General features: G+C 67.6%; 59 protein-coding genes, 1 tRNA gene and 1 other RNA gene (2 of these 61 cut by a window edge). 44 read left to right on the top strand and 17 right to left on the bottom strand.

The features are described 5' to 3' along the window. A protein-coding gene (locus RIN18_RS00560; protein ID WP_309101983.1) for a UDP-glucose/GDP-mannose dehydrogenase family protein crosses the window boundary here: on the bottom strand, nt 1-435 show its beginning. Its footprint begins 876 nt before the window's first position; the window shows 435 of its 1,311 coding nt (coding positions 1-435); it begins with the start codon at nt 433-435; its stop codon lies off the left edge, out of view. Nucleotides 436-799: 364 nt separating this feature from the next. Here RIN18_RS00560 and RIN18_RS00565 point away from each other — a divergent pair, with 364 nt between their 5' ends. From RIN18_RS00565 to RIN18_RS00575, 3 genes are all read left to right on the top strand, one after another. After that, entirely contained in the window at nt 800-3,088 is a 2,289-nt protein-coding gene (locus RIN18_RS00565; protein WP_309101984.1) for a polyribonucleotide nucleotidyltransferase, read from the top strand. A gap of 214 nt (nt 3,089-3,302) precedes the next feature. After that, entirely contained in the window at nt 3,303-4,328 is a 1,026-nt protein-coding gene (locus tag RIN18_RS00570) for an aldo/keto reductase (protein ID WP_309101985.1), read from the top strand. A gap of 91 nt (nt 4,329-4,419) precedes the next feature. Then, nucleotides 4,420-5,022, top strand: a complete 603-nt coding sequence (locus RIN18_RS00575; RefSeq protein WP_309101986.1) for a histidine phosphatase family protein — start codon at nt 4,420-4,422, stop codon at nt 5,020-5,022. Between the two features lie 69 nt (nt 5,023-5,091). Here RIN18_RS00575 and RIN18_RS00580 read toward each other — a convergent pair whose 3' ends face one another. Next, entirely contained in the window at nt 5,092-5,445 is a 354-nt protein-coding gene (locus RIN18_RS00580; protein WP_309101987.1) for a nuclear transport factor 2 family protein, read from the bottom strand. A 115-nt stretch (nt 5,446-5,560) separates the two neighbouring features. Here RIN18_RS00580 and RIN18_RS00585 point away from each other — a divergent pair, with 115 nt between their 5' ends. The 3 genes from RIN18_RS00585 to RIN18_RS00595 all read left to right on the top strand — a co-directional run bounded on the left by RIN18_RS00585 (nt 5,561) and on the right by RIN18_RS00595 (nt 7,661). Beyond that, on the top strand, nt 5,561-6,370 hold the full coding sequence (locus tag RIN18_RS00585) for a helix-turn-helix transcriptional regulator (protein ID WP_309101988.1): 810 nt from the start codon (nt 5,561-5,563) through the stop codon (nt 6,368-6,370). A gap of 83 nt (nt 6,371-6,453) precedes the next feature. Continuing rightward, nucleotides 6,454-7,194, top strand: coding sequence for a 4-hydroxy-tetrahydrodipicolinate reductase (gene dapB, locus RIN18_RS00590; protein WP_309101989.1), 741 nt, complete (start codon nt 6,454-6,456; stop codon nt 7,192-7,194). Next, on the top strand, nt 7,194-7,661 hold the full coding sequence (locus RIN18_RS00595; RefSeq protein ID WP_309101990.1) for a hypothetical protein: 468 nt from the start codon (nt 7,194-7,196) through the stop codon (nt 7,659-7,661). The genes dapB and RIN18_RS00595 overlap by 1 nt, the downstream gene beginning before the upstream one ends. On the opposite strand, the gene RIN18_RS00600 is transcribed toward RIN18_RS00595, so the two are convergent. The 3 genes from RIN18_RS00600 to RIN18_RS00610 form a co-directional block, all read right to left on the bottom strand. Continuing rightward, a complete protein-coding gene (locus tag RIN18_RS00600) occupies nt 7,636-8,061 on the bottom strand; it encodes an OsmC family peroxiredoxin (RefSeq protein ID WP_309101991.1) in 426 nt (141 codons plus the stop codon). The two genes, RIN18_RS00595 and RIN18_RS00600, sit on opposite strands and share 26 nt — an antisense overlap. Nucleotides 8,062-8,136: 75 nt before the next feature. Beyond that, a complete protein-coding gene (locus tag RIN18_RS00605) occupies nt 8,137-8,709 on the bottom strand; it encodes a DUF4395 domain-containing protein (RefSeq protein WP_309101992.1) in 573 nt (190 codons plus the stop codon). A 21-nt stretch (nt 8,710-8,730) separates the two neighbouring features. Beyond that, nucleotides 8,731-9,144 (bottom strand): thioredoxin family protein, encoded by a 414-nt coding sequence (locus RIN18_RS00610; protein ID WP_309101993.1) that lies wholly within the window; start codon nt 9,142-9,144, stop codon nt 8,731-8,733. A gap of 107 nt (nt 9,145-9,251) precedes the next feature. Here RIN18_RS00610 and RIN18_RS00615 point away from each other — a divergent pair, with 107 nt between their 5' ends. From RIN18_RS00615 to RIN18_RS00625, 3 genes are read left to right on the top strand one after another with little or no spacing between them, the layout of a single operon-like run. Next, nucleotides 9,252-10,061 carry a thymidylate synthase gene (locus tag RIN18_RS00615; protein WP_309101994.1) on the top strand — a complete coding sequence of 270 codons (810 nt, stop codon included), beginning with the start codon at nt 9,252-9,254 and terminating at the stop codon, nt 10,059-10,061. Then, entirely contained in the window at nt 10,058-10,534 is a 477-nt protein-coding gene (locus RIN18_RS00620) for a dihydrofolate reductase (RefSeq protein ID WP_309101995.1), read from the top strand. Before RIN18_RS00615 ends, RIN18_RS00620 begins: the two co-directional genes overlap by 4 nt. After that, the gene (locus tag RIN18_RS00625) at nt 10,534-11,292 is read left to right on the top strand and encodes an SDR family NAD(P)-dependent oxidoreductase (protein WP_309101996.1); all 759 of its coding nucleotides are present in this window, start codon (nt 10,534-10,536) and stop codon (nt 11,290-11,292) included. The genes RIN18_RS00620 and RIN18_RS00625 overlap by 1 nt, the downstream gene beginning before the upstream one ends. A gap of 22 nt (nt 11,293-11,314) precedes the next feature. Here the strand turns inward: RIN18_RS00625 and RIN18_RS00630 are convergent, their stop codons facing one another. Further along, complete coding sequence (locus tag RIN18_RS00630) at nt 11,315-11,863, bottom strand: NUDIX hydrolase (RefSeq protein ID WP_309101997.1); 549 nt, start codon at nt 11,861-11,863, stop codon at nt 11,315-11,317. Between the two features lie 99 nt (nt 11,864-11,962). Between RIN18_RS00630 and dapA the strand changes: the two genes are divergently transcribed. The 13 genes from dapA (at nt 11,963) to dapF (ending at nt 25,564) form a co-directional block, all read left to right on the top strand. Continuing rightward, nucleotides 11,963-12,940, top strand: a complete 978-nt coding sequence (dapA, locus tag RIN18_RS00635) for a 4-hydroxy-tetrahydrodipicolinate synthase (RefSeq protein WP_309101998.1) — start codon at nt 11,963-11,965, stop codon at nt 12,938-12,940. A gap of 69 nt (nt 12,941-13,009) precedes the next feature. Continuing rightward, nucleotides 13,010-14,686, top strand: a complete 1,677-nt coding sequence (locus tag RIN18_RS00640; RefSeq protein WP_309101999.1) for a ribonuclease J — start codon at nt 13,010-13,012, stop codon at nt 14,684-14,686. 93 nt (nt 14,687-14,779) lie between these two features. After that, entirely contained in the window at nt 14,780-17,494 is a 2,715-nt protein-coding gene (locus RIN18_RS00645) for a DNA translocase FtsK (protein WP_309102000.1), read from the top strand. Next, a complete protein-coding gene (gene pgsA / locus RIN18_RS00650; RefSeq protein WP_309102001.1) occupies nt 17,494-18,087 on the top strand; it encodes a CDP-diacylglycerol--glycerol-3-phosphate 3-phosphatidyltransferase in 594 nt (197 codons plus the stop codon). Before RIN18_RS00645 ends, pgsA begins: the two co-directional genes overlap by 1 nt. Further along, nucleotides 18,084-18,572, top strand: a complete 489-nt coding sequence (locus RIN18_RS00655) for a nicotinamide-nucleotide amidohydrolase family protein (RefSeq protein ID WP_309102002.1) — start codon at nt 18,084-18,086, stop codon at nt 18,570-18,572. Before pgsA ends, RIN18_RS00655 begins: the two co-directional genes overlap by 4 nt. 156 nt (nt 18,573-18,728) lie before the next feature. Next, complete coding sequence (locus tag RIN18_RS00660) at nt 18,729-19,037, top strand: helix-turn-helix domain-containing protein (protein WP_067114945.1); 309 nt, start codon at nt 18,729-18,731, stop codon at nt 19,035-19,037. Between the two features lie 18 nt (nt 19,038-19,055). Next, the gene (locus RIN18_RS00665; protein WP_309102003.1) at nt 19,056-19,277 is read left to right on the top strand and encodes a DUF3046 domain-containing protein; all 222 of its coding nucleotides are present in this window, start codon (nt 19,056-19,058) and stop codon (nt 19,275-19,277) included. Between the two features lie 251 nt (nt 19,278-19,528). Further along, nucleotides 19,529-20,578 (top strand): recombinase RecA, encoded by a 1,050-nt coding sequence (recA, locus tag RIN18_RS00670; RefSeq protein WP_309102004.1) that lies wholly within the window; start codon nt 19,529-19,531, stop codon nt 20,576-20,578. A 2-nt stretch (nt 20,579-20,580) separates the two neighbouring features. After that, the gene (locus RIN18_RS00675) at nt 20,581-21,438 is read left to right on the top strand and encodes a regulatory protein RecX (protein ID WP_309102005.1); all 858 of its coding nucleotides are present in this window, start codon (nt 20,581-20,583) and stop codon (nt 21,436-21,438) included. 137 nt (nt 21,439-21,575) lie between these two features. Further along, nucleotides 21,576-23,123 (top strand): tRNA (N6-isopentenyl adenosine(37)-C2)-methylthiotransferase MiaB, encoded by a 1,548-nt coding sequence (gene miaB / locus RIN18_RS00680; protein ID WP_309102006.1) that lies wholly within the window; start codon nt 21,576-21,578, stop codon nt 23,121-23,123. Between the two features lie 19 nt (nt 23,124-23,142). Next, a complete protein-coding gene (gene miaA, locus RIN18_RS00685; RefSeq protein WP_309102007.1) occupies nt 23,143-24,066 on the top strand; it encodes a tRNA (adenosine(37)-N6)-dimethylallyltransferase MiaA in 924 nt (307 codons plus the stop codon). An 85-nt stretch (nt 24,067-24,151) separates the two neighbouring features. Continuing rightward, the gene (locus RIN18_RS00690) at nt 24,152-24,682 is read left to right on the top strand and encodes a dihydrofolate reductase family protein (protein WP_309102008.1); all 531 of its coding nucleotides are present in this window, start codon (nt 24,152-24,154) and stop codon (nt 24,680-24,682) included. A 9-nt stretch (nt 24,683-24,691) separates the two neighbouring features. Continuing rightward, nucleotides 24,692-25,564: a diaminopimelate epimerase gene (gene dapF / locus RIN18_RS00695; RefSeq protein WP_309102009.1), complete on the top strand. Its 873-nt coding sequence runs from the start codon at nt 24,692-24,694 to the stop codon at nt 25,562-25,564. 3 nt (nt 25,565-25,567) lie between these two features. Here the strand turns inward: dapF and RIN18_RS00700 are convergent, their stop codons facing one another. Continuing rightward, a complete protein-coding gene (locus tag RIN18_RS00700) occupies nt 25,568-26,212 on the bottom strand; it encodes a methyltransferase (protein ID WP_309102010.1) in 645 nt (214 codons plus the stop codon). A 66-nt stretch (nt 26,213-26,278) separates the two neighbouring features. Between RIN18_RS00700 and hflX the strand changes: the two genes are divergently transcribed. Continuing rightward, nucleotides 26,279-27,790: a GTPase HflX gene (gene hflX, locus RIN18_RS00705; RefSeq protein WP_309102011.1), complete on the top strand. Its 1,512-nt coding sequence runs from the start codon at nt 26,279-26,281 to the stop codon at nt 27,788-27,790. A gap of 61 nt (nt 27,791-27,851) precedes the next feature. Here the strand turns inward: hflX and RIN18_RS00710 are convergent, their stop codons facing one another. Further along, complete coding sequence (locus RIN18_RS00710; RefSeq protein WP_309102012.1) at nt 27,852-28,511, bottom strand: SIMPL domain-containing protein; 660 nt, start codon at nt 28,509-28,511, stop codon at nt 27,852-27,854. A gap of 140 nt (nt 28,512-28,651) precedes the next feature. Here RIN18_RS00710 and ssrA point away from each other — a divergent pair. The 3 genes from ssrA (at nt 28,652) to RIN18_RS00725 (ending at nt 29,943) form a co-directional block, all read left to right on the top strand. Next, nucleotides 28,652-29,021: a transfer-messenger RNA gene (gene ssrA / locus RIN18_RS00715) on the top strand. A 143-nt stretch (nt 29,022-29,164) separates the two neighbouring features. Continuing rightward, complete coding sequence (locus RIN18_RS00720) at nt 29,165-29,518, top strand: hypothetical protein (RefSeq protein WP_309102013.1); 354 nt, start codon at nt 29,165-29,167, stop codon at nt 29,516-29,518. Between the two features lie 107 nt (nt 29,519-29,625). Then, the gene (locus RIN18_RS00725; RefSeq protein ID WP_309102014.1) at nt 29,626-29,943 is read left to right on the top strand and encodes a hypothetical protein; all 318 of its coding nucleotides are present in this window, start codon (nt 29,626-29,628) and stop codon (nt 29,941-29,943) included. Nucleotides 29,944-29,961: 18 nt separating this feature from the next. On the opposite strand, the gene RIN18_RS00730 is transcribed toward RIN18_RS00725, so the two are convergent. From RIN18_RS00730 to RIN18_RS00740, 3 genes are all read right to left on the bottom strand, one after another. Further along, the gene (locus tag RIN18_RS00730; RefSeq protein ID WP_309102015.1) at nt 29,962-30,774 is read right to left on the bottom strand and encodes a hypothetical protein; all 813 of its coding nucleotides are present in this window, start codon (nt 30,772-30,774) and stop codon (nt 29,962-29,964) included. A 277-nt stretch (nt 30,775-31,051) separates the two neighbouring features. Next, nucleotides 31,052-31,624, bottom strand: a complete 573-nt coding sequence (locus tag RIN18_RS00735; RefSeq protein WP_309102016.1) for a hypothetical protein — start codon at nt 31,622-31,624, stop codon at nt 31,052-31,054. A 30-nt stretch (nt 31,625-31,654) separates the two neighbouring features. Then, nucleotides 31,655-32,449, bottom strand: coding sequence for an inositol monophosphatase family protein (locus RIN18_RS00740; protein WP_309102017.1), 795 nt, complete (start codon nt 32,447-32,449; stop codon nt 31,655-31,657). 114 nt (nt 32,450-32,563) lie between these two features. On the opposite strand from RIN18_RS00740, the gene RIN18_RS00745 reads away from it, so the two are divergent. The 3 genes from RIN18_RS00745 to RIN18_RS00755 all read left to right on the top strand — a co-directional run bounded on the left by RIN18_RS00745 (nt 32,564) and on the right by RIN18_RS00755 (nt 34,217). Next, a tRNA-Lys gene (locus RIN18_RS00745) sits at nt 32,564-32,636 on the top strand. Nucleotides 32,637-32,766: 130 nt separating this feature from the next. After that, nucleotides 32,767-33,657, top strand: coding sequence for an alpha/beta fold hydrolase (locus RIN18_RS00750; protein ID WP_309102018.1), 891 nt, complete (start codon nt 32,767-32,769; stop codon nt 33,655-33,657). Next, nucleotides 33,654-34,217: an ABATE domain-containing protein gene (locus tag RIN18_RS00755; RefSeq protein WP_309102019.1), complete on the top strand. Its 564-nt coding sequence runs from the start codon at nt 33,654-33,656 to the stop codon at nt 34,215-34,217. The genes RIN18_RS00750 and RIN18_RS00755 overlap by 4 nt, the downstream gene beginning before the upstream one ends. 30 nt (nt 34,218-34,247) lie before the next feature. Here the strand turns inward: RIN18_RS00755 and RIN18_RS00760 are convergent, their stop codons facing one another. After that, nucleotides 34,248-34,736: a YbaK/EbsC family protein gene (locus tag RIN18_RS00760; protein WP_309102020.1), complete on the bottom strand. Its 489-nt coding sequence runs from the start codon at nt 34,734-34,736 to the stop codon at nt 34,248-34,250. An 81-nt stretch (nt 34,737-34,817) separates the two neighbouring features. After that, nucleotides 34,818-35,603: an IclR family transcriptional regulator gene (locus RIN18_RS00765; protein WP_309102021.1), complete on the bottom strand. Its 786-nt coding sequence runs from the start codon at nt 35,601-35,603 to the stop codon at nt 34,818-34,820. A gap of 105 nt (nt 35,604-35,708) precedes the next feature. Here RIN18_RS00765 and RIN18_RS00770 point away from each other — a divergent pair, with 105 nt between their 5' ends. The 3 genes from RIN18_RS00770 to RIN18_RS00780 are packed head-to-tail and all read left to right on the top strand — an operon-like array spanning nt 35,709 to nt 38,325. Beyond that, nucleotides 35,709-36,482 carry a CoA transferase subunit A gene (locus RIN18_RS00770; RefSeq protein ID WP_309102023.1) on the top strand — a complete coding sequence of 258 codons (774 nt, stop codon included), beginning with the start codon at nt 35,709-35,711 and terminating at the stop codon, nt 36,480-36,482. 1 nt (nt 36,483) lies between these two features. Next, on the top strand, nt 36,484-37,131 hold the full coding sequence (locus RIN18_RS00775) for a CoA transferase subunit B (protein WP_309102024.1): 648 nt from the start codon (nt 36,484-36,486) through the stop codon (nt 37,129-37,131). A gap of 9 nt (nt 37,132-37,140) precedes the next feature. Continuing rightward, nucleotides 37,141-38,325 carry an acetyl-CoA C-acetyltransferase gene (locus tag RIN18_RS00780; RefSeq protein ID WP_309102025.1) on the top strand — a complete coding sequence of 395 codons (1,185 nt, stop codon included), beginning with the start codon at nt 37,141-37,143 and terminating at the stop codon, nt 38,323-38,325. A 22-nt stretch (nt 38,326-38,347) separates the two neighbouring features. Here the strand turns inward: RIN18_RS00780 and RIN18_RS00785 are convergent, their stop codons facing one another. Next, on the bottom strand, nt 38,348-38,647 hold the full coding sequence (locus RIN18_RS00785; RefSeq protein ID WP_309102026.1) for a hypothetical protein: 300 nt from the start codon (nt 38,645-38,647) through the stop codon (nt 38,348-38,350). Between the two features lie 9 nt (nt 38,648-38,656). After that, on the bottom strand, nt 38,657-39,862 hold the full coding sequence (locus tag RIN18_RS00790; RefSeq protein WP_309102027.1) for a PLP-dependent aminotransferase family protein: 1,206 nt from the start codon (nt 39,860-39,862) through the stop codon (nt 38,657-38,659). A gap of 188 nt (nt 39,863-40,050) precedes the next feature. On the opposite strand from RIN18_RS00790, the gene RIN18_RS00795 reads away from it, so the two are divergent. The 7 genes from RIN18_RS00795 (at nt 40,051) to ilvC (ending at nt 48,859) form a co-directional block, all read left to right on the top strand. Next, nucleotides 40,051-41,349, top strand: a complete 1,299-nt coding sequence (locus RIN18_RS00795; protein WP_309102028.1) for an MFS transporter — start codon at nt 40,051-40,053, stop codon at nt 41,347-41,349. A gap of 37 nt (nt 41,350-41,386) precedes the next feature. After that, nucleotides 41,387-42,817: a trehalose-6-phosphate synthase gene (locus RIN18_RS00800; protein ID WP_309102029.1), complete on the top strand. Its 1,431-nt coding sequence runs from the start codon at nt 41,387-41,389 to the stop codon at nt 42,815-42,817. Nucleotides 42,818-42,884: 67 nt separating this feature from the next. After that, on the top strand, nt 42,885-43,682 hold the full coding sequence (gene otsB / locus RIN18_RS00805) for a trehalose-phosphatase (RefSeq protein WP_309102030.1): 798 nt from the start codon (nt 42,885-42,887) through the stop codon (nt 43,680-43,682). 9 nt (nt 43,683-43,691) lie between these two features. Next, entirely contained in the window at nt 43,692-45,410 is a 1,719-nt protein-coding gene (gene ilvD / locus RIN18_RS00810) for a dihydroxy-acid dehydratase (protein ID WP_309102031.1), read from the top strand. A 52-nt stretch (nt 45,411-45,462) separates the two neighbouring features. After that, the gene (locus RIN18_RS00815; protein WP_309102032.1) at nt 45,463-47,265 is read left to right on the top strand and encodes an acetolactate synthase large subunit; all 1,803 of its coding nucleotides are present in this window, start codon (nt 45,463-45,465) and stop codon (nt 47,263-47,265) included. Nucleotides 47,266-47,268: 3 nt separating this feature from the next. Beyond that, nucleotides 47,269-47,778, top strand: a complete 510-nt coding sequence (gene ilvN / locus RIN18_RS00820) for an acetolactate synthase small subunit (protein WP_309102033.1) — start codon at nt 47,269-47,271, stop codon at nt 47,776-47,778. A gap of 52 nt (nt 47,779-47,830) precedes the next feature. Continuing rightward, a complete protein-coding gene (ilvC, locus tag RIN18_RS00825) occupies nt 47,831-48,859 on the top strand; it encodes a ketol-acid reductoisomerase (protein WP_309102034.1) in 1,029 nt (342 codons plus the stop codon). 263 nt (nt 48,860-49,122) lie between these two features. Here ilvC and RIN18_RS00830 read toward each other — a convergent pair whose 3' ends face one another. Beyond that, a complete protein-coding gene (locus tag RIN18_RS00830; protein WP_309102035.1) occupies nt 49,123-49,584 on the bottom strand; it encodes a GNAT family N-acetyltransferase in 462 nt (153 codons plus the stop codon). 107 nt (nt 49,585-49,691) lie between these two features. Here RIN18_RS00830 and RIN18_RS00835 point away from each other — a divergent pair, with 107 nt between their 5' ends. The 3 genes from RIN18_RS00835 (at nt 49,692) to serA (ending at nt 52,231) form a co-directional block, all read left to right on the top strand. Beyond that, nucleotides 49,692-50,147 carry a hypothetical protein gene (locus tag RIN18_RS00835; RefSeq protein WP_309102036.1) on the top strand — a complete coding sequence of 152 codons (456 nt, stop codon included), beginning with the start codon at nt 49,692-49,694 and terminating at the stop codon, nt 50,145-50,147. Further along, a complete protein-coding gene (locus tag RIN18_RS00840; protein WP_309102037.1) occupies nt 50,144-50,506 on the top strand; it encodes a hypothetical protein in 363 nt (120 codons plus the stop codon). Before RIN18_RS00835 ends, RIN18_RS00840 begins: the two co-directional genes overlap by 4 nt. Nucleotides 50,507-50,626: 120 nt before the next feature. After that, entirely contained in the window at nt 50,627-52,231 is a 1,605-nt protein-coding gene (gene serA / locus RIN18_RS00845) for a phosphoglycerate dehydrogenase (protein WP_309102038.1), read from the top strand. A 13-nt stretch (nt 52,232-52,244) separates the two neighbouring features. On the opposite strand, the gene RIN18_RS00850 is transcribed toward serA, so the two are convergent. Further along, the gene (locus tag RIN18_RS00850; RefSeq protein ID WP_309102039.1) at nt 52,245-52,787 is read right to left on the bottom strand and encodes a TetR/AcrR family transcriptional regulator; all 543 of its coding nucleotides are present in this window, start codon (nt 52,785-52,787) and stop codon (nt 52,245-52,247) included. A gap of 86 nt (nt 52,788-52,873) precedes the next feature. On the opposite strand from RIN18_RS00850, the gene RIN18_RS00855 reads away from it, so the two are divergent. After that, on the top strand, nt 52,874-54,409 hold the full coding sequence (locus RIN18_RS00855) for an MFS transporter (RefSeq protein WP_309102040.1): 1,536 nt from the start codon (nt 52,874-52,876) through the stop codon (nt 54,407-54,409). A gap of 63 nt (nt 54,410-54,472) precedes the next feature. Next, nucleotides 54,473-54,993: the 5' end (the start) of a 3-isopropylmalate dehydrogenase gene (locus RIN18_RS00860; protein WP_309102041.1), read on the top strand. It continues 526 nt past the right edge of the window; 521 of the gene's 1,047 nt are visible here — the first part of the coding sequence; the start codon lies at nt 54,473-54,475; the stop codon falls past the right edge of the window.

Consider the following 54,993-nt stretch of genomic DNA (forward strand, 5'->3'; position numbering starts at 1 on the left):
CGGGTTCCACGCCAGCGTCGCACCGGTCGTTCTGATGCGCCCCGCGATGCCCGCCGCCGTCCCGACCGGAACCGTCGACTTGCCTGCGAGGACATCGCCGGGGCGCAGGTGGGGGTGCAGGGCCTCGACCGCCGCGTCGACGAATCGCAGATCGGCCGCATGACCACCCGGCACCTGCGGTGTCCCGACAGCGAGGAAATGCACGGCGGATCCGGCGGCATCCTCCACTCGAGTGCTGAACCGCAACCGCCCGGACGCGATTCCCTCCTTCAGGAGCTCCGACAGACGCGGCTCGTAGAACGGTGCGTGTCCGGAGGCGAGCGAGACCACCTTCTGCTCATCGACGTCGATGCCGACGACGTCGTGTCCGAGTGAGGCCATCGCAGCGGCGTGCACGGCACCGAGGTACCCGCAGCCGATCACTGACATGCGCATGTCGACAGCCCATCGGATGCCGCTCTCCGTGGTGCATCGCACGCGTGAACAGATCATGGCCGATCGGTGACCAGGCGGCGCCGGGAGCTGTGGAAGCGGGATTCGGGGGGCCCGCTGGTAGAGTGGATGAGGCTGCCTTCGAGCATCCGTCCAACTTCACATCGACATACGGAGCGGACGGCGGAGAAGCTGGTCCCCTGTGGTGGGTTCCTCGGCGTGTTGTCGGGTGGCTTTCTACTGGTGGCCAGCGCAGGCGAGATTCGCGGGAGTGCCCGCGCGCCCATATCTGTCCGTTTCCGCTCCTTCGTGAACACGCTCGCACGTCATACGGACTCGCGAGTCTAAACAAAGAAGGAGAGACCTCTTGGAAGGTCCTGAAATCACCGCCACCGAGGCCGTTCTCGACAACGGCCGCTTCGGCACCCGCACCATCCGCTTCGAGACCGGCCGCCTCGCGCAGCAGGCTCAGGGCGCCGTCGCCGCGTACCTCGACGGCGAGACCATGCTCCTCTCGGCCACCAGCGCAGGAAAGCACCCGCGCGAGGGCTTCGACTTCTTCCCGTTGACGGTCGACGTCGAAGAGCGCTCCTACGCCGCAGGAAAGATCCCCGGCTCGTTCTTCCGTCGTGAGGGACGCCCGTCCACCGAGGCGATCCTCGTCTGCCGCCTCATCGACCGCCCGCTGCGTCCGTCGTTCGTCGACGGCCTGCGCAATGAGGTCCAGATCGTCATCACGGTCCTGTCGATCGCTCCCGGTGAGTTCTACGACGCCCTCGCGATCAACGCCGCCTCCGCGTCGACCCAGATCTCGGGTCTGCCGTTCTCCGGTCCTGTCGCCGGTGTGCGCCTGGCCTTCATCCCGGGCCAGGGCGAGCATGCCGACCAGTGGGTCGCATTCCCGACCGCCGAGCAGGTTTCGGAGGCCGTCTTCGACCTCATCGTCGCCGGTCGCGTGGTCACCAAGGCCGACGGCTCTGAAGATGTCGCCATCATGATGGTCGAGGCCGAAGCCACCGAGGGCAGCTGGAACCTGATCAAGGCCGGTGCGACCAAGCCCAACGAGGAGATCGTCGCGCAGGGCCTCGAGGCATCGAAGCCCTTCATCGCGCAGCTGGTCAAGGCTCAGGCAGAGCTGGCCGCCACGTCCTCGAAGGAGCCCGGTGTCTACCCGGTCTTCCCGCCGTACTCCAGCGAGGTCTACGACTTCGTCGCCGAGCGCGCCTATGACGACCTCGTCGGCGTCTACCAGATCGCAGACAAGCAGGAGCGCCAGAGCGCCGACGACGCCGTCAAGGATCGGGTCAGGGCTCAGCTCATCGAGGCGACCGAGGCCGGCCAGCTGCCTGCCGGGGCTCCGCTCGAGTTCTCCGCGGCCTACAAGTCGGTCACGAAGAAGATCGTCCGCGGACGCATCCTCACCGAGAGCGTGCGCATGGACGGGCGCGGCCTGGCCGACATCCGCCCGCTCGACGCCGAGGTGCAGGTCATCCCGCGCGTGCACGGCTCCGCCATCTTCCAGCGCGGCGAGACCCAGATCATGGGCGTCACCACGCTGAATATGCTCAAGATGGAGCAGCAGATCGATTCGCTGTCTCCCGTGACGAGCAAGCGCTACATGCACCACTACAACTTCCCGCCCTACTCGACCGGCGAGACCGGCCGGGTCGGTTCGCCGAAGCGACGCGAGATCGGGCACGGCTTCCTCGCCGAGCGTGCACTCGTGCCGGTGCTGCCCAGCCGCGAGGAGTTCCCCTACGCCATCCGTCAGGTTTCCGAGGCCCTCAGCTCCAACGGCTCGACGTCGATGGGCTCGGTCTGCGCGTCGACCCTCTCGCTGCTGAACGCGGGTGTGCCGCTGCGCGCTCCCGTCGCCGGCATCGCGATGGGGCTCGTCTCCGACGAGGTCGACGGTGAGACGCGCTACGCCGCGCTGACCGACATCCTGGGCGCGGAAGACGCGCTCGGCGACATGGACTTCAAGGTCGCCGGTACCAGCGAGTTCGTCACGGCCATCCAGCTCGACACGAAGCTCGACGGCATCCCGTCGTCGGTCCTCGCGGGTGCGCTGACGCAGGCGCGCGATGCGCGTCTGACGATCCTCAACGTGCTCAACTCGGCGATCGACGCTCCGGACGAGATGGCGCCGACGGCGCCGCGCGTCATCAGCGTCCAGATCCCCGTCGACAAGATCGGCGAGCTGATCGGCCCGAAGGGCAAGACGATCAACGCGATCCAGGATGAGACCGGCGCCCAGATCTCCATCGAGGAGGACGGCACCGTCTACATCGGCGCGACCGACGGCCCCTCAGCCGAGGCTGCACGTGCACAGGTGAACGCGATCGCCAACCCGACCAACCCCGAGGTCGGCGAGCAGTTCCTGGGAACGGTGGTGAAGATCGCCACGTTCGGCGCGTTCATCTCACTGCTTCCCGGTAAGGACGGGCTCCTGCACGTCACCGAGGTGCGCAAGCTCGCCGGCGGCAAGCGGGTCGAGAACGTCGAGGACGTGCTCTCGGTCGGCCAGAAGATCCTCGTGAAGATCACGAAGATCGACGACCGCGGCAAGCTGTCGCTCGAGCCTGTGCTCGACGACGCTCCCGCCGCCGACGCGGCGCCCGCTGAGGACGCCGCCGACGAGGCAGCCGCCGAGTAGGCTCACACGAACGAGACCCGGGTTTCGGCAGTCATTGCCGGCACCCGGGTCTTCGTCGTCCCCGTCGTGATCAAACCGTTATGGGAAGTTTCCGCGCCGTTCGCCGGATTGGCCGGAGCGTTCGCGGACGTCGCTTACCCTCGAAGTACGCACCGGGGGGTGCATTCGATGACACGCAGGCCGGGCGTATCCGGTCGATGCGGGGGTGGTGAGGATGCGGTTGTTCAGCGTAGGCGCTGGCGCCTCCGCCGAACGTGCTCCCGAGTCGGCAGAGCACCCTTCGGCACCGATCCCCATCGTCGGGCCTGGCGTCGGCGAGACGATCCGGGTTCCCCTCGGCGAGACCGGGTTCGAGACGTTTCCTATGATGCTCGGAGCCGCGGAGTTCGGCTGGAACGTCGATCTGGAGACGAGTCACGGAATCCTCGATCGGTACACCGAATTCGGCGGCAATGCGATCCACACCGCTGACGGCTTCTCCGGAGGCCGCAGTGAACACATCATCGGGCAGTGGCTGCGGTCGCGGGGCCTTCGTGAGAAGGCGCTGCTCGGAGTCAGAGTGGGCGCGCACGCCGACAACCCCGGCCTCGGATCGGTGAACCTCGTCCGGGCCGTCGAAGGCTCGCTCACCAGGCTCGGCGTCGACCGCATCGACGTGCTGTATCTCGACGCCACCCTGGACGCCACCACGAATCTCGAGGACACGCTTGCGACGGTGGAGTGGTTGGCGGACGCCGGCAAGGTCGGAGCCGTCGGCGCCTACGGATTCACCCCGGAGCGACTGGTCGAGGCGCGGATCCTGGCTTCGGCGGGCTATCCGCGTATCGAGGTCATCGACGCACCGTACAACCTGGTGCGCCGACAGCCCTTCGAGGGCGATCTGCGATTGGTCGCCGGCGCGCAGAATCTCGCGGTGACGCCGTCGCACGCCCTTGAGCACGGATTCCTGTCGGGGCGCCACCGCAGGAAGGCGCTCACGTCGCACGGGGTGCGAGGCGAGCAGCTGCGGGGCCACCTCAATCGTCGCGGCATCCGGATCCTGCGCGCGCTCGATCAGGTCGCCACCGACCTCGGCGTGCCGGTGGCTGCGGTGTCGATCGCCTGGCTTCTGGCGCAGCGGACGGTCGCCGCTCCCATCGTGAACACGTTCGCGATGGAGCACGTCGACGAGCTGATGCAGGGCGCTGGCGTGACGCTCACGCGGACGCAGATCGCGGACCTCACACGCGCAGGCGACTGAACGCCGAACGGATCCATTCCAGACGACTGTCACAGACGTGGCATATGGTGGATTGACGCCCAGCGGACGCTGGCGATGAAGCGAGCGGGTTGTGACGCACTACATCTATCTGGTCAGACACGGTGAACATCAGGATGCCGAGCACGGACTCGCCGACGGCCCCCTCTCGCCGCGCGGGCAGCGACAGGCCGAGCTGATCGCCGACCGGCTTTCCGGTCTGCCGCTCGACGCGGTGTGGCATTCTCCGCTGCTGCGCGCCAACGAGACCGCCCGCGCGATCGCCGGGCGCCTTCCCTCCGTCGACCCCGAGCCGACGGCGCTGTTGTTCGACTGCGTGCCCACCGGGATGACGGAGGAGACACCCGCCGCGTTCGAACCGTTCTTCGGATCGGTGACCGAAGCCCAGATCGAGGCCGGCCGCGCACAGATGGCGGATGCCGTCAACGAATTCCTCGTCCGCAAGACCGGCGAGGTCCACGAAGTGCTCATCACCCACAACTTCGTCATCTCCTGGTTCGTCCGAGAGGTGCTCGGAGCGCCGGAGTGGCGGTGGATGACTCTCAACCAGTCGCACTGCGGGCTGACCATCATCGCCCAGAAGCAGGGTCGCCCCTGGACGCTGCTGAACCACAACGACACCGGGCATCTGCCCGTCGAGTTGCGCACCGGCATCCCCGATCCGATGCCGGTCTGACACGCAGGTCCGCCGGGAGGGGGCTGAGCCATCGGGATCAGCCCCCTCCCGTTTTCCCGGCTCGACGGGCTAGGCGGGTACGCGGTCGAGGAAGCCGATCACCTGACGGATCCGCCCGGTGTCGTCGGTGTTCAGCACATCGAAGCCGACGACGAGAGGTTCATCGCCCGCCGGTCCGAGACCCCACTGGAATCGGGTGTAACCGTGGTGGGTGTCCGGCGTTCCGACGAGGCTGAAGACGAAGCCGGGGAACTGCCCCTGCACCGCCTCGATGACGCCTCCGATGCCAGCGCGGCCGCTGACGGCGACCATCGGGTCGGTGTATGCCGCGTCATCGGCCCAGTGTCGTTCCAGCAGCGCGGCTCTGACGCCCGTTTCGGTCGCGTTCCAGGTCTCGAGGTAAGCGGTCACGATCTCGTTCATGGTTTTCTCCTTCTCAAGGGCGGTCTGTGGCGGCATCAGTCGACCGCATGGAGGTGTTCTCGTCGATTACCTCAGAGGTAATCGGGCGGCCGTCGCCGGCGGCTACTGTCGGATCATGACGTTGGCACTCGAGAGGGAATCCGCGGTCGGGACGCTTCTGAGAACGTGGCGCGAGCGGCGCCGGCTCACGCAGATGCAGCTGGCGCTCACCACGGACGTCTCGGCGAGACACCTCAGCTTCGTCGAGACCGGTCGGTCGCGACCGACGCCGCAGATGATCGATCGCCTCGCCGAGTCGCTGGAGGTTCCGCTGCGTGAGCGTAACGAGCTGTTCCTCGCGGCCGGATACGCCCCACGATATGCGGAGCGCGATCTGATGTCGCCCGAGCTCCACGCGGTGGCCGACGCCTTCCGCGCGTTGCTCGACGCGCACCTGCCCCATCCCGCACTCGTGCTCGACAGATGGTGGGACATCGTGGACCGCAACGCCGCGACGGATCCGCTGCTGGCCGGGTGCGCGACAGAGCTGCTCGAACCACCCGTGAATGTGATCCGACTGTCGCTCCACCCCGCGGGGTTGGCTCCCCGGATACGGAATCTCGGCCAGTGGCGTGCCTTCCTTCTCGGCCAGGTGCGCCACCGGTTCGAACGGACCGCCGACCCGCGGCTCGCCGACCTGCTGGAGGAGGTGTCGACATACTCGCACACGGCGGGCGACCCCGGCACGGGAACCGGCGCCCGGGGCAATGACGTCGTCGTGCCGCTGCGCCTGCTGGTGGACGGCGCTGAGCTGGCGTTCTTCAGCATCGCCGCCTCGGTCGTATCGGCGACGGATGTCACCCTCGATGACCTTCACATCGAGGCGTTCTACCCGGCGGATGCATTCACGGCCGAGAAGCTGCGCGGCGCGACGGCAGCTCGGTGAGCGGCATCCGCCCGGCCGCCGCACGCCCGGTCCACTGCGCGGCAGCGCGCCGCCGCGAGCAATGCTCTCAATAGACTGGAGGCATGACCACCCAGGTAGCACTCGTCGGCGGAACCGGGAAGCTCGGAACGATCATCCATGCGGTGATCGATGGGCTCGATGGCTTCGAGGTGAGCCGCGTGCTCACCTCGGCCAGTGACCTGTCAGAACTCGACGGAGCCGGGTTCGTCGTCGACGCATCCACACCTCAGGTCAGCATCGACGTGGTCCGCGCTGCTGTCGAGAAGGGCATCAACATCCTCGTCGCCACGTCCGGGTGGTCCGCGGAGCGCATCGCGATGATCCGCCCGCTCGTCGAAGCCGCCGGCACGGGAGCGGTGTTCATCCCGAACTTCTCGCTGGGGTCGGTGCTGGGCTCGGCACTGGCATCGGCGGCAGCGCCGTTCTTCGACTCCGCCGAGATCGTCGAGGCCCACCGCGAGACGAAGATCGATTCTCCCAGCGGCACGGCGGTCCGCACGGCTGAGCTCATCGCTGCCGCTCGCGCGGAGCAAGGACCGGTGAGTGCTCCCCACGTCGACCAGCGCGCCAGAGGGGAGCAGGTCGGGGGCGTCCCCATCCATTCGCTCCGGCGACCCGGTGTCGTCGCGAGACAGGAGGTGATCCTCGCGGGCCCCGGGGAGTCCCTCACTCTCACTCACGACACGATCGAGCCCGCGCTCGCGTACGCGCCGGGGATCCGTCTCGCTGTGCCGTTCGCCGCCGGGGCGACGGGCGTCGTCGTGGGGCTCGAGAGCATGATCGACATCGGCATCCGCTCGTGATGTCGCGTATCGGCGTCGGCCTGATGGGCGCTGCTCTGCTGCTCTACCTCGCGGTCGCTGTCTGGCTCGCGGTGATGTTCATCGCGGTCGGAACACCGATGTCGATCGGGATGGGGATCGCCCTGATCGCCCTGGGGTCACTCGGTGCGTGGGCGCTGGTTCGGGAGATGCAGTTCGGGTTCGCGGCGGATCGCCTCGGCCGGAAGCTCGACGCCGAGGGCGGGATGCCGGAGGCGGAGACGGAGCTCACGCCCAGCGGCCGGGTAGCACGCGCGGACGCCGATGCGCTGGTCACGCGCTACGAGGCTGAGGCGGAGGCTGCGCCGGATGACTGGCGTGCCCGGTACCGGGTGGGGGTCGTTCAGGATGCGGCGGGACGCCGCAGGGACGCCCGCCTCAGCATCCGCTCGGCGATCCGTCTGGAGCGGTCCGCCCGCGATGTCACGCCAGAGTCGCCTCGAGCGTGATCTCGATGCCGGACAGCGCCTGGGAGACCGGGCAGCCCGTCTTCGCCTCGGCGGCGAGCTTCTGGAACGCTTCCGGCGTGATGTTCGGCACAATGGCGTTCACGTTGAGGTGACTGCCGGTGATGCCGGTGCCGGGCTTGAACGTCACCGACGCCGTGGTGTTCACGCGTTCCGGCGGGGTCCCGTTCTCGGCGAGCGCGTGCGAGAAGGCCATGCTGAAGCAGGAGGCATGGGCGGCGGCGATGAGTTCCTCCGGTGTCGTGGTGGTGTCGCTTCCCTCGCTGCGCGCCTTCCAGTCGATCGGGAACGTGCCGAGGTGCGATGACGAGAACGCGACGGTGCCTGACCCCTCGGCGAGAGATCCGGTCCAGGTGGTGGTCGCTTCGCTGGTGACGGGCATGATTCCTCCGGTTCTCGCGCTTCGGTAACGCGGTCCCGTAAGCCTAGCGACCGAGGCGGAAGGAGGGAACCGGCCTCAGATCGTCGACGCGGAGCGGCCGACGATGCCGGCGCGCTGGAGGACCAGGTAGATCTGGCATCCGAGGCAGAACCCGAATGCGGCATTGAGGAACGCGGCGACGAACGCCGCGGCGGTCGCGATCGGCAGCGCCCACGGAACCCCGCCGAGGTGGAGCGCGAGCCCGACTCCGACGACCGCCAGCCCGACCCCCTGGGCGAAACGCGGCGGGCGCGGATCCTCGAGCTCGGTCGGCGGCGACAGCCGGGGGCGCACCACGCGCCGGAACAGCAGTGCCCACGGAGCGGTGGTCGGTGAGGCGACGCCCCAGAGGAAAAGCAGGGCGATCACCACCGTCACCAGGAACCCGGGGTCGGATGCCCGATGTCCGACGGATGCGATTCCGACGGCCCAGTTGTTGCCGGCGATGAACGCGAAGTCTCCGAGGGGTCGCGAGGCGAACCATTCGCCCGGGAGTCTCGCCGTCGAGATACCGATGAGCGAGAGGAACGTCGCCACGAGGAGCAGGGCGGCGGTGATGGTGGCGGCGAACCGCGGGCCACGGGGATCGATTCCGGTTGGAGGGGTCATCTGTGCTCCTGATCGTGCGCCTCAGACGGCGGCGAGGGCCTCGGTGAGCGCGTGCTGCTGAGGCACGCCGTGAAAGCGTGCGCGGACGTGTCCGGCACCGTCGACGAGGAATGTGGTCGGCGTCTGGAGGACGCGGTACCTGGTCGAGAGATCCGGACGGTGGGTGAGATCGACTTCGACGTGGCGGATCCCCGCATCAGTCGCGGCGACACGGCGCAGCATCCGTCGCACCTGCGGGCACCGCGCGCAGACTTCCGTGCTGAACTGCACGAAGGTCGCTCGGGCGCCGAGTTCCGTCGCCTCGATGTCGGAGGGTCGCACCCGCAATGCTCCCGGGTCGACCCGTCGGCCCTCGCGGCGGCGAAGCAGCACGCCGAGCAGCACGGTGAGCACGAGCAGCGCTCCCGCGATCGCGAGGGCGAGCGTCGGTGACATGTGTCGAGAATATGACGACGCGGCGGATGCTGCGGCGGTTGTTTCCGACCGTGACGGAGCCCGATCGCTCACCCCTGGCACGCGTCAGGGAGGGTATCGTGGCAGGCATGAGCGCTGCCGTCCCGACGCCGTACGAAGATCTGCTCCGCGATGTGCTCGAGAACGGCACTCGCAAGACCGATCGCACCGGCACGGGGACGACGAGCGTGTTCGGACGCCAGATCAGGTTCGACCTGGCTCAGGGCTTTCCGCTGATCACCACCAAGCGCGTGCACTTCAAGTCGATCGCCTATGAACTCCTCTGGTTCCTGCGCGGAGATTCCAACGTGCGATGGCTTCAGGAGCACGGCGTGACGATCTGGGACGAATGGGCGGATGCCGAGGGTGATCTGGGCCCTGTCTACGGCGTCCAGTGGCGTTCGTGGCCGACGCCGGACGGCGGCAGCATCGACCAGCTCGCCGAGGTGATCGAGCAGATCCGCCGCACCCCCGATTCGCGCCGCCTCATCGTGTCGGCGTGGAATCCCGCCGACATCCCCGACATGGCCCTCGCGCCGTGCCACGCGCTGTTCCAGTTCTACGTCGCCGACGGCAAGCTCTCCTGCCAGCTCTACCAGCGCAGCGCCGACCTGTTCCTGGGGGTGCCGTTCAACATCGCCTCTTACGCGCTGCTGACGATGATGGTCGCGCAGCAGGTCGGTCTGGAGCCCGGCGAGTTCGTCTGGACCGGCGGGGACTGCCACATCTACGACAACCATGTCGAGCAGGTGACCGAGCAGCTGCGCCGTGATCCGTATCCGTATCCGACGCTGCGTCTGGCACGTCGGCCCGACTCGATCTCCGACTACCGGTATGAGGACTTCGTCGTGGAGGGCTATCAGCACCACGCGCCGATCCGGGCGGCGGTGGCGGTATGACCTGGGTCGGACTGATCTGGGCCGAGGCTGCGGGCGGGGTCATCGGCGCAGAAGGCGGGATGCCGTGGTACGTGCCTGAAGACCTCGCCCATTTCAAGGAGACCACGCTCGGTGCGCCCGTCGTCATGGGGCGAAAGACCTGGGACTCGCTGCCCGAGCGCTTCCGCCCGCTGTCGGGCCGGGAGAACATCGTGATCACGCGTCAGCAGGACTGGGCAGCCGACGGTGCCCGCCGCGCGGCCACCGTCGCCGAGGCCGTCCGCGGACAGGAGCGCGTCTGGATCATCGGCGGTGCTGACATCTTCCGCCAGGTCATCACGGACGCCGACCGACTGGAGGTCACCGAACTCGACCTCGCGGTCGCCGGCGATGCATACGCGCCATCGAAGGCCGGCTGGCGACTCGTCGACGAGGGGGAGTGGCAGACCTCTCGCACCGGAATCCGCTACCGCTTCCTGGGATACGAACGCTGATGCCCACCGCACTGATCACAGGCGCCAGCGCCGGCCTCGGGGCGGAGTTCGCCCGTCAGCTCGCCCGCCGGGGAGCCGACCTCATCCTCGTCGCGCGCTCGACCGATGCCCTCGACGAGTTGTCGGCGGAACTGCGAAGCGCTCACGGTGTCGCGGTCGAGACGATCTCCGCCGACCTCACGGTGGAGGCCGATCTCGACCGTGTCGCCGCGCGTCTGACCGACCCGCGTGATCCGATCGATCTGCTCATCAACAACGCGGGTTTCGGGCTCTCGCTGACGTTCGCAGACAACGACATCGCCGATGAGGTGCGGCACCTCCGCCTGCTCGTCGAGGCCCCGATGCGGCTGAGCCACGCCGCCGTGAACGGGATGCGCGGCCGCGGCGGCCGGATCGTCAACGTGGCATCGGTCGCCGCGTTCATCCCGCGGGCGACGTATGCCGCATGCAAGATCTGGCTCGTGAGCTTCAGCCGGTGGGCGAATGCGGAGTATGCGCGCGATGGCGTCACCGTCACCGCCGTCTGCCCGGGTTTCACCCACACCACCTTCCACGAGCGCATGGGGCTGCCTCCCGGCGAGGAGGGCGTCCCGTCCTGGATGTGGCTGGACGCGCCCTTCGTGGTGCGGCAGGGGTTGCGCGATGCGGCGCTCGGCCGATCGGTGTCCGTGCCGTCGTGGCGTTACAAGACTCTCGTCGCGCTCACTCGCGTGATTCCGGCGCGTGTCCTCGCTCGCGCCGGCAGTCGCGGTCGCTGACGCGATCAGCCGCAGCGGTCCATCAGCGCAACCGACCGAGCCGGATGGCCGCATAGGCGATCGCGGCGATCGTCTCACCGTCGCTGATGCGGCCGTCCGCGATCATCTCGAGCGCATCCGGGAACGGGACCCACGAGACGGCTTCGATGCCCTCTTCATCCTGTGTGCGCGTCGCGTCGTCGACGCGTCCGGCCGGCGTCAGCCCGCGCGCCAGGTACACGTGCTCCGGCGCCTCGGCGATGCCGTTCAGGGCGTGCATCCGCCCGAGCGGCGTCCATTCCGAGGCCGCGAGCCCCGTCTCCTCGCGCAGTTCACGCTGCGCCGCGATGAGCGGGTCCTCGCCATCGCTGCCGCCGGCAGGCACCTCGATCGACCGCCCGGTGGTGTAGCGCTCGAGGGTCACCAGGCAGATGCGGTCGGCATCGTCCACCGCGACGACGAAGACCGCCGGCTGCCGCATCGTGACCACTCCGTAGATGCCGTCGCCCCCTGGACCGGTGATGCGGTCCTCCCTGACCTCGATCCAGGCGTTGCGGTACACCGACGTCGACTCGTGCGTCACCCATCCCATGTGTTGAGCCTAGAACGGGGAGCATGAGACACCGCGCCCGAGCGGTGAAGCAGGTCCTGCCGTCTGGGTGAGCGGCATCCGAACCGATACGCTGGGGACATGACGCACTCGGGCAACCCATTCGGACAGGTTCTCGTCGCGCTCGTCACCCCGATGACGGCCGACGGCGAAGTCGACTGGCCCGCCGTCGAGAAGCACATCGACGATGTCATCTCCGCCGGAGCCGACGGCGTCGTCGTCACCGGAACGACCGGTGAGACGTCGACGCTGACCGACCCGGAGAAGCTCAAACTCGTCGAGGTCGGAAAGTCCGTCTCGGCGGGCCGGGCGAAGATCATCACCGGAGGCGGATCCAACGAGACCGCGCACGCCATCGAGCTCTACAAGGCCAGTGAGAAGGCCGGCGCCGACGGGATCATGATCGTCACGCCCTACTACAACAAGCCCACTCAGGCTGGCATCCTCACGCATTTCCGTCTGGTCGCCGACGCCACCGACCTTCCCGTGATCCTCTACGACATCCCGGGTCGCACCGGTGTGCCGATCAAGTACGAGACGATCCTGCGTCTGGCGAAGCACCCGAACATCCTCGCCGTCAAAGACGCCAAGGGGGATTTCTCCGAGGTCAGCCGCGTGCTCAACCAGACCGATCTGATGTACTTCTCCGGCGACGACGCGAACGTGCTGCCCCACCTCGCGATCGGTGCGGCCGGCCTCATCGGAGTGACGGCGAACATCGCCGCGTCCCCGTACCGGACCATCGTCGATGCCGTGAACCGCGGCGATCTGGCGGCGGCGACGGCAGAACACAAGAGGCTCGAGCCGCTCGTGCGGGCCGTCATGACGCATGTTCCCGGCACCGTGGCCGCCAAATACATCCTGCACGGCCTCGGCCGGATCTCCAGCCCCCGCGTCCGTCTGCCGCTCGTCGGTCCGGAGGAGTGGGAGGCCGCACTCATCGAGGACGAGCTCGACCTCGTGAGCGATGTGCAGGGTGCCGACTTCTCCAACTTCCGCCCCGACCGCAATGCTGCCGCCGGCGGCGCATTGCCGAAGGTGCACGGCACGACGCGCTGAGACACCGGGCGCGCCAGACGCGTCCCCACGAACGAACGGACGCGCACAGCGTCCGACTGAGGAGACCGCATGTCCATCCCCATCACTGAGCCCACGCCCCTCACCGAAGGGACTCTGCGCGTCACCCCGCTCGGCGGCCTCGGCGAGATCGGTCGCAACATGACCATGTTCGAGTACGGCGGGAAGATCCTGATCGTCGACTGCGGTGTGCTCTTTCCCGAAGAGCACCAGCCGGGTGTCGACCTGATCCTGCCCGACTTCGAACCGATCCGGCATCGTCTCGACGACATCGTCGGCGTCGTCCTGACCCACGGGCACGAAGATCATATCGGCGCTGTGCCGTACCTCCTCCGGCTGAAGAGCGACATCCCGCTCATCGGCTCCGGGCTCACGCTGGCGCTCGTCGAGGCGAAGCTCAAGGAGCACCGCATCAAGGCCTACACGCTCACCGTCAAGGAGGAGCAGCACGAGAAGGTCGGCCCGTTCGATCTCGAGTTCGTCGCGGTCAACCACTCCATCCCCGATGCGCTGGCCGTCGCGATCCGCACCCCCGCCGGCATGGTGCTCGCCACCGGCGACTTCAAGATGGACCAGCTCCCGCTGGACGGACGCATCACGGATCTTCGCGCGTTCTCGCGGCTGGGTGAGGAGGGGGTCGACCTGTTCCTCGTCGACTCGACGAACGCCGATGTCCCCGGCTTCACGCCGACCGAGCGCTCGATCGGTCCGGTGCTCGACCAGGTGATCGGCAAGGCGCCGCGCCGCGTGATCGTGGCGAGCTTCTCGAGCCACGTGCATCGCGTTCAACAGGTGTTCGACGCCGCTCACGCGCACGGCCGCCGCGTGGCACTGCTCGGGCGCAGCATGCTGCGCAACATGACCATCGCAGAAGACCTCGGTTACCTGAAGGTGCCGGAGGGGCTGCTGATCGATTACAAGAAAGCCCGTGACCTTCCCGACGACAAGATCGTCTACATGTCGACCGGCTCTCAGGGTGAGCCGATGGCTGTGCTGAGCAGGATGGCGAACCTCGATCACGCCATCGAGCCGGGTGAGGGCGACACCGTGATCCTCGCCTCGAGCCTGATCCCGGGCAACGAGAACGCCGTGTACCGCGTGATCGACGGCCTGACCAAGCTCGGGGCCCATGTCGTGCACAAGGCGAACGCCAAGGTGCACGTCTCCGGTCACGCCGCAGCCGGGGAGCTCCTCTACTGCTACAACATCCTCAAGCCGAAGAACGTGCTGCCCGTGCACGGCGAGTACCGGCACCTGATCGCCAACGCCAAGCTGGCACAGGACACCGGCATCCCCGAGGAGCGCACGATCATCGCCTCGAACGGCACCGTGATCGACCTCAAGGACGGCGACGCCCGGGTCGCCGGTCAGCTGGACCTCGGCTTCGTGTACGTCGACGGCTCCACGGTGGGCGAGATCACCGACGCCGATCTGAAGGACAGGCGGATCCTCGGTGAGGAGGGCTTCATCTCGGTCATCATCGTCGTTGACGCCGCCACCGGCCGCATCATCTCGGGTCCCGAGATCCACGCGCGTGGCGTCGCGGAGGATGATTCCGTCTTCGACGACGTCACGCCGAAGATCGTCGCCGCGCTCAAGGAGGCGGCGGGCAACGGCGTTCGCGACACGCACGCGCTCTCGCAGGTCGTACGTCGCACGATCGGACGCTGGGTCAACCAGAAACTCCGTCGCCGGCCGATGATCGTGCCGCTCGTCATCGAGGCGTAACCCGGCGGGAGGGCTCGCAGGGAACCCGGGCCAGATCGCCGGAAAGCCGCGTCATTACGCGGGGATGCCGGGTGATCGACGTAGTGTTGCGGCATGGCCAGGAGCACCACGAAGTCCGAGCGCGCGTCAGCGAGCGCGTCGCCTCGCCCGAAGCGGCAGGCGGCTCCGAAAGCTCAGGCTGCGCCCAAGAAGTACATCGACGAGATCGACAAGCCCCCCGTCGCCGCGCGCGCGTGGATCGGGCTCGCCCACGGTGTCGGCGGACTGTTCCGGGCGTTCGGTCCGGAGACGCTGGATAAGGACGACCGCCGCGACGGCTTCCCGTTCCTGCTCGTCCTCCTGGCCGTCGCCGGTGCGGTGAACGAGTGGTTCTTCATCGGCAATGAGATCGCGTCGAACATCAGCGCGTTCTCGGTCGGTGCCCTCATCGGGCGCGCCGCGTTCGTGATGCCGGTTCTGCTGCTTCTGCTGGCCGGATGGCTGTTCCGCCACCCGTCGTCCGTGCACGACAACGGCCGCATCGGCATCGGCTTCGGATTGTTCGTGCTGTCTCTCGCCGGTTTCTGCCACGTCGCGGGGGAGCGCCCGCAGCCGAAGCTCGGAATGCTCGCGCTGAGCGACTCCGGCGGCCTGTTCGGCTGGATGCTGGGCGAGCCGCTCGCATTCCTGAGCCCGATCGTGGCCTACATCGTCCTGTCGCTGCTCGCCGTGCTCAGCGTGCTGATCCTGACGAAGACGCCGCCGAACCGCATCGGCTCCAGACTCGGCGACCTCTACGCCTGGATGTTCGACGCGGAGCGGGTCGAGAAGCCGGCGAAAGCCGAGCTGCCCGTCGATGAGAGCGACAAAGTCGACGACCCCGATGTCCTGCCCTGGTGGCGGCGCAACAAGACCGGCAGGGAAGAAGATCCGGATGAGGGCACGCTGGGCTCCGACGACATCACCGCACTGCTGACGAGCCCCGACCCCACACCGGCGTATGACCAGGCGGTGGTGGTCGAGAACCCGTACGACGCGGCGACCGAGGTGCTGTCCGATGTCCGATCGGTCACGGATGCCCTCGCGGAGCAGCAGACGACGGCGTTGCTCGATGACGACTCCGACACGGGTGAGATGCCCGAGCTTCCCGGACTCGACGGCTTCGGCACCGATGGGCCGGGGGAGCGCGGGCCGCAGGCTCCCGTCGCGCCGTATATCCTCCCGCCCCCGGGCTTGCTGGTCGAGGGCCCTCCGCCGGTCGTCCGGTCCGAGGCGACCGACAAGGTGATCGAGCAGATCACGAACGTGCTGACGCAGTTCAAGGTCGACGCGAAGGTCACCGGCTTCTCACGGGGCCCCACGGTCACTCAGTACGAGGTCGAGGTCGGTCATGGTGTCAAGGTCGAGAAGATCCTGCAGCTGAGCAACAACTTCGCCTATGCCGTCGCTTCGAACGACGTGCGCATCCTGTCGCCGATTCCTGGCAAGAGCGCGATCGGCATCGAGATCCCGAACGCCGACAAGGAGATGGTGGCGCTCGGTGACGTGCTTCGCTCTCCTGCGGCCCAGAAGAGCACGCACCCGATGACGATCGGTGTCGGCAAGGACGTCGGAGGCAACATCGTCATCGCCAACCTCGCGAAGATGCCGCATCTGCTCGTGGCAGGCTCCACCGGCTCCGGTAAGTCGAGCTTCGTGAACTCGATGATCACCAGCCTTCTGATGCGAGCCCGTCCGACGGATGTCCGCATGGTGCTGATCGACCCGAAGCGCGTGGAGCTCACCAGCTATGCCGGCGTCCCGCATCTGATCACGCCGATCATCACGAACCCGAAGAAGGCGGCCGAGGCGCTGCAGTGGGTCGTGAAGGAGATGGACATGCGGTACGACGACCTGGCGTCGTTCGGATTCCGTCACATCGACGACTTCAACCGCGCCGTCCGCGCCGGGGAGGTCGAAGTGCCGGTCGGCAGCGAGCGCGTCCTCAAGCCCTACCCCTATCTGCTTGTCGTCGTCGACGAGCTCGCCGACCTCATGATGGTCGCTCCGCGCGACGTCGAAGACTCGATCGTGCGCATCACGCAGCTGGCTCGCGCCTCCGGCATCCACCTGGTGCTGGCCACGCAGCGACCCAGCGTCGATGTCGTGACCGGACTGATCAAAGCCAACGTCCCATCGCGGCTCGCTTTCGCCGTGACCAGTGTCACGGACAGCCGCGTGATCCTCGACAGCCCCGGTGCCGACAAGCTCATCGGACAGGGTGATGCTCTGTTCTCGCCCATGGGCTCGTCGAAGCCGTTCCGTCTGCAGGGCGCATGGGTCGATGAGAAGGAGATCGACGCGGTCGTCAAACATGTCACGCGTCAGGCCAGGCCGGAGTACCGGCCGGATGTGCAGGAGGCGATGGAGCCGAGCAGGAAGAAGGAGGTCGACGAGGACATCGGTGATGACCTCGAACTGCTTCTCGCTGCCGCGGAACTCGTCGTCTCCACGCAGTTCGGCTCGACGTCGATGCTGCAGCGCAAGCTCCGGGTCGGATTCGCCAAGGCCGGCCGCCTGATGGACCTGCTCGAGTCTCGGGAGATCGTGGGCCCGTCGGAGGGCTCGAAGGCCCGCGACGTGCTCGTCACAGCCGAGCAGCTTCCGGGCGTGATGGCGAAGCTCCGTGGTGACGACGTTCCCTCGTCGCCGGCTGCACCTGCCGCGCCCGCCGCTGCTGCGGCAGCTGCCGGCTACGGCGCAGACCCGGTCGACAGGCAGTTCGAGGGGCTCCCCGTCGTCGAATCCGAGGGCGATGAAGACGCCTGGGGTCTGACGGGGCGCGACTGATGGCGATCCCACGGCAGCTTCCCAACGCCATCACGATCGCCCGCATCCCGCTGGCTGTCGTCTTCTTCGTGCTGCTGCTCCTGGGCGGCACCGACGGGACCCACGACATCGTGTTGCGCTGGGTCGCAGCGATCCTCTTCATCCTCGCGATCTCCACCGACTGGGTCGACGGATACCTTGCCCGTCGACACGAGATCGTGAGCGACTTCGGCAAGCTGTGGGACCCGATCGCCGACAAGCTGCTGACCGGCGCCGGATTCATCGGCCTCGCTGTCCTCGGCGAACTCGGTGGTCTCGGATGGTGGTTCGTGGTGATCATCCTCATCCGGGAATGGGGTATCACCCTCCACCGGCTGATGGTGGCCAGGGAGCACATCGTCGCGGCCGCTTGGATGGGCAAGCTGAAGACCGCCACTCAGGCGGTCGCGCTGTCATGGGCGCTGCTTCCGCTGCATGTGCTGATCGGCATGGACGCGTGGACGCTCGTGACCCTGGTGCTCATGATCGTCGTGCTGGTGCTCACCGTCGCGAGCGGCATCGACTACGTCGTCGCCCAGATCCGCGGCGGCAGGCAGGGCCGATCGGCTTCATGACCACGGCGGACGTGGCGCGGCTTCTCATCCTGCTTCGGGATCGGGGGCTCACCCTCGGTGTGGCTGAATCGCTGACGGGGGGAGCCCTGGCATCCGAGATCGTGTCGGTGCCGGGCGCGTCACTGGTGTTCCGCGGAGGAGTCGTCGCCTACGCGACCGCCGTCAAGCACACGCTGCTCGGCGTCGATCGCACGTTGCTCGAGCAATACGGGCCGGTCCATGCCGAGGTCGCCGCCCAGATGGCCGACGGTGTTCGCCGCTGTCTCGCGTCCGAGGGGGCTCCGGCGGACGTCGGCATCGCGACCACCGGCATCGCCGGGCCCGACTCACCGGACGGCCAGCCCGTCGGCACCGTCCACGTCGGACTGGTCGCCCCCGGCGTCAGGGTCACCCGTGAATTCCGTTTCGCCGGCGACCGATCCTCGATCCGGCAGCAGGCCGTCGGTGCCGCGGTGCTCGTGGCGCTTTCGGCCCTCGGGGAATAGTCGCCGCGTGAACTCGGTTGTCTCCTATGTGCAGATCACATCACGGACCTTCACAACGAAACCACAGCGAGAAACACTAGATTCGATGCAGTCAGGTCGGGTTAGACTGGCGATCCCTCCGAAGGATTCGGGGACGACGATGGAGAGGAGGTTCCGATGATTCTTGTACGACAGGAAATCGGCGATGTGCTCAGGGACTTCCGCCTGCAGAAGGGCCGCACCCTTCGTCAGGTAGCGAGCAAGGCATCGGTCGCACTCGGTTACCTCAGCGAGGTCGAGCGAGGCCAGAAGGAAGCCTCGAGCGAGATCCTCGCCTCGGTGGCTGACGCTCTCGACGTGCCCATCTCCACGATCATGCGCGAAGTCGGAGACCGCATCTCGGTTCTCGAAGGCATTCAGGTCTTCCCGGACGTCGTTCCGGACGATCTCGTCGCGTCCGTCGAGCCCGAACTCTCCCTCCACTGAGCGGGCCGTCGGTCGTCGATGCGCCGCAGTGAGTTCCTTCGCGCCGTCGACGCGGAGTTCGCCGGACGCGCGCCGTCGCTGCTCAGCGACCTCATGTTGAGTTCGATCGGCGCGACCGGTGCCGAGGCTCTGGAACGCGGTGTCCCGCCGCGGGACATCTGGCTCGCGCTCTGCGACGAGATGGACGTGCCGGTCGAGCGCCGTCACGGTGCGGGGCGACTGGAGCCCCGTAAGCGCTGACCTCGCTCTCGGCGCGGGAAACGTTCGATCGGCGTGTCGTCGAATATCTGTTCGAAGATCGCGTAGTCTCCTGCACAGATGGTTTCGAGTCCCTGTCTTCCACGGTTCTCGGGTTCACCGATGCGATGTCGGAGGCCCCTTCTACGGTGAAGACATGACCTCGAGTCATACGCCTTGTCGGAGAGTTCGTCCCAGCCGGGACGGCCGCGACAGCCTACAGGCGGCACCACGCGAAGCAGAAGGAGCACGTCATGCCATCACCCGCCGACCGCGAGAAGTCCCTCGAGACAGCTCTCGCCCAGATCGACCGGCAGTTCGGAAAGGGTTCGGTGATGCGCCTGGGCAGCGATGAGCGCGCCCCTGTCGCCGTCATCCCCACCGGCTCCATCGCCCTCGATGTCGCCCTCGGCGTGGGCGGCCTGCCGCGTGGCCGAATCGTCGAGATCTACGGCCCTGAGTCCTCCGGTAAGACGACGCTCACCCTGCACGCGATCGCGAATGCGCAGCGCGCAGGCGGTATCGCCGCCTTCATCGACGCCGAGCACGCACTCGACCCCGACTACGCTGCCAAGCTCGGCGTCGACATCGACGCCCTGCTGGTGTCGCAGCCTGACACCGGTGAGCAGGCGCTGGAGATCGCCGACATGCTCGTGCGCTCCGGCGCGATCGACCTCATCGTCATCGACTCGGTCGCGGCTCTTGTGCCGCGCGCCGAGATCGAGGGCGAGATGGGTGACTCCCACGTCGGCCTGCAGGCCCGTCTGATGTCACAGGCGCTGCGCAAGCTCACCGGTGGCCTGAACCAGACCAACACCACCATGATCTTCATCAACCAGCTACGCGAGAAGATCGGCGTGTTCTTCGGCTCCCCGGAGACGACGGCGGGCGGTAAGGCACTGAAGTTCTACGCATCCGTCCGGATGGACATCCGCCGCATCGAGACTCTGAAGGACGGAACCGACGCGGTAGGAAACCGCACCAGAGTCAAGGTCGTGAAGAACAAGATGGCTCCGCCGTTCAAGCAGGCGGAGTTCGACATCCTCTATGGCATCGGCATCTCGCGCGAGGGCAGCCTGATCGACTTCGGTGTCGAGCACGCGATCGTGAAGAAGTCCGGCTCGTGGTACACCTACGACGGCGACCAGCTCGGGCAGGGCAAGGAGAATGCGCGTGCATTCCTCATCAAGAACCCGGACGTCGCTCTCGCCATCGAGACTCAGATCAAGCAGAAGCTCGGCATCGGCGCGCAGCCGGCTGCCGTCGAGCCCGCTGACGAGCTCGCTGAGCGTCGACCGGCCTGATCATGATCGGTGAGCACGGGGGCGAGGCGGGCGAATCCAACGATCGTCTTGCCCCCGTCATCCCGCTCTTCGGTGGCGTGGGGTCGCGGGCACCCGTCAGCATTCCCGCCGCGGATGCTGTTCCTGCAGACGACTCGACCGTCGACGAGCAGGGAGCCGTGCCGCCCTCTGATGATGAGCCGGTCTGGCGCTCGACGTGGGATGCGAAAGCGGCTCGCTCCGACACCACGGACGGCGAGCCCAGCGCGCGCCATCCTGCCCGCGGAGCCGCCGCGCGACGCCCGGCAGCGCGACTTCGAGCGCTCCACCCGCTGAACGGCGGCGACGACGTCGAACAGCCTGCCCCCGATTCCGCTCAGCTCCGCGAGGTCGCAGAAGAGTCACTGGTGCGCAAACTGCGTGCGAAGTCGCTCTCGGTGTCGGAGGCGCGAATGGTCTTGAAGGGTCATTCCCTCGATGCCTCGCAGATCGACGACGTCATCGATGATTTCAGCCGGCGCGGCTACCTCGACGATGCCGTTCTCGCAGAGCATCTCGTCTCCGCGGGCGTCGAACGCAAGGGACTGGGCCGCGTGGCGCTCTCACGAGCGCTCTCCCAGCGAGGCATTCCGAGAGACGTGATCGACGAGGCCCTCGACGAGGTCCCGGATGATGACGCTGAACGAGCGCTGGAGTTCGCCCGCACGAAGGCGCGTTCCATGGCGCGCCTCGATCACGAGACAGCGCTCCGTCGCCTGGTCGGGCAGCTCGCCCGCCGGGGATACAACGGGTCGGTCGCGATGACCGCTGCCCGCACAGCGCTCGGCGAGGTGACTTCCGGGGGTCCGGCCGGTGGCGTGCGGTTCGTCGACTCCGAGTAGACGCTGATCGTGGCTCGTCGTGGCTCGTCGTGGCTCGTCGTGGCTCGTCGTGGCTCGTCGTGGCTCGTCGTGGCTCGTCGTGGGTCGAGCAGAGGGTCGGCATCCCTGCGGCTGAGCGCTCGTACAATGGGATCACCATGACTATTCCGCGGAGTGAACCGACGATCATCAGCGCCTCGTCGGCGGCCATCGACGGCGACGGCCGGAACCGTTCTTACGAAGTGCGAACCTTCGGGTGCCAGATGAACGTTCACGACTCCGAACGGCTGTCCGGTTCGCTCGAGAGCGCCGGCTACGTCCGCGCTGTCGACGGCGCAGAAGCCGATGTCGTCATCATCAACACCTGCGCCGTACGCGACAACGCGGCAGGCAAGCTCTACGGCACGCTCGGCCACCTCGCATCCGTCAAACGCCGCAAGGAGGGCATGCAGATCGCAGTCGGCGGATGCCTCGCCCAGATGGACAAGCAGGCCGTGCTCGACAAGGCGCCGTGGGTCGATGTCGTCTTCGGCACGCACAACATGGGATCCCTCCCCGGTCTGCTCGAGCGCGCTCGTCACAACGGCGAGGCGGAGCTGGAGATCCTCGAATCCCTCGAGGTGTTCCCGTCCACGCTGCCGACCAAGCGTGACTCCGCCCACAGCGGCTGGGTCTCCATCTCGGTCGGCTGCAACAACACCTGCACCTTCTGCATCGTGCCGAGCCTTCGCGGCAAAGAGAAGGACCGACGCCCCGGCGACATCCTCAACGAGATCCGGCTGCTCGTCGATGACGGCGCCATCGAGGTGACGCTGCTCGGACAGAACGTGAACTCGTACGGTGTCGAGTTCGGCGATCGGCAGGCGTTCGGCAAGCTCCTTCGGGCGGCCGGCGAGATCGACGGCCTCGAGCGCATCCGTTTCACAAGCCCCCACCCCGCCGCCTTCACCGACGACGTGATCGACGCGATGGCTGAGACCGAAGCGGTGATGCCGCAACTGCACATGCCGCTGCAGTCAGGCAGCGACCGCATTTTGAAGGCGATGCGGCGTTCCTACCGCAGTGAGCGCTTCCTCGGCATCCTCGACCGCGTCCGCGACCGCATCCCGAACGCCGCCATCACCACCGACATCATCGTGGGGTTCCCGGGGGAGACTGACGAAGACTTCGAGGACACCATGCGTGTCGTCGAACAGGCCCGCTTCTCCAGCGCTTTCACCTTCCAGTACTCGATCCGCGAGGGCACGCCGGCCGCGACCATGGCCGACCAGGTGCCGAAGCAGGTCGTGCAAGAGCGCTACAACCGCCTCATCGCCCTGCAGGAGCGGATCTCGCTCGAAGAGAACCAGAAGCAGGTCGGTCGCGAGGTCGAGGTGCTCGTGTCCACGGGCGAGGGCAAGAAGGATGCCGAAACGCACCGCCTCACCGGTCGCGCCGAGGACAACAGGCTCGTGCACTTCGAGGTGACTGCAGGGTCGCCGCTTCCCCGGCCGGGCGACGTGGTGACGGTGACGATCACTCACGCCGCCCCCTTCCATCTGCTCGCCGACGACCCCTCGGGTCGCCCCCTGCGCATCCGCCGCACGCGCGGCGGCGATGCATGGGACCGCGCTCAGGCCGAATCCTGCGCCGTTCCGGCGCCCTCCGACGGCGGCTCACCCCGACCGGTCGCGCTCGGTCTGCCGACGCTACGTGTCGGGGTCTGAGGCCTCCCGCGTCACCGACATGGTGAGTTCACAACCGGAGCCTCGACTCTGGGTGATCGCCGGAGCGACCGGCACAGGCAAGAGCGACCTCGCCCTCGACCTCGCAGACACGCTGCGGGCGCGGGGCAACCCGGCCGAGATCATCAACGCGGACGCGATGCAGATCTACCGCGGTATGGATATCGGGACGGCCAAACTGAGCGCGGGTGAGCGGCGCGGCATCCCGCACCACCTGCTCGACGTCCTTGACGTCACCGAGGATGCCGCCGTCGCGTGGTACCAGCCGCGAGCACGCACGGCGATCGCTCAGATCCACGCGCGCGGCGGCGACGCCATCATCGTCGGCGGTTCGGGCCTGTACGTCTCGAGCGTGGTGTTCGACTTCCGCTTCCCGCCGCGGGACGCTGCGGTCCGGGCGCGACTGGAGAAGGACCTCGAGCGTGAGGGGGCCGAGGTGCTGCTCGAGCGTCTGCGCGCGATCGACCCGCGGACGGCCGAGCGCGTCGATCCGAGCAACGGACGCCGGATCGTGCGCGCCCTGGAAGTCCTGGAGCAGGGGGCCGAGACGCACGGTGCGGCGCTTCCCGAGGCTCCCACGCTGTGGCACCCCAGGACGCGCCTGATCGGGCTGCAGATCGAGCGCGCAGAACTCGTGAAGCGCCTTGATGCCAGAGTCGAGCGGATGTGGGCTGCCGGCCTCGTGGAGGAGGTCACAGCGCTGCGAGAACGCGGACTGGAGCGCGGGCAGACGGCGAGCCGCGCGATCGGCTACGCGCAAGCGCTGGGACAGGTGCAGGGATCGCTGACCGAAGCACAGGCCATCGAGCAGACGCAGGCGCTCACCCGTCGCTATGCGCGCCGGCAGGTTTCGTGGTTCAAGCGGTATCGAGTGCTGGAGTGGCACACGCCCCCGGTGGACCCGATCGCATTGCTCGGCGACTGACCGGCGGCAGGCCGTGCACGGTGGCCGCTGACCGGCTGTCGCCGACCCCTGGCCAATGTCGGACGCCGGTGCGACCCTTGGACTCATGGCGACCCACTACTTCACCGCATCCAGCCTCGATGGCTTCATCGCGACCTCCGAGCACTCGCTCGACTGGCTGTTGAAACAAGACATCGACCTGAACGGACCCATGGCCTACACCGAGTTCGAGAAGGGCATCGGTGCACTCGCGATGGGGGCGTCGACCTACGAGTGGGTCCTGCGCAACAACGGTGATCAGCCGTGGGGGTATGTGCAGCCCACCTGGGTCTTCACCCATCGCGAGCTGCCCGTGCCCGACGGGGCCGACGTGCGCTTCGCGCGCGATGTGACCGCGGCGCACACCGAGATGTCGGCGGCGGCCGGCGAACTCGACCTGTGGGTCGTCGGCGGGGGAGAGCTGGCCGGGCAGTTCGCCGATGCGGGGCTGCTCGATGAGGTCTGGGTGCAGTACGCACCGGTGACACTCGGAAGCGGCGCTCCGCTACTGCCACGTGAGCTCGACCTCGAACTCCTCGACGTCGCTCGCAACCGCAACTTCATGTGCGGACGATACCGCGTCATCCGGCCTGAATAGACTGGGTCCATGGTCGCATTCACCAAGGGTCACGGAACCGGCAACGACTTCGTGATCATCGCCGACCCCGACGGCGAGCTCGACCTGAGCGCCGAGCAGGTCGCGGCTCTCTGCGATCGGAACTTCGGCATCGGTGCGGACGGCATCCTGCGCGTCGTGCGATCAGCGGCCATCGATGTCGGCGCAGCGGCGCTCGCTGAGGAACCAGACGCGGAATGGTTCATGGACTATCGCAACGCGGACGGCTCGATCGCCGAGATGTGCGGCAACGGCGTACGCGTCTTCGCGCACTATCTTGTGCGGTCCGGTCTTGCAGCGATCGCGCCGGGGTCCGCGCTGCCCATCGGGACGAGGGCGGGAGTACGAGACGTCACACGCAGCGAGACCGGCTATCAGGTCGACCTCGGGCGCTGGAAACTCACCGGCGACGATTCCCTCGTCAATGTCGAAGGCCTCTCCGTCCCTCGGCCAGGACTCGGGATCGACGTCGGAAACCCCCACGTCGTCGTCGCGCTGGCCTCGGAGCATGAGCTCGCCGGGCTCGAACTGCACCGCGCGCCCGAGCTCGAACCCGCTCTCCCGTCCGGTGCGAACATCGAATTCGTCGTGCCCGGTGACCCGCTGGTCCGCGACGGCATCGGGCACGTGGGCATGCGAGTCTTCGAACGAGGGGTGGGCGAGACGTTGAGCTGCGGCACCGGCGTCGCGGCGACCGCGCTTGCGGTACGCCACTGGGCCGGTGAACGCGCGCCGGATCATTGGCGCGTCGAGGTTCCCGGCGGAAGTCTCGGTGTGCGCATGTTCCCGGCGGAAGACGGCGAGCATGTGGCTCTGGCGGGGCCTGCGCAGCTGGTGTTCCACGGAGAGATCGATCTCGTCTGACGGTCATTCATCGAGGGTGATCGGCTCGGTCACCGGCGTGCCGTGCTTACGCACCTTGAGCACGCGATAACCCTTGCCGGTGGCCGTGCGGAAAACGCTGTAACCGGGGTGGAACGTCGCGCCGATCCATCGCTGCAGAGAGTCCGCTCCCAGGTTTCGCTGCACCACGAGCCAGGCGTCACTTCTGTCATCGAGGCGCGGAATCCATCGCTCCAGCAGACTGTGCAGCTCGTTCTTGCCGACGCGAATCGGCGGATTGGAGCGGATCGTTCGGAAGTTCACGTCATCGGGAACATCGTCGGGCAGCGCAGCGTTGACATTGTCGAGTCCCAACGCTTCGGCGTTGCGGCGCACGAGATCCAGGGCGCGTTCGTTCACATCGACCGCCCACACGGTCGCGTGCGGGGCAGCGATGGCCATTGACAGTGCGATGGGTCCCCAACCACTGCCGAGGTCAAGGAGGTTGCCCCCGGGAGGTACCGGGGGCATGTTCGCGAAGAGCACTGCGGTGCCGGCATCCAGGCGATCCGGGCTGAAGACGCCACCGGCGGTGGTGACATCCCGCTCTTGCCCTGCGAGCGTCACGCGAATCGTACGCAGGTGTTCTGGGCTCGCCGGGGTCGCAGTGAAGTAGTGATCGGACCCCATACGGCGAGCGTACCGGAGAGCGGGGGCTAAGGTTAAGGCTCGAAACAAGCTAGAGATCAGGGACGGATGACGGAGACCACGACAAACTCCACCGGAGACGAGGCGCTCGATCGCGTGCTCGCGAACGCCGAGAAGCGCTCGGACGTGCGCGTGTTCGGGGCAGCACAGGCGCTGCAGGACGAAGCAACGGCGTCACACACGACCGCTGACGGCAATCAGTGGGACCTGGAGGATCGGCATGCGCTGAGACGCGTCGCCGGCCTCTCGACCGAACTCGAAGACGTCACCGAGGTCGAGTACCGCCAGCTGCGGCTGGAGAACGTCGTCCTCGTCGGTGTCTACCCGCAGGGGGCGCAGGCGGATGCCGAGAACTCGCTGCGTGAGCTGTCTGCGCTGGCCGAGACCGCCGGCGCCGTGGTTCTTGACGGCGTCCTCCAGCGCCGGCCGCACCCGGACGCTGCGACCTACCTCGGCCGAGGCAAGGCGCAGGAGCTCAAGGACATCGTCGCCGCCGTCGGCGCCGACACCGTCATCGCCGACACCGAACTGGCCCCCAGCCAGCGCCGCGCGCTGGAGGACGTCGTCAAGGTGAAGGTCATCGACCGCACCACCGTGATCCTCGACATCTTCAGCCAGCACGCCAAGAGTCGCGAGGGCAAGGCGCAGGTCGAGCTCGCGCAACTCGAGTATCTGCTGCCCCGCCTTCGCGGTTGGGGTGACTCGATGAGCCGCCAGGCCGGTGGCCAGGTCGGCGCCGGTGGTGCGGGAATGGGCTCCCGCGGTCCCGGCGAGACGAAGATCGAACTCGACCGGCGCCGCATCCGCACCAAGATGGCGCTCCTTCGGCGTCAGATCCGCGATTTCGCGCCCGCACGTGAGGCCAAGCGTGCGGAGCGCAAGCGGAACACGATTCCGTCCGTCGCCATCGCCGGGTACACCAACGCCGGAAAGTCGAGCCTTCTCAACGCGCTCACCAGCGCCGGCGTGCTCGTCGAGAACGCGCTCTTCGCGACTCTCGATGCCACGGTACGGCGCACCGAGACCGCCGACGGGCGGGTCTACACGCTCACCGACACCGTCGGCTTCGTCCGCAACCTTCCGCATCAGCTCGTCGAGGCGTTCCGGTCGACGCTCGAGGAGGTCGGCGAAGCCGACGTCGTCCTGCACGTCGTCGACGGATCGCACCCGGATCCCGCGGGCCAGCTGCAGACCGTGCGCGACGTGATGGGCGACATCGGCGCGCGGGATCTTCCGGAGATCGTCGTCGTCAACAAGGCCGATCTTCTCAGTGACGACGACCGACTCGTCCTGCGCGGCCTCGAGCCGCACGCGCACTTCGTGTCGTCGCGGTCGGGCGAGGGGATCGACGAACTCCGGGCAGCGGTCGAGGAGGCACTGCCGAAGCCTGCTGTCGAGGTGCACGCGGTGGTGCCATACGACCGGGGAGACCTGGTCGCCGCCATCCACGAAACCGGAATGCTGCTGTCTGCCGAGCACGGGGAGCACGGCACCGCTGTGCATGCTCACGTCTCCGAGCGGCTGGCCGCTGAACTCGCGCCCTTCACGGCGACCGCCTGATACCGCGCCCTGGTTTGCGAGGCTCCAGGCTCTCATCCGCTTGCGCGATCGATGCGAGCGTTCAGCTGGCGAGGAAGCGCGCCTCCACGGTCGCCGTGATGATGATCTCCTCCGGCTCGAACTCCATCGCGGCCCCGGAGTCTGCGGCGGCGAACGCTGCTCCGCGCATCTTCAACACCCCCGGTGCGGCGGCGTCGCGGGCGATGAGGCCCACATCGGCGATCTCCAACGGGCGCACGTCGTGCAGGCCCAGTGCGCTCGCGTACGCCTGCGCCCGCGCGACCGCGACTCCGACGGCTTGCGCTGCGACGTCCCGTTCCACTGTCGCGCGCGTCTGGGGTGTGAGGTGCCAGTGGACCCCGCCGAGCTCGACGCCGTCCCAAGCCGAGACGTCGGTCACCCATATCGACAGCTCGGATGCTTCCGCGAACGTCGCAGAGAAGGAGATGCTCGCGTAGAAGACGGGGGCCAGGCGTTTGCCGTCGTTGCTCCAGGGTCGTTCGGCGCGAACCGAAAGGCGCTTGCTGGTCCAGTCGACCACCGTTCCCGCTGTGCGACGGTCCGTGATGCTCTGCCGCACGGGCTCGGCGAGCCGCATCGCCCGCTCGACCACGAGCGCGCGCTCGGGTCCGTCACAGCTCACCGAGACGTGGATGGTCGCCCGCTCGGGGGCGACCCTCGCCTCGTGCTCTCCGCGGACCGTGACGGTGACATCGCTCATCGTGCGACTCTACGCCAGCCCCGCGGCCAGGCGGAATAGCGCGGCGCAGCCGTTCGTTGTAGTCTGTAGTGCTCGGGCGTTCCGCGTTCGAGCACCAGAACTCCACAGTGTGACAGCGGTCCCTTCGCAAGAAGGACCACGGGGCTGATCGGTTTCGACAGCGCCTGTGAATCCACGAGAAGCGGGCCGAGGATGCAGGGTTATCTCGTGAACGCTCCCTGCAAAACAATAAGTGCCGAAACCAAGCGCACTGACTTCGCCCTCGCTGCATAAGCGAGCCCGATAGTCCGTCAGGCCGTATGTGATTCCGATACGGATCCTGGCGTCATCTAGGAATCTTGCTGTGTGATGGCGTCTGGACGTCACACGGGACTCTTCCCAGGCTGGGCTTGTCGACTTAGGTGTCTGTGACAAAGGTCGGAGCCGAGCAGAACGTCTTCACAGACTGCGCCCGGAGAAGGCGTGGAGACTCAGCGTTGGACGGGGGTTCGATTCCCCCCAGCTCCACCGAACCGCTGTCACACCGTGGACGACCCCCGAGATTCCCGCGAGAGCGGAGGATCGCGGGGGTCTTCTGTATGCGCGGGTCCTCAGCTCGCGTCTCGGCCCGGAGAACGCAAACCAGCGGCGCCGAATCCGGGTTACTGTTCAGTGTGGGCAGATTGAAATATGACGGCACGGCTGAGCCGATCACCATCGACGACGCGACGTTGGCGCACCTGAAGATCGTCATCGGCACGAAGCTCCGACGCCAGGAGAGCTTCATGCTGACGTGGCGCCCGATCGACGGCGGCCAGGACGCACGCCTCACGATCTGGATCCACCCCGCGATTCCGCTTCAGTTCGGTTTCGATCGCCCCGAGTTCCCTCAGATCGATCCGGCCCGTATCAGTGCGATCATGGGATCCCTCAACGCCAGCGGCGAACTCCACCTCGACCTTCTTCAGGACCACCTCGAGCAGGAAGCGCCCATCGTGCGCCCCAACGCGGAGAATGCGCTGGCCTGATCCGCGTCCTCAGCGGAATCCTCGCCGGCGCGGCCGGGGCCGGCAAATATGACGGAGCGCTTCCGCCGGTTTCGTGTACGAGCAGCGGGATCAGTATGGTTTCAGATATGGCGACACTTCACTACGGCACCGCGGCAGAGCCGATCCATATCGACAATCGTGCTCTGGCACACCTGAAGGTCGTCATCGCCACCAAGCTTCGCCGGCAGGAGAGCTTCACGCTGTCGTGGCGGCACCCGGACGGGGAGCCGGGCGGCCGGTCCACGATCTGGCTGCACCCGTCGATCCCACTGCGGTTCACGTTCGATGAGCCCGAGGCACCGCCGCTGAACGCGAAGTGGATCGAAGCCCTCATGCAGTCCGCGAACTCCACAGGCGGCATCCTGCTGGTCGAAGAGGTTCTCGACACCCCAGAGGCAGCCTGAGCGACGCCGGTCGGCCGCTCAGTCGCCGAAGAGGGTGTCGACGCTGAGGTAGGCGGCGAAGGTGGCATCCTCCGGGATCTCGCCCGGGTCGACGAGGTCTCCCTTGGATGCAGGCTCCAGGTAGCATTCCGCGGCGAACGTCCCGCCCGCCGCCGGGATGTCCTCGAGGTCCGAGCAGACGGCGAAGATCTCGCCCTCGACGAACCCGACGATGAAGATGTCGGAGTACTCGGCCGCGGCGCTGAGTCCTGAGGTGAAGTCACCTTCGATGTAGCCCTCCTCGCCGCTGCGCGCGGCATCGAGCGTGATGTCACCGGTCAGCGCCGGCTCCACCCACTCGGTCCTGGACTGTTCGATCCTGATCGCGGCGGCGTCGGAGATGTCCTCTGCGAAGATCCCCTGGAAGAGCGTCGTCTGGTTGGGCAGGATGTACGCTCCTGTGGAGCGGCGTTCGATGATGGTGCCGTCCTCGCGGTATGCGGTGATGTCGAAGAAGTGATTGGCGACCTGGTTGCTGCTCTCGTTCGTCATCGTCGCGAACAGGATGGTGTATCCGTTCGAGTCAGGTGCCGTCATCGCGAAGTCGCCGAAGACGATCTCCGACACGACGGTGACCTCGTACCCGCGGACCTGCTGCGGAGCGTTCGTCGGCTCCCCGCTCGTTCCTGGCGAGGGTGACGGCGTGGGCTCGGCGGATGCCGCGGTACCGCGATCGAGCCATAGCCACGCCGCGGTCGCGCCGAACCCCACGGTGGTGAGCAGCAGAACCGCACACGCGATGGCGAGAGTGATCAGCAGGCGACGGGACCTGTCGGTTGCGGCTGTCGCCACTGGGGACCCCGCGGCAGCACGCGGCGGCACGTCCGGACCGGTCGCCGGCGGAGCAGGACGCGGGGAAGGCTCGGCGGGCGGCGGGAGCGGAGAGGACGCGAGTGGAGGAACCGAGGGAGGCGGGGGCGGCACCACGGGCGGCGGCGGCACCACGGGGCTGTGCGGATCATTCCAGTTCCCGCCAGGGGGCTGCGCAGTCGACATCGCGTGTCCTCTCGTGCGTTCGTCCTCGTGTCCGGAAGGTTCCGTGGTCGAATCGTAGCGAAGTGCTGAGGGCTCAGCCGGGCCACTCTATGAGGATGAGTCCCTGTTTCGTGTCGGCGAACTTCACCCAGCCGTCTCCGAAGAGGTATGTCATCCCGTAGCCCTCTTCGTCGACGCCCATCGCGAACTGCGGGTTCTCGGTGATGTAGATGCCTTCCGGGCCGTCCTCACGCTGCCACCCCTCGGCGAGCAGAGTCGCCTGCGCCTCCGTGGCGTCCGCAGCGCTCATCTCAGACCACCCGTACAGCTGACCATGATCCGAGGCGACGGTGTAGTCGGCCCAGAAGCACAGAAGTCCGTCCGGAAGCGATACTCCGCCGATGACGAACTCCTTGGCTTCCGCCGTCCAGCCGGCCTCGGTCAGTGCGTCGACCGTGCCGGGTGAGATCAGCGTCTCGCAGGTCGGTTCGGGAGCCGTCGTCTCGATCGGTGCGGGGGTGGCCGCGGGTTGAACGGCGCTGGTCGGTGTGGGCTTCGGGGCCTTCGGCGTCGGCGTTCCGGCATCCGCCGGCTGACCCGCGCAGGCGGTGAGGGTCAGAGCGAGCAGGAGAGTCGCGGCGGCGGCGACAGCGGCGCGGGGGATCATCGCTCGGCCATTCCTCTAGGTGCCATCGCGTCAGGCCAGCAGCTGCAGGAACGCATCGTGCAGGACACCGTTGGTCGCGAGTGCCGAGCGGTCGGTGATCGTCTCCCGCCCGTCGACGGATGTCATCCTGCCCCCGGCTTCGCGGACGATGGGGACGGCCGCGGCGATGTCGTACTCCTTCACATCGAACTCCGCGACCATCTCGATCCGGCCTTCGGCAAGCAGCATGTATGAGAAGACATCGCCGTAGGCACGATCGCGCCAGGTGCTCTCCGCGAGCCGCATGAGCGCGGGGAGGCGGCCGGCGTCTGCCCACTGGGTGATGCTCTGGAAGCTCACGGTCGCGTCCGCAAGGCTCGACACGGTGGAGGTCGCAAGGCGCCGAGCGCCGGCTTCGGTCGCCGTCCACGCACCCTCGTTCGCTGCCGCCCACCACCGGCGCCCGAGGGCGGGCATGCTCACGACGCCGACCTGCGGCGCGCCGTCGATCGCGAGGGCGATCATCGTTCCCCACAGGGGGATCCCACGGAGGAAGTGGGCGGTGCCGTCGATCGGGTCGATGATCCACTGCCGCCGCGTGTCGCCTGCCGTGCCGAATTCTTCGCCGAGGATGCCGTCGTCCGGGCGCTCGCGTGAGAGGAGGTCGCGAATCGCGCGTTCGGTCGCGAGATCCGCGTCGGTGACGTGCGAATGATCAGCCTTCGTCGAGATCTCGAGGTCGGGTGCATCGAAGCGGGGGAGAGACTGCGCATCGGCCGCATCGGCCAGGCGGAGAGCGAGCTCGAGGTCGCCGCGAAGGTCGGCGAATGCGGGGGAGACAGTCACGTCATCAGGATAGCCTTGCCGACCCGCGTGAACCGCTCGCCGAGCGCGCCTCGATTTCGTGTGGCGTCGGCAGGCTGGTAATGTAATTCCTCGGTCGGGGTCATCCCGGCCCGCGCACCTCTAGCTCAATCGGCAGAGCAACTGACTCTTAATCAGTGGGTTCAGGGTTCAAGTCCCTGGGGGTGCACGGATCAGCCTCGGAATCTCTCGCCAGATTCCGGGGCTTTTCTGCGTCCACGAACCCTTGTAACCGATAAAAGCGTTTGCTACGGTTACGACGAAACGACATACTCCACCGACATGTGAGGAGAGTTCTCGTGACGTTCGCAGCCAAGACCAGGCATCTCGACCGGGAGGTCGACGGATTCCGAATCCACTATCGGGAAGCGGGAGTCCCGGCATCGACGGCGGTCGTGCTGCTGCACGGCTCACCGAGCTCGTCGTTCTCGTTTCGCGACGTGCTCCCGGTTCTCGGCGCGCAGACGTATGCGGTCGCGCCGGACCTGCCCGGCTTCGGCTTCTCGGACGCGCCGGCAATGGAGGAGTTCACCTTCGAGCGGCTGTCGCACCTGGTCGACGCCTTCCTCGAAGATCTCGGTGTGCACCGATACGTGCTGTACATCACCGATTTCAGCACGCCGGTCGGTTACCACATGGCAACTCGCCATCCCGAGCGCGTGTTGGCACTCGTCGTCCAGAACGGCAACGCGCACGAGGAAGGGCTGAATGAGGCGTGGGAGCCGGTGCGGCGGTTCTGGGCCGAGCCCACGGAGCAGAACCGAGCAGCGCTGCCCGAATGGCTGAACTTCGAGGGAACGCGGGCGACGTATCTCTCCGGTCTGCCGGACCATCTCGCCGAGCTGCATCCGCGAGAGTCCTGGCATCTCGATTGGCAGCACCTGTCAGCGCCCGGGTACGTCGACCTGCACTTCCGCTTGTTCAACGACTACCGCAACCACGTCGCGCGCTTCGAAGAGATCGCGCGATACCATCGCGCGCATCAGCCGCCCTGCCTCGTTCTGTGGGGGAGGCACGACACCTTCTTCGGCATCGGCGAGGTGCTGGCGTACGAGCGGGAGATGGCGGCGTTCGAAGCTCACATCTTCGACGCAGGGCACTTCCTCCTCGAGACGCATGCGCGCGAGGCCGGAGAGATTCTGGCGGCCTTCGTCCGGAATGTGTTCGAGAGATCGGGCGGTGACGGATGACGGTCGCGACGGAGTGGGTCGAGGATCATTTCGTCGCCGGCGACGTGGTGCTGGACTTCGCGAACACGGTGTATCGGCGGTGGCCCCGGATGGGTTCGGACCTGTTCACGAACGCCGAGTCGCTCAGCTCGTGGCTCGAGCGGGCGGGGCTGCTGCCGCACTCGAACGGTGTCCTGCCGCCGGCGGGTGAAGAAACGCTCGAGGAGGCTCGTGCGCTGCGCGCGACGCTCTGGCTCGTGTTCGACGCGCAGCGCGAGCGTCGATCGATCCCGCCGGACGCCTTCAGCGCTCTCCTCGATGTCGCGCGCCGCCTCGGGGAGCATGTGACCGTAGATGCCGATGGTGACATGACCGCTCGCGATCCGCAGAGTGCGATCGGGGCGCTGGCGCTGGGCGCGATCTCCCTGGTGCTGGATCCTCCGCAGCAGGGGGTCCGCGCCTGCGACGCCTGCGGATGGTTCTTCGTCGACTCATCCCGTGGGCGACGGCGGCGCTGGTGCAGCATGAAGACGTGCGGGAACCAGGCGAAGGTCGACCGGTACCGCGCCGCTCGCGCGTGACCTGACGCCACCGCGGGGCCGCCGGCGTGGTCAGTCCGCGGCGACCCGGATGACAGTGCCGTCGGTCAGTGCGACCAGCTGCGCGAACGTCAGCGGCATGACGGTGTGCGGGGTGCCTGCGGCAGCCCAGATCCGCTCGTGGGCGCGCAGCGAATCGTCGACGAAGGTTCGCAGCGGTTTTGGGTGGCCGACGGGAGCGACGCCACCGATCGCCTGTCCCGTCGCTGCGCGCACGACTGCCGCCGGCGCCATCGTCAGCTCGCCTGCTCCGATGCTCATGCCGACCACGGCGAAATCCAGCCGGTGTCCGCCACTGGTCATCACGAGGATCGGCGAGTCGTCCGCGATGAGGACGAGACTGTTGGCGATGGCACCGACGTCGCAGCCGATGGCTGCGGCTGCGGCCGCGGCCGTTCGTGCCGAGTCAGGGAGGACGACGACCTCGGCCGGGATACCGGCAGCGGCGAGGTGCTCGCGCACGATGCGGCTGCGCGCAGGCAGGGCGTGTTCGATGCTCATACGGTTGCTGCTCCTCTCGCCGCGGCACAGACGTGCGGCGGCATCCCGACGAGGATAACGCGGGTCGCCGAAGGCAGTGGCTCAGCGGCGAGCGCCGGCGATCCGCGCCGAGAGCTGATGTGCGTGTGCGAGCAGGATGCGTCCCAACTCGCCGATGCGGTCGGGGCCGAAGCGGAACCCGACTCCGGTGAGGCTGAGCGCCCATTCCGGACGGCCCGCACGGTCGAACACCGCAGCGCCGATGCCCCAGCTGCCTTCGACGATCAGGCCCGGATTGATCGCGTATCCCCGTTCCTTCGTCTCTGCCAGTCGGGAGCGCAGTGGGCCTCTGTCATGCGCCCGCCCCCACTGCACCGGGAGTTCGGGATGGCGATCCAGATATGCATCCACATCGTGATCGGGAAGGAACGACAGGATGGCGAGTCCGGCGCTGGCGACCCCGAGAGGGAATCGCACGCCCTCGCTCAGTACGAACGAGCGAATCGGGAACGAGCCCTCCTCCCGCAGCAGGCACACGGTCTCATCCGCCCGGCGCACCGAGAAGAACGCGCTCTCCTCGGTCTTGACGGCCAGGGAACGCACGATATCGCGAGCCAGGGGGGTGACGTCGTATCGCGCCGCCGCCACCGATCCCATCAGGAACAGCTCAGGGCCCGGCATCCAGCGCGCACGATCCTCATCGCGGTCCACCAGCCCTTCTGCCCGGAGCGCGGTGAGCAGACGGTGGGTAGTCGATCGCGTCAGCTCCGAGTCGCGAGCGAGATCGTGCAGCGCCGCTCCGTCGGTGCCGCTCGCAGTCACCAGCCGCAGCAGCCGTGCGGCTCTCGAGACGGCTTGGGCGCCCGGCACCGAGCGAGGTGATTCCATAATGTGGACGCTACTGCGGGATTCGACCATATGGCAAGATCCGGGTTCACACCCGTCGCATCGAGAGCGGATGCTGGAGGAAGGACACGTTGCAAGGGAGTACGCGTGATCGACAAGCAATGGGCATCCGCCGCAGCGGCCGTGGCCGACATCGATGACGGATCGTCGCTGGCGGTCGGGGGATTCGGTCTCTCGGGCAACCCGATCGACCTCATCGAGGCGCTCCTGGCACAGGGCACGAAAGACCTCCGTGTCGTGAGCAACAACTGCGGCGTGGACGACTGGGGGCTCGGAGTCCTTCTCGCCGCACGCCGCATCCGCAAGATGACCTCGTCCTACGTGGGCGAGAACAAGGAGTTCGAGCGGCAGTTCCTCAGCGGCGAGCTCGAACTGGAGCTGACACCGCAGGGCACGCTCGCCGAGAAACTGCGAGCGGGAGGATCGGGCATCGCGGCGTTCTACACGCAGACCGGCGTGGGCACCCAGGTGGCCGAAGGAGGTCTGCCGCAGCGGTACAACGCCGACGGAACGGTCGCGGTCGCCTCGCCTGCCAAGGACGTGCGCGCCTTCGACGTTCGGGGCGAGCGGCGCGAGTTCGTCCTCGAAGAGGCGATCACCACCGACTTCTCACTCGTCCACGCCGTCGCCGGCGATCGCCACGGCAATCTGGTCTTCAACAAGGCGGCTCGCAACTTCAACCCGCTCGCGGCGATGGCGGGACGCGTCTGCATCGCGCAGGTGGAGCACCTCGTCGACCCCGGCCGGCTCGACCCCGACCGGGTGCATCTGCCTGGGGTGTACGTGCACCGCATCGTCGAGGTGGGGCCGCACATTCCGAAACGCATCGAACGCCGCACGGTGTCGGTGGAAGGGAACTGAGATGGCACTCACTCGCGACCAGATGGCCGCTCGCGCGGCGGCCGAACTCCAGGACGGCGCATACGTCAACCTCGGCATCGGGCTGCCCACGCTGGTGCCGAACCACGTGCCCGCCGACGTGACCGTGGTGCTGCAGTCGGAGAACGGCATCCTCGGGGTCGGTCCGTACCCGCGTGAGGAGGATGTCGATCCTGACCTCATCAACGCAGGCAAGGAGACGGTGACCGTTCTGCCCGGGTCTGCCTTCTTCGACTCCAGTCTGAGCTTCGGCATGATCCGCGGCGGCAAGATCGACGCGGCGATCCTCGGTGCGATGCAGGTGTCGGCCACCGGCGACCTCGCGAACTGGATGATCCCCGGCAAGATGGTCAAGGGGCCCGGCGGCGCGATGGATCTCGTGCACGGAGCAGCGCGCGTGATCGTGCTGATGGAGCACGTCGCGAAGGACGGCACCGCCAAGATCGTCGACGCCTGCTCGCTTCCCCTCACGGGTCGCGGCGTCGTCGATCGGATCATCACCGACCTCGCTGTGATCGACGTGACGCCCGCCGGCCTGGTGCTGTTCGAGACAGCACCCGGGGTCAGCGTCGATGAGGTGCGAGCGGCCACAGAGCCACCGCTACTCGTCGCAGACGGACTCGAGAACTGAAGGAGAGACATGAGCCACACCGACATCGTCATCGTCGCCGCCGCCCGCACCCCGCAGGGCAGGCTCAAGGGCCAGCTCGCGGCATTCACCGCTCCCGAGCTGGGTTCGTTCGCCATCCGAGGTGCCCTCGAGCAGGCGGCCATCGATCCGTCGCACATCGACGCGGTCATCGTCGGGCAGGTGCTGGCGGCCGGTTCCGGACAGAACGCCGCACGCCAGGCGGCCATCGGCGCCGGGATCGGATGGGGTGTACCGGCGCACTCCGTGAACAAGGTCTGCCTGTCCGGGCTGACGGCGATCATCGACGCGGCACGGATGATCCGCACCGGTGACGCGACGACCGTGGTGGCAGCGGGAATGGAGTCGATGACCCGCGCACCGCACCTGTTGATGGGCTCGCGGGACGGCTGGACCTACGGCAGCGTCGAGGTTCTCGACCACATGGCGTTCGACGGCCTCACCGATGCGTACGACAGGGAGAGCATGGGAGCGTCCACCGAGCGTCACAACAGCCGATACGAACTCACGCGCCAGATGCAGGATTCGGTCGCAGCGCTGTCGCATCAGCGCGCAGCGGCCGCGCAGGAATCAGGGGCGTTCGACGATGAGATCGTCGAGATCTCCGTGCCGCAGCGCCGGGGTGAACCGGTGCTCGTGAACCGGGACGAAGGGGTTCGCCCCGACACCACCGTCGAGACGCTCGCAGGGCTCCGGGCGGCATTCGCGGAGGGGGGATCGATCACCGCCGGCAACTCCTCGCAGATCTCGGACGGAGCGTCCGCCGTCATCGTCACCACCCGTGCGAACGCGGAGGCCAACGGATGGCCGGTGCTGGTGACAGTCGGCGCCAGCGGACAGACGGCCGGGCCCGACAACTCGCTGCAGGCCCAGCCGGCGCGGGCCATCGAGCGCGCGTGCGAGAAGCAGGGCATCAGCCCCGCCGATCTTGATCTCGTCGAGATCAATGAGGCGTTCGGTGCCGTGGTCGCGCGCTCTCAGGCCGAACTCGGACTCGACGAGAGCATCGTCAACATTCACGGCGGCGGCATCGCGATCGGGCATCCGATCGGCGCGTCCGGCAATCGGCTCGTTGTGCATGTGGCTCACGAACTCCGGCGTCGAGGAGGGGGTACCGCGGCCGTCGGTCTGTGCGGCGGCGGCGGGCAGGGTGAGGCGCTGATCCTGACGCTCTGAGGCCCGCGTCGACGGGAATCGGTCAGTTACGTCGTTCCTTGGCGTGGCCCTGCGCGTCGGCCAGCGCCTTCTGAGAACGGAACTGCAGGCGCTGCGCCTTCCTCGACTTCTTGACCGACTGCGGAGAGTCGGCGTCGACGAGCACACCGCGGCGCTCGCGATTCATGTCGACGACCGCGCCGATCGCGAGCGCCAGCGTGATGCCCCAGCTGGCCCAGGAGAGCAGCGCCCGCCAGGTCACGGGTTCCTCGCGAGTGCCGCGCAGCAGGCGCACGCCCGCGGTGATCGCTGCGATGAGTCCGGTGCTGAAGAGGTAGCGCATTCCCCTACGCTACCCGGCGGCACGCGATGCGGTCCCGAGCCTTGACAAGCCGTCCCGGATCCTGTCAGGAGCGTAGGTCGTGAAGGACAGCCGGAGGGCGCGGCGATCGGGCGTGCCGGCGAAGAACGGCGCGCCGGGGACGAAGGCGACGTCGTGCGCGAGGGCGGTCGTGAGCAGGTCCGTCGCATCCGCCCCTCCCGGCAGTCGAGCCCAGATGAACATGCCGCCGTCCGGGCGGTTCCAGCGGCTCCCCGCCGGCAGCGCGGCAGGCAGCGCGTCGAGCATCGCATCCCGCCGCCGTCCGTACTCCTGGCGAATGCGCTCGAGTGCCGGCTCGCCCCGGCCCGACTCCAGGTAGTGGGCGGCTGCCGCCTGATCCACGGTCGAGGTGTGCAGGTCGCCGGCCTGTTTGGCGATGGTCACCGTCTGACGGATGTCTGCGGTCAGTCTGATCCAGCCGATGCGAAGTCCGGGGGCGATCACCTTCGAGAAGCTGCCGAGGCTGAGAACGTGCTCTGGCGCGAACGTCGACAGCGAGGGGAGTGCCTCGCCCGAATAGCGCAGCTCCCGGTACGGCTCGTCTTCGACGATCCGGAAGCCACGGCGGATCGCGGTTTCTGCGATGCGCCTGCGCGCGTCGAGGCCGTGGGTCCTCCCCGTCGGGTTCTGGAATGTCGGGACGGTGTAGAAGAACTTCGGTGCATGCTCAGCGGCCAGTCGGTCGAGTGCGTCGGTGTCGAGTTCGTCGCCGTCATACGGCACGCCGATGACCCGGGCCCCCGCGAGTGCGAAGGTCTGCAGCGCGGCGAGGTAGCACGGCTCTTCGACGAGGATGGGATCGCCGGGATCGAGAAGCGACGTCGCAAGCAGCCCCAGACCCTGCTGGGATCCGGTCGTGATGATGAGGTCGGCAGGCTCCGTCGCAAGGTCGTCCTCTGTGTAACGCCGCGCCACCGCTTCGCGGAGCTCGTGGTTGCCCTCGGATGTCGAGTACTGCAGGACCAGGGGGCTGCGCAGCACTTCCTCGAACGCCGCCCTGAGGCCGTCGAGGTCGAACAGTTCCGGGGCGGGGAGACCGCCGGCGAACGAGATCACCTCGGGGCGCTGGGTGAGGGCGAGCAGATCGCGCACGGGAGAGGTCTTCGCGGCAGCCGCGCGCCTCGAGCGTCCGGGCGGCGTGATCGCCGTGTCTGGGAACCGGGGGAGTGAGGTCATGAGCGGCCGATCCTTCATCGCAGGTCCCGCCCACACTAGCGGCAGCTCTCAGCGCTCGCGCAGTGGCGGCGGGTAGGATGGTGGCGCCGCGGTTCGACCGCGGCCGCACACCGTGTATCTACCGGCCGCCGGCTTCCCGGCGGACAGCGGCGGCACCCGACCACCGCGTCGCTCGACGCGCGAGAGCCATGACACACGCGCCTTCAGAGATCCAGGCCACCGCCGTACCTCATCAGAGTCTCATCCGGACGGCGGGCCTTCCGTACTTCCTCATCGCCTTCATCGCCCGGCTTCCGTTCGCCATGATGGTCGTCGGTGTTCTCACCGTCGTCGTCGCGACCCGCGGGTCGCTGTCCCTCGGCGGGCTCACCTCGGCGGCCGTGGGCGTCGGAACGGCGTGCTTCGGGCCGTTTCTCGGCGCCGCGGCCGACAGGTTCGGGCAGCGCGTCGTGCTCCTTCTGCTCGCGGTGGCCAACGGCGCGATGCTGCTGGTGTTCACCGTCATCGTCCACACTCCGGCTGTTGACGCGTACGTGCTCCTCGCCGCCGTCGGCATCGGCGCGACCGCGCCCCAGGTCGCGCCCCTGTCACGGTCGCGCCTGGTCACGATGATCGCCGATCGGATGCCGGAGGCGGGCCGCGCGCGGACACTCTCCGGCACGATGGCGTACGAATCGGCGGCCGATGAGACGGTCTTCGTGTTCGGCCCGTTCCTGGTCGGCATCCTCGCATCAGCAATCGCGCCGTGGGCGCCACTGGTGGGCGCAGCCCTGCTCACCGTCGTGTTCGTCGGCGCGTTCGCCCTGCACCCCAGCGGCCGCGAGGTGTCGCTGGATCGTGATTCCGCCGGGCGTGCACCCTCGGCGGTCGCCGAACTGTTCCGCGCGCGGCTGCTGGTCGTGGTGTTCGGCATCCTCGGCGTCGGCATCTTCTTCGGAGCGATGCTCACCTCGCTGACCTCATTCATGGCTGACCGCGGTGTCGCGGAGCAGGCAGGTCTTCTCTACGGCGTGATGGGCGTCGGATCGGCACTGCTCGCGCTCGGCGTCGCGTGGCTTCCGGTGTCGTTCTCGCTGCGGGCGCGATGGCTGGTGTTCTCGGCCATCCTCCTGGGCGGCTCGCTGCTGCTCGGGGTCGTCGATTCGCCGGCCATGATGATGGTCGCCCTGGCGATCATGGGGATCGGTATCGGCCCGACGCTGGTGACGCAGTACAGCCTCGGTGCGTCGCGAAGCCCCCTCGGCCGGTCGGCCACCGTGATGACGATGCTCGGGTCCGGAGTCGTGGTGGGTCAGTCGATCGGCGCCGCCGTGACGGGCGAGATCGCGGAGCGGATCGGCACCGCGCCCGCGCTCATGCTGCCGCTGATCGCGGCGGCGATCGCGTTCGCCGCCGGACTCGCCAACTGGTTCCTGAGCGCGTCCGACTCGGCCTCGCCGGCGTCCCGCGCCGACGTGGATGCAAACGCAGGCCGGCAACCTCGATAGCCTGGTCACATCGAACCCGCTGGCGTGAGGAGTCATCATGGCCGCCGCAGATTTCGTCGTCGTCGCCAACCGGCTTCCCGTCGATCGCGTTGCAGGACCCGACGGCGAGGAGGTCTGGCGCACGTCGCCCGGCGGATTGGTCGCCGCGCTCGAGCCTGTGATGCAGAGCGTCAACGGTGCCTGGGTGGGCTGGCCGGGACAGTCCGACCTCGAGCTGAAGCCGTTCACCTCGGGGGGCATCCGCCTCATCCCGATCGCTCTCAGTGAGCAGGAGGTGTCCGAGTACTACGAGGGCTTCTCCAACGACACGATCTGGCCGCTGTACCACGACGTCATCGCGTCGCCGCAGTACCACCGGGAATGGTGGGACGCCTATGTCGCCGTGAATCGCCGCTTCGCCGACGCCGCAGCGGCCGCCGTCGCCCCCGACGGCACCGTCTGGGTGCACGACTACCAGCTGCAACTCGTACCGCAGATGGTGCGCGCGCTGCGACCGGACGTGACCATCGGCTACTTCCACCACATCCCGTTCCCGGCGCATGGGCTGTACTCGCAGTTGCCGTGGCGCGGGCAGGTGCTGCGCGGTCTGCTCGGCGCCGACGTCATCGGCTTCCAGCGGGCCACGGATGCCACCAACTTCCTCAACGCCGTCCGCAGGCGCCTGAAGTACGAGATCAAGGCCTCGAGCGTCACGGTCCCGTCCGGCAACGGCGAGGTCGATGAGCGAGGAGAGTCTCACCGCGCACTGGTCAAGGCGTTCCCGATCTCGATCGACACCGCTCCGTACCTCGAGCTCGCAGCGCGCCCGGACATCCAGGCGCGTGCCGCCGAGATCAGGGAGAGCCTGGGCAACCCGAAACACATCCTGCTCGGTGTCGACCGCCTCGACTACACCAAGGGAATCGGGCACCGCGTGAAGGCCTATGGCGAACTGCTCGCCTCGGGCGAGCTCGTCGTGGAGGACGTCACCCTCATCCAGGTCGCGAGCCCCAGTCGTGAGCGGGTCGACGCCTACGCGAACCTGCGTGACGAGATCGAACTCGCCGTCGGCCGGATCAACGGCGACCACGACACGATGGGCCACACCGCCATCCGATACCTGCATCAGGGTTATCCGCGTGAGGAGATGGCGGCGCTGTATCTCGCCGCCGACGTGATGCTGGTGACCGCGCTGCGCGACGGCATGAACCTCGTTGCCAAGGAGTACGTCGCCACGAGGATCGACAACCGCGGAGTCCTCGTGCTCAGCGAGTTCGCCGGCGCAGCCGATGAACTCGGAAGCGCCATCCTGGTGAACCCTCACGACATCGAGGGGCTCAAGGAGGCGATCATGCGGGCGGTCGAGATGCCCCCGAGGGAGCAGTCGAGGCGTATGCGAGCCCTTCGCCGGCGGGTTCTCGACAACGACGTGACGGCGTGGTCGAATTCCTTCCTGTCGGCTCTCGCCGCGGCACGCAATGCTCGCTGAAGGTGCTCCCCGTGCTACGAGCACCGTGGGCGCTGCCGATCGAGACCCGACACTGAATGGAGAAGCTGTGACCCGCACCTGGACCCCCGGAACCTCCGACCCCCGACTGTCTGCACTGGCGGCGACGCCACGCCTCGTCGTCGCACTCGACTTCGACGGCACGGCCTCGCCGCTGGTTCCCGACCCGATGGCCGCGCGTGCGCTTCCGGAGGTCGCCGCCCAGATCGACCGGCTCGCCGCGCTGCCGGACACCCTGGTTGCCTATGTCTCGGGCCGCAGCCTGCACGATCTGCGCACGATCACCGAGCACACCGACGATTCCATCATCGCTCTCGCCGGCTCCCACGGCGCGCAGTACTGGTACCCGGGCGTCAGCGACGCGGACGAGGCCGACGATGCGGCGACGGATGCCGAGCGCCAGGCGTTGTGGGACGCCGCCCGGCCGATCATCGATCGCTACGAGGGCGCGGAGTTCGAACCGAAGACGTACGGCTTCGGAGTGCACACCCGCCGCGCCGACGCGGAGACCGAGAAGCAGGTGTTCGCAGAGATCGATGCGCTGGTGGCGGAGCGGTTCCCGCACTGGCGTCGTCGGGCAGGAAACCGGGTCCTCGAGTTCTCATCGCGGAACGAGGGCAAGGATGCCGCGATGGCAGCTCTCCGCGAGCACTTCGATGCGACCGCCATCCTGTTCGCGGGGGATGACGTCACTGATGAGGACGCGATGCGCGTGCTCGGTCCAGATGATCTCGGTGTGCGCGTCGGACCGGGAGAGAGCGCCGCAGCGCTCCGTGTGGAGAACCCACAACAGATCGCCCGGCTTCTGGAGGCGCTCGCGGACGAGAGGGCTGCTCGGCGGGAATAGACTGCCTGCATGTCCTCGCATGATCCCTCTGCCAGCGCGCCCATCGACATCAAGCCCCGCAGCCGCGTCGTCACCGACGGCATCGAGGCAACGACCTCCCGCGGCATGCTCCGCGCCGTCGGCATGGGCGACGCGGACTGGGAGAAGCCGCAGATCGGCATCGCCTCGAGCTGGAACGAGATCACCCCGTGCAACCTGAGCCTGGACCGGCTCGCGCAGGGCGCGAAGGAGGGCGTGCACTCCGGCGGGGGATATCCTCTGCAGTTCGGCACCATCTCCGTCTCGGACGGCATCTCGATGGGTCACGAGGGCATGCACTTCTCTCTCGTATCTCGCGAGGTCATCGCGGACTCCGTCGAGACGGTCATGATGGCGGAGCGGCTGGACGGCTCGGTCCTGCTCGCGGGATGTGACAAGTCGATCCCCGGAATGCTCATGGCCAGCGCCCGCCTCGACCTCTCCAGCGTGTTCCTGTACGCGGGTTCGATCGCCCCCGGTTGGGTGAAGCTCTCGGACGGCACCGAGAAGGACGTCACCATCATCGATTCGTTCGAGGCCGTCGGCGCCTGCCGTGCCGGCCTGATGAGCGAAGAGGACCTCAAGCGCATCGAATGCGCGATCGCACCCGGTGAGGGCGCGTGCGGTGGCATGTACACCGCCAACACGATGGCGTCGGTCGCTGAGGCCCTCGGGCTGAGTCTCCCCGGCTCGGCCGCGCCTCCCGCCGCCGATCGCCGCCGCGACTACTTCGCGCACCGCTCCGGCGAGGCCGTGGTCAACCTGCTCCGTCTCGGGATCACCACGCGCGACATCCTCACCAAAGAGGCGTTCGAGAACGCGATCGCGTTGGCGATGGCGCTCGGCGGATCGACGAACGTCGTGCTCCACCTCCTGGCGATCGCACGCGAGGCCGACGTGGAGCTGAGCCTCCACGACTTCAACCGCATCGGCGACAAGGTGCCGCACGTCGCGGACATGAAGCCCTTCGGCAAGTACGTCATGAACGACGTGGACCGCCACGGCGGCATCCCGGTGATCATGAAGGCGATGCTCGATGAGGGACTCCTGCACGGCGACGCCCTCACCGTGACGGGCAAGACCCTCGCCGAGAACCTCGCCGAGCTCGACCCGCAGCCGATCGACGGCACGGTCATCCACACCTTCGACAACCCGATCCATGCCACCGGCGGCCTGACGATCCTGCACGGCTCGCTCGCGCCGGAAGGGGCGGTCGTGAAGACCGCTGGGTTCGACGCGGCCGTCTTCGAGGGTCCGGCGCGCGTCTTCGAGCGCGAGCGGGCGGCGATGGATGCCGTCGCCGACGGGGAGATCGAGCCAGGAACCGTGATCGTCATCCGCTATGAGGGTCCCAAGGGTGGACCGGGCATGCGCGAGATGCTGGCGATCACCGCCGCCATCAAGGGCGCGGGGCTCGGAAAAGATGTACTACTCTTGACTGACGGACGATTCTCAGGCGGCACAACCGGCCTGTGCATCGGCCACATAGCACCCGAAGCGGTGGACGCAGGTCCCATCGCCTTCGTGCGCGATGGTGATCTGATACGGGTCGATATCGCAGCTCGCTCTCTCGACCTACTCGTCGACGAGGCAGAGCTCGCCTCCCGCCGCTTCGGCTGGGAGCCGCTTCCCCCGCGCTACACCCGAGGCGTTCTTGCCAAGTATTCGCGCCTCGTGCGGTCCGCCGCCGAGGGAGCGACCACCGGCTGACCCGGATGCACCGGCATCCAGGCGTCCTCCAAAGATCATCAGAAGGAATGTCATGACTGCTGATTCCGTCTCGGCCGTGCCGAGGCCGCCCGCCCGTCAATCCGCCGCTCCCGAACTGTCGGGTGCTGAGGCCGTCGTCCGCACGCTCGAACTGCTCGGTGTCACCGACGTCTTCGGCCTGCCCGGCGGCGCGATCCTTCCGCTCTACGACACCCTGATGGGCGACTCGCAGCTCCGGCACATCCTGGTCCGCCACGAGCAGGGGGCGGGGCACGCGGCAGAGGGCTACGCATCGGCATCCGGACGGGTCGGCGTGTGCATCGCGACCTCCGGCCCGGGGGCGACCAACCTCGTCACCGCGATCGCCGACGCCTACATGGATTCGGTGCCGCTGGTCGCCATCACCGGGCAGGTGTTCTCGACCCTGATGGGCACGGATGCCTTCCAGGAGGCCGACATCGTCGGGATCACGATGCCGGTGACCAAGCACTCGTTCCTCGTGAAGGACCCCTCCGAGGTGCCCGCCGCGATCGCTGCGGCGTACGAGATCGCGTCGACCGGACGCCCCGGTCCCGTGCTGGTCGACATCACCAAGGACGCACAGCAGGCCACCGCCCCCTTCGTGTGGCCGCCCAAGATCGATCTTCCCGGCTACCGGCCGGTGACCAAGGCGCACGGCAAGCAGATCCAGGCTGCCGCGACCATGCTGGCGGAGTCGAAGAAGCCGGTGCTCTACGTGGGCGGTGGCGTCATCCGCGGGCGTGCATCCGCTCAGCTGCTGGAGCTCGCGGAATCGACAGGCGCGCCCGTCGTGACCACGCTGATGGCACGCGGCGCCTTCCCCGATTCGCACCAGCAGCATCTCGGCATGCCGGGGATGCACGGCACCGTGCCCGCCGTCCTCGCCCTGCAGGAAGCAGACCTCATCGTCTCTCTCGGAGCACGGTTCGACGACCGGGTGACCGGCAAGGCGGCGCTGTTCGCCCCGAACGCCAAGGTCGTGCACGTCGACATCGATCCGGCCGAGATCTCGAAGATCCGCACCGCCGACGTCCCCATCGTGGGGGATGTGCGTGACGTCCTCATCGATCTCGATGCGGCGTTCCGTGGTGCCGCTGCCAGCACCAAGCCCGACATCGAGGAGTGGTGGTCGTACCTCGACGGCCTGCGCAACGAGTTCCCGCTGGGGTATGCCCCCACCACCGACGGTTTGCTCGCGCCGCAGTACGTCATCCAGCGCATCGGCGAGCTCTCCGGGCCGGAGGCCGTCTATGCCTCCGGCGTCGGCCAGCACCAGATGTGGGCCGCGCAGTTCATCAAGTACGAGCGCCCCAACGCCTGGCTGAACTCCGGGGGAGCGGGCACGATGGGGTACTCGGTGCCGGCGGCGATGGGCGCGAAGGTCGCCGAGCCCGACCGCGTTGTCTGGGCGATCGACGGAGACGGCTGTTTCCAGATGACCAATCAGGAACTCGCCACCTGCACCATCAACAACATCCCGATCAAGGTCGCGATCATCAACAACTCCTCGCTCGGCATGGTGCGCCAGTGGCAGACGCTGTTCTACGACGGACGCCACTCCAACACCGACCTCAACACCGGGCACGGTACCGTTCGCATTCCGGACTTCGTCAAGCTCGCCGAGGCGTACGGATGCCTCGCGATCCGGGTGGAGAAGGAGGAAGAGGTGGATGCCGCCATCCAGCTGGCCCTCGAGACGAACGACCGCCCGGTCGTGATCGACTTCGTCGTGAGCGCCGACTCCATGGTTTGGCCGATGGTGCCGCAGGGCGTCAGCAACAGCTACGTCCAGTACGCCCGAGAGCACGCCCCCGAATTCGATGAGGAGGTCTGAGACATGTCGACCCACGTGCTGAGTCTGCTGGTGGAGAACAAGCCCGGTCTCCTCACCCGCGTCGCGGGACTCTTCGCCCGCCGCGGCTTCAACATCGAGTCTCTCGCCGTCGGCGTGACCGAGGTGCCGGGGATCTCGCGCATCACGGTCGTGGTCGACGTCGAGGAACTGCCGCTCGAGCAGGTGACCAAGCAGCTGAACAAGCTGATCAACGTCATCAAGATCGTCGAGCTCGACCCGGCGTCCTCCGTGCAGCGCGACCACATGCTCGTCAAGGTGCGCACCGACAATGCCACGCGCTCGAACGTCATCGAAGTCGTCAACCTCTTCCGCGCTTCCGTCGTCGACTATGCCCCCGACGCTCTCGTCGTCGAGGTGACCGGTGACAAGGGCAAGGTCGAGGCGATCCTCCGGGCCCTCGAGCCGTTCGGCATCAAGGAGATCGCGCAGTCGGGCCTGTTGGCCATCGGTCGCGGCGGCAAGAGCATCACCGAGCGCGTGCTGCGCGGCTGACCGCGTGCGCCCAGACCACACAGAAACCTCGAGAAGGAAAGAGAAACACACAGTGAGCACCGAGATCTTCTACGACGCAGACGCCGACCTGTCCCTGATCCAGGGCAAGAAGGTCGCGATCGTCGGCTATGGCTCGCAGGGCCACGCCCACGCGCAGAACCTGCGCGACTCGGGCGTCGAGGTCGCGATCGCCCTCAAGGAGGGCTCCTCGTCCGCGCCGAAGGCGGAAGAGGCCGGCTTCCCGGTCAAGACCGTCGCAGAGGCCACCGAGTGGGCTGACGTCATCATGATCCTCGCGCCGGACCAGCATCAGCGCACGATCTACAGCGAGTCGATCGCGCCGAACCTGACCGAGGGCAAGGCGCTCGCCTTCGCGCACGGATTCAACATCCGCTTCGGCTACATCGACGCCCCCGAGGGAGTCGATGTCATCCTCATCGCTCCCAAAGCACCCGGTCACACCGTGCGCCGGGAGTTCGTCGCCGGTCGCGGCATCCCGGACATCATCGCCGTGGAGCGCGACGCCTCGGGGAAGGCATGGGATCTCGCACTCTCGTACGCGAAGGCGATCGGCGGCACTCGCGCCGGCGTCATCAAGACGACGTTCACCGAGGAGACCGAGACAGATCTCTTCGGCGAGCAGGCCGTGCTCTGCGGCGGTATGAGCCACCTGGTGCAGGCCGGGTTCGAGACGCTGGTCGAGGCGGGCTACCAGCCGCAGATCGCCTACTTCGAGGTGCTCCACGAGCTCAAGCTCATCGTCGACCTCATGTGGGAGGGCGGTATCGCCAAGCAGCGCTGGTCGATCTCGGACACCGCAGAGTACGGCGATTACGTCTCCGGCCCGCGGGTCATCGACTCCCGCGTGAAGGAGAGCATGCAGGGAGTGCTCGCCGACATCCAGTCCGGAGCGTTCGCGAAGCGCTTCATCGACGATCAGGACAACGGTGCCGAGGAGTTCCTGGCGCTGCGCGCCAAGGAGGAGCAGCACCCGATCGAGGCCACCGGCAAGGAGCTGCGCTCCCTGTTCGCCTGGAAGCAGCAGGACGAGGACTACGTCGACGGCAGCGCTGCGCGCTGACGCTGACGTCGTCCCCGAAGGACTTCAAGAAAAGAGGGCGTCCCCGACGGGGACGCCCTCTTTCCGTGCGCTGAGCCTGCAGACCATCCCGCCGGGGACTCCTCAGGAGCGCGGGAGTCCTCGTCACTCGGCACCTCGTCCGAGGGCTCTTCGCCGTTCAGTTCGGCGACGTCGCCGGGCAGGGCGGCCTTGACGGCATCCACCTGCTCCTGGGTGTACCCGCAGCGAACAGTTCTGGGCCGAGCGTCGTGGACACGTCACGATCAGAGTTCGCGGATGTAGATCAGCATGCGATAGTCGGTCCCCGGCTCGATGTTGACGAAGCCATGGCGCTCGTAGAAGCGGCGCGCATCCGTGTCGATCTCGTCCACGTTGATGTGCATCTCGCCTCCGTCGCGCCGGCGGACCTCGGCGATCGCGCGCTCGAGCAGCGCGGTGCCGATGCCGTTCGCTCGCAGGCTGGGGCGCACATAGAGCTCGTCCAGCACGGCCAGCGGTCCGTCGCAGTACACCGTCGGTCGAAGCGTCACCACGGCGTACCCGTCGGGATCGGCCGTGTCGCCCGCGAGCAGAACGAACGCCGCGGGATCGGCGATCAGCCGGCGGAATCGAGGCAGCAGCACCTCATAGGTCGGAGTCGGCGTCTCGAATTCCACCGCGAAGTCGACCTGGAGACGTGCCGCGATCGGTGCGTCCTCGACAGTGGCCAGAGAGATCGCTTCCATCACGGTTCCTTCCGTCGCAGGCGTTGTCGCTCACCATGTTCCCCTGGGAGGGGCGGCGCTGGGAAGAGGGCGATCGCGATGCCCCCGCGCGGCCGTAGTGTGGTGTCATGACCTCCGATCCCGATGACGCGCTGACGTGGGAGGGCGACGATGCCGCGTCCGACCGCGCTGCCGCGTTGCCGAAGGGGTGGAACGCGGTGGGGAAGGGCAGCGGGAGTGAGGCTCGCGCCGGTACGGCCGAGAACGCCTCGCCCCGTGAGGCGGCGCCATTGAGCACGCCGATGCTGGTCGCGGTGGGCGTCATCGGCGGCGTCTATCTGCTCTACACGGTGGGATGGGTCGTCGGAGGGCTGCGGCTGAAGCCCCTGACCACGCTGATCGTCGCTGACGCGATGTTCGTGCCCTGGTTCCTGCTCGCCGTCGCCGCGCCCGCGCTCTGGTTCGTCACCTGCTGGCTCCTCACGCGGGGGAGAGCCTCCTGGATGCGCATGCTCGTGCTCCTGCTCGGCGCCGTGCTGCTGGTGCCTTGGCCGTTCGTCACCGTGGGGGTGATCGGAGCGTGAGCGGGCCGGCACGCGGCGACGCCGCAGCCGCGCCGAGTCGCGGCGCACCGCTTTGGCTGACGTGGATCGTCATCGGCGGCGCGGGACTGCTGTACGCCTACGCGGTGTGGAATGCGATCGCGCATCTGGTCTCGTTCCTCTCCAGCGGTTTGACCGTCGTCGGCTGGGTGGCACTGCTGTTCGGCGTCGTGTTCCCGATCATCGTCTTCGCGCTCGCGCTCGCTGTCGGGCGTCGGCGCGATGTCGGCGCGCTCGCCCTGCTGCTGCTGACGGGCCTCGGCGTGGTGGCGGTGTTCTGGCTGAGCCTGCTCGGATACAGCGTGCTCAACATGGACGACCTGGTCGACGTTTCGCTCTGACGCTGCGCGTCACACGGAACGGGGTGGGAAGCCCCTCCGGTACAGTGGAAGCGATCGCGCCCCCACGGTGTGCGGCGCATCGGCCCCTCCCGTCTGCCGTGCTGCCCCGAAGGATCCACTGTGCCGAAACCCGTTGTGCTCATCGCCGAAGAACTCTCTCCTGCCACGATCGAGGCTCTGGGTCCCGACTTCGACGTCCGCAACGTCGATGGCACCGATCGGGATGCTCTCTTCGCCGCGCTGACGGACGCGGATGCGGTGCTGGTCCGCTCGGCGACGAGGATCGACGAGGAGGCGCTGAGCCACGCGCCGAAGCTCAAGGTCGTCGCGCGCGCCGGTGTCGGGCTCGACAACGTCGACATCAAAGCAGCGACGACCGCCGGTGTCATGGTCGTGAACGCTCCGACGTCGAACATCGTCTCCGCTGCCGAACTCACCGTCGGGCACATCCTGAGCCTCGCCCGTCGCATCCCGGCCGCACACGCCTCGCTCGCCTCCGGTGCGTGGAAGCGCAGCTCGTTCACCGGGGCGGAGCTGTTCGAGAAGACCGTCGGCATCGTCGGGCTCGGTCGCATCGGTGCCCTGGTCGCTGCGCGCTTGGCGGCCTTCGACATGCGAGTGGTCGCCTACGACCCCTACGTGACCTCCGCCAGGGCGCAGCAGCTCGGCGTGCAGCTGCTGAGCCTCGACGAGCTCGTCGCCGAGTCGGACTTCCTCACCATCCACATGCCGAAGACGCCCGAGACGACGGGGATGATCGGCGCCGAGCAGTTCAAGGCCATGAAGCGGACCGCGTTCGTGGTGAATGTCGCGCGGGGTGGCTTGATCGATGAGACCGCGCTGCGCGACGCTCTCGTCGCCGGCGAGATCGCCGGCGCCGGCCTCGATGTCTTCACCTCTGAGCCGCCGGCGGAGGGTGGTTCCGCACGTGCGCTGCTCGATCTTCCGAATGTCGTGGTGACCCCGCACCTCGGTGCGAGCACCGAGGAGGCGCAGGAGAAGGCCGGCGTCTCGGTCGCGCGCTCCGTGCGGCTCGCTCTCGGCGGCGACCTCGTGCCGGATGCCGTGAACGTCGCCGGCGGTGTGATCGACCCCTACGTGCGCCCCGGCATCTCGCTGGTCGAGAAGCTCGGCCAGATCTTCGCCGCCCTTGCGACGTCGCCGCTCACGAGCCTCGACGTCGAGGTGCACGGCGAGCTGAACGACTACGACGTGAGCGTGCTGAAGCTCGCGGCGCTGAAGGGCGTGTTCACGAACATCGTGAGCGAGACCGTGTCATACGTCAACGCGCCGCTTCTGGCGGAGCAGCGCGGCGTCGCCGTTCGCCTGCTCCAGGATGACGTGAGCGACGAGTACCGCAACGTCATCACGCTGCGCGGCGCTCTCTCAGACGGGTCGCAGCTCTCCGTCTCAGGCACGCTCACCGGCCCCAAGCAGATCGAGAAGCTGGTCGGGATCAATGACCACGCGCTCGAGCTTCCGATCGAGAAGCACCACGTGGTGATGCTCTACACCGATCGCCCGGGAATCGTCGCCGTCTACGGACAGAAGTTCGGCGAGGCAGGCATCAACATCGCCGGCATGCAGATCGCTCGCGAGGCGGCCGGAGCGCAGGCGCTCAGCATCCTCACGTTGGACTCGCCGGTGTCGGAAGAGGTCCTCGAAGACGTGCAGAGCGCGATCGAGGCGGACCTGTTCCGTCAGATCGAGATCACCGAGGCGTGAGGCGCGGGGTCTCTCACGCGGTGGCCCTCAGCACCAGCTCGATCAGCTGACGCAGCTCTGCGCCGTTCGGCACGAGCCGCTGCGGACCGTGCACGTCGAGCGAATTGTTGAAGTACAGTCCGTCGCTGACGAGCATCACGAGGTCCAGGCTCGCCGTGTCGCGCACGTACGGGCGAATGGCTTCTGCCCAGCGTCCGCGGGTGCGGCGCAGTCCGTCCGCCGCCGGTATCGATCCGCCCTGGGCCAGCCGGGACGCGGCGATGAGGGCGCGGTCGAGGGCATCGTCCTCCATCACCGAGGTGCGGACGTAGTAGGCCACAGGACCCTCGGATGCCGCAGCCATCCGTTCCAGATCGACGGTGGTGAGTGCGTCGAGGCGCTCGAGGATCCCGTGGATGAGATCGTCCTTCGAGCCGAAGTGGTACAGCAACCCGCCCTTCGAGACCCCGGCGGCTTTCGCCGTCGCATCGAGCGTCGCGGCACGCTCGCCGTCGGCGATCAGGATCTTCTCGAAGGCATCGAGCACGCGCTCACGCGCCAGCGGGGGTCGGGGCATCGCATCCTCGTTCCGGTCGGATTCTGTTACTATACCAGCTGGACGGTTTAGTTACGTCCGATGATGTCCACAGAAGAGGTGTTCCGATGACCAGTACAGCGTCGATCCCCACGGCGGAGACGGACGCGCCCCGGGTCGGCGTGCGCGGCTGGCTCGCGCTCGTCGTCCTGATGCTTCCCGTACTGCTGGTCTCGGTCGACAACACGGTGCTGAGCTTCGCACTTCCGGAGATCTCGATCGCTCTCGCGCCGACCGGCGCCGAGCAGCTGTGGATCATCGATGCGTACCCGCTCGTGCTCGCCGGCCTCCTCGTGACGATGGGAACCCTGGGGGACCGGTTCGGTCGCCGTCGGATGCTGCTCATCGGCGCGACCGGCTTCGCCGCCGTCTCCGCGCTGGCGGCGTTCGCACCTACTGCCGGGCTGCTCATCGCAGCCAGGGCGCTGCTCGGCTTCTTCGGAGCGATGCTCATGCCTTCTACGCTCTCGCTGCTGCGATCGATCTTCCGCAACAGGGATCAGCGTCGCATGGCCATTGCGGTGTGGGCGTCGGCGTTCTCCGCCGGGTCGGCTCTCGGGCCGATCGTCGGGGGATTCCTGCTCGAGCATTTCAGTTGGGGTTCGGTGTTCCTCGTGGCGGTGCCGGTGCTCATCCCGTTGCTCATCGCAGCCCCGTTGCTCGTGCCGGAGAGCCGAGACCCGACCCCCGGCCGTATCGATCCGGTCAGCATCGCGCTGTCGATGGCGGCCATGATTCCCGTCGTCTACGCGATCAAGGCGTTGGCTGTCGACGGGCCGACGGCCGCCGCCGGCGGATGGATCCTGCTCGGTCTCGCGATGGGCACACTGTTCGTACGGCGCCAGCTCCGGGCGGAGGTCCCGATGCTCGAGATGTCGCTGTTCCGTCGCGGTTCGTTCTCGGGTGCGATCCTCGTGAATCTTCTGAGTGTCGTCGCCCTCGTCGGTTTCCTGTACTTCGTGTCGCAGCATCTGCAGCTGGTTCTCGGACTGTTGCCCATGACGGCGGGTTTCGCGCTCGTGCCCGGGATGGTGGCGATGATCATCGCGGGCCTCACGGTCGTGCCCATCTCGCGCCGGGTCCCCGCGCACGTGCTGGTGCCGGGCGCTCTGGTGTTCTCCGTGGCGGGCTACCTGATCGTCGCCGCCACCAACCACGAGCACGGTGTCGCGCCACTGATCATCGCTTTCGTCGTGCTCGGCGTCGGCATCGGAGCTGCCGAGACCATCTCGAACGAGCTGATCCTCTCCAGTGCGCCCGCCGAGAAGGCGGGGGCCGCGAGCGCCGTGTCCGAGACCGCATACGAGCTGGGGGCGGTGCTCGGCACGGCCGTCCTGGGCGGGATCATCACGGCGTTCTACCGCGGGGCCCTGGCGCTGCCGGATGGCTTGCCCGCCGACGCGGCCACCACGGCGAGCGAGACCCTGGCCGGTGCCTACACGGCAGCGGACGCGCTGCCGGCCGACCTCGGCGATGCGCTCTGGAACGCCGCGGCTGCCGCGTTCGGGTCGGGCGTGACCGTGACCTCCCTGATCGGGGCGGGGCTGGTGATCGCTGCGGGTGTCATCGCCGCCGTCACACTGCGCTCGGGGCGCGTTCACTGACCACTACGCTGGATGCACGCCCGCCGGTGCCGGATCGCGGGCGATCCCGCTGCAAGGAGTGTCATGTCGCGTGTCGTGAAGCTGGCCGTCATCCCGGGTGACGGCATCGGCCCCGAGGTCATCGCGGAAGCGGAGAAGGTGCTCGACGCCGTCACCGCAGCAAGCGACGTCTCCTTCGACAAGACCCGCTTCTCGCTCGGCGCCGCGCGCTTCCTCGAGACCGGCGACACACTCACCGACGCCGACCTCGAGGCGATATCCGCACACGACGCGATCCTGCTGGGCGCCGTCGGCGGCACCCCCGGCGACCCGCGGTTGAAGGATGCCAACATCGAGCGCGGACTGCTGCTGAGATTGCGCTTCACGCTCGACCACTACGTGAACCTTCGTCCCTCGAAACTCTTCGCCGGAGCCCCGGGGCCGCTGTCGAACCCCGGGGAGATCGACTTCGTGGTGGTCAGGGAGGGCACCGAAGGCCCGTATGTCGGCAACGGAGGAGCGATCCGCAAGGGCACTCCGCACGAGGTCGCCAACGAGACGTCGGTGAACACCGCGTTCGGCGTGGAACGCGTGGTGCGCTACGC

The organism is Microbacterium sp. (genome assembly GCF_031179285.1).
GTDB lineage: Bacteria > Actinomycetota > Actinomycetes > Actinomycetales > Microbacteriaceae > Microbacterium.

Excerpts from the sequence above, each read along its gene's own strand:
- RIN18_RS00780 (WP_309102025.1), top strand. The coding sequence starts at position 37,141 with ATGAGCCACACCGACATCGTCATCGTCGCCGCCGCCCGCACCCCGCAG.
- RIN18_RS00700 (WP_309102010.1), bottom strand. The coding sequence starts at position 26,212 with ATGGGGTCCGATCACTACTTCACTGCGACCCCGGCGAGCCCAGAACAC.
- RIN18_RS00600 (WP_309101991.1), bottom strand. The coding sequence starts at position 8,061 with ATGCCCGTCACCAGCGAAGCGACCACCACCTGGACCGGATCTCTCGCC.
- ilvN (WP_309102033.1), top strand. The coding sequence starts at position 47,269 with ATGTCGACCCACGTGCTGAGTCTGCTGGTGGAGAACAAGCCCGGTCTC.
- RIN18_RS00835 (WP_309102036.1), top strand. The coding sequence starts at position 49,692 with ATGACCTCCGATCCCGATGACGCGCTGACGTGGGAGGGCGACGATGCC.
- RIN18_RS00830 (WP_309102035.1), bottom strand. The coding sequence starts at position 49,584 with ATGGAAGCGATCTCTCTGGCCACTGTCGAGGACGCACCGATCGCGGCA.
- RIN18_RS00620 (WP_309101995.1), top strand. The coding sequence starts at position 10,058 with ATGACCTGGGTCGGACTGATCTGGGCCGAGGCTGCGGGCGGGGTCATC.
- RIN18_RS00660 (WP_067114945.1), top strand. The coding sequence starts at position 18,729 with ATGATTCTTGTACGACAGGAAATCGGCGATGTGCTCAGGGACTTCCGC.
- RIN18_RS00760 (WP_309102020.1), bottom strand. The coding sequence starts at position 34,736 with ATGAGCATCGAACACGCCCTGCCTGCGCGCAGCCGCATCGTGCGCGAG.
- RIN18_RS00785 (WP_309102026.1), bottom strand. The coding sequence starts at position 38,647 with ATGCGCTACCTCTTCAGCACCGGACTCATCGCAGCGATCACCGCGGGC.
- RIN18_RS00615 (WP_309101994.1), top strand. The coding sequence starts at position 9,252 with ATGAGCGCTGCCGTCCCGACGCCGTACGAAGATCTGCTCCGCGATGTG.
- RIN18_RS00665 (WP_309102003.1), top strand. The coding sequence starts at position 19,056 with ATGCGCCGCAGTGAGTTCCTTCGCGCCGTCGACGCGGAGTTCGCCGGA.
- RIN18_RS00775 (WP_309102024.1), top strand. The coding sequence starts at position 36,484 with ATGGCACTCACTCGCGACCAGATGGCCGCTCGCGCGGCGGCCGAACTC.
- RIN18_RS00800 (WP_309102029.1), top strand. The coding sequence starts at position 41,387 with ATGGCCGCCGCAGATTTCGTCGTCGTCGCCAACCGGCTTCCCGTCGAT.
- miaB (WP_309102006.1), top strand. The coding sequence starts at position 21,576 with ATGACTATTCCGCGGAGTGAACCGACGATCATCAGCGCCTCGTCGGCG.
- RIN18_RS00765 (WP_309102021.1), bottom strand. The coding sequence starts at position 35,603 with ATGGAATCACCTCGCTCGGTGCCGGGCGCCCAAGCCGTCTCGAGAGCC.
- RIN18_RS00795 (WP_309102028.1), top strand. The coding sequence starts at position 40,051 with ATGACACACGCGCCTTCAGAGATCCAGGCCACCGCCGTACCTCATCAG.
- pgsA (WP_309102001.1), top strand. The coding sequence starts at position 17,494 with ATGGCGATCCCACGGCAGCTTCCCAACGCCATCACGATCGCCCGCATC.
- RIN18_RS00610 (WP_309101993.1), bottom strand. The coding sequence starts at position 9,144 with ATGTCACCGACGCTCGCCCTCGCGATCGCGGGAGCGCTGCTCGTGCTC.
- RIN18_RS00850 (WP_309102039.1), bottom strand. The coding sequence starts at position 52,787 with ATGCCCCGACCCCCGCTGGCGCGTGAGCGCGTGCTCGATGCCTTCGAG.
- RIN18_RS00630 (WP_309101997.1), bottom strand. The coding sequence starts at position 11,863 with ATGGGATGGGTGACGCACGAGTCGACGTCGGTGTACCGCAACGCCTGG.
- dapA (WP_309101998.1), top strand. The coding sequence starts at position 11,963 with ATGACGCACTCGGGCAACCCATTCGGACAGGTTCTCGTCGCGCTCGTC.
- RIN18_RS00655 (WP_309102002.1), top strand. The coding sequence starts at position 18,084 with ATGACCACGGCGGACGTGGCGCGGCTTCTCATCCTGCTTCGGGATCGG.
- RIN18_RS00755 (WP_309102019.1), top strand. The coding sequence starts at position 33,654 with ATGACGGTCGCGACGGAGTGGGTCGAGGATCATTTCGTCGCCGGCGAC.
- dapF (WP_309102009.1), top strand. The coding sequence starts at position 24,692 with ATGGTCGCATTCACCAAGGGTCACGGAACCGGCAACGACTTCGTGATC.
- RIN18_RS00690 (WP_309102008.1), top strand. The coding sequence starts at position 24,152 with ATGGCGACCCACTACTTCACCGCATCCAGCCTCGATGGCTTCATCGCG.
- RIN18_RS00580 (WP_309101987.1), bottom strand. The coding sequence starts at position 5,445 with ATGAACGAGATCGTGACCGCTTACCTCGAGACCTGGAACGCGACCGAA.
- dapB (WP_309101989.1), top strand. The coding sequence starts at position 6,454 with ATGACCACCCAGGTAGCACTCGTCGGCGGAACCGGGAAGCTCGGAACG.
- RIN18_RS00645 (WP_309102000.1), top strand. The coding sequence starts at position 14,780 with ATGGCCAGGAGCACCACGAAGTCCGAGCGCGCGTCAGCGAGCGCGTCG.
- ilvD (WP_309102031.1), top strand. The coding sequence starts at position 43,692 with ATGTCCTCGCATGATCCCTCTGCCAGCGCGCCCATCGACATCAAGCCC.
- RIN18_RS00735 (WP_309102016.1), bottom strand. The coding sequence starts at position 31,624 with ATGATCCCCCGCGCCGCTGTCGCCGCCGCCGCGACTCTCCTGCTCGCT.
- RIN18_RS00790 (WP_309102027.1), bottom strand. The coding sequence starts at position 39,862 with ATGACCTCACTCCCCCGGTTCCCAGACACGGCGATCACGCCGCCCGGA.
- RIN18_RS00710 (WP_309102012.1), bottom strand. The coding sequence starts at position 28,511 with ATGAGCGATGTCACCGTCACGGTCCGCGGAGAGCACGAGGCGAGGGTC.
- RIN18_RS00595 (WP_309101990.1), top strand. The coding sequence starts at position 7,194 with ATGTCGCGTATCGGCGTCGGCCTGATGGGCGCTGCTCTGCTGCTCTAC.
- recA (WP_309102004.1), top strand. The coding sequence starts at position 19,529 with ATGCCATCACCCGCCGACCGCGAGAAGTCCCTCGAGACAGCTCTCGCC.
- RIN18_RS00855 (WP_309102040.1), top strand. The coding sequence starts at position 52,874 with ATGACCAGTACAGCGTCGATCCCCACGGCGGAGACGGACGCGCCCCGG.
- miaA (WP_309102007.1), top strand. The coding sequence starts at position 23,143 with ATGGTGAGTTCACAACCGGAGCCTCGACTCTGGGTGATCGCCGGAGCG.
- RIN18_RS00625 (WP_309101996.1), top strand. The coding sequence starts at position 10,534 with ATGCCCACCGCACTGATCACAGGCGCCAGCGCCGGCCTCGGGGCGGAG.
- RIN18_RS00570 (WP_309101985.1), top strand. The coding sequence starts at position 3,303 with ATGCGGTTGTTCAGCGTAGGCGCTGGCGCCTCCGCCGAACGTGCTCCC.
- RIN18_RS00605 (WP_309101992.1), bottom strand. The coding sequence starts at position 8,709 with ATGACCCCTCCAACCGGAATCGATCCCCGTGGCCCGCGGTTCGCCGCC.
- RIN18_RS00640 (WP_309101999.1), top strand. The coding sequence starts at position 13,010 with ATGTCCATCCCCATCACTGAGCCCACGCCCCTCACCGAAGGGACTCTG.
- RIN18_RS00815 (WP_309102032.1), top strand. The coding sequence starts at position 45,463 with ATGACTGCTGATTCCGTCTCGGCCGTGCCGAGGCCGCCCGCCCGTCAA.
- RIN18_RS00675 (WP_309102005.1), top strand. The coding sequence starts at position 20,581 with ATGATCGGTGAGCACGGGGGCGAGGCGGGCGAATCCAACGATCGTCTT.
- hflX (WP_309102011.1), top strand. The coding sequence starts at position 26,279 with ATGACGGAGACCACGACAAACTCCACCGGAGACGAGGCGCTCGATCGC.
- RIN18_RS00725 (WP_309102014.1), top strand. The coding sequence starts at position 29,626 with ATGGCGACACTTCACTACGGCACCGCGGCAGAGCCGATCCATATCGAC.
- RIN18_RS00585 (WP_309101988.1), top strand. The coding sequence starts at position 5,561 with ATGACGTTGGCACTCGAGAGGGAATCCGCGGTCGGGACGCTTCTGAGA.